This window comes from Roseovarius gahaiensis (assembly GCF_011601345.1).
GTDB lineage: Bacteria > Pseudomonadota > Alphaproteobacteria > Rhodobacterales > Rhodobacteraceae > Roseovarius > Roseovarius gahaiensis.
Genome location: NZ_JAAORB010000005.1, coordinates 55396 through 111960, shown reverse-complemented (window position 1 = coordinate 111960; position 56565 = coordinate 55396). Strand labels below are relative to the sequence as shown.

General features: G+C 60.7%; 57 protein-coding genes, 1 other RNA gene and 1 riboswitch (2 of these 59 cut by a window edge). Of the genes, 37 read left to right on the top strand and 21 right to left on the bottom strand.

The window, feature by feature from the left end:
* The 4 genes from HAT86_RS05020 to HAT86_RS05005 form a co-directional block, all read right to left on the bottom strand.
* Positions 1 to 506: the 5' portion of an aldehyde dehydrogenase family protein gene (locus HAT86_RS05020; protein ID WP_167194042.1), read on the bottom strand. It extends 940 nt beyond the left edge of the window; only the first 506 of its 1446 coding nucleotides appear in the window; its start codon is at positions 504 to 506; its stop codon lies off the left edge, out of view.
* Positions 507 to 611: 105 nt separating this feature from the next.
* A complete protein-coding gene (locus tag HAT86_RS05015) occupies positions 612 to 1571 on the bottom strand; it encodes an NAD(P)-dependent oxidoreductase (RefSeq protein ID WP_167194040.1) in 960 nt (319 codons plus the stop codon).
* Between the two features lie 113 nt (positions 1572 to 1684).
* Positions 1685 to 2830, bottom strand: coding sequence for a TauD/TfdA family dioxygenase (locus HAT86_RS05010; protein WP_167194038.1), 1146 nt, complete (start codon positions 2828 to 2830; stop codon positions 1685 to 1687).
* Positions 2831 to 2853: 23 nt separating this feature from the next.
* Complete coding sequence (locus HAT86_RS05005; RefSeq protein WP_167194036.1) at positions 2854 to 3606, bottom strand: class II aldolase and adducin N-terminal domain-containing protein; 753 nt, start codon at positions 3604 to 3606, stop codon at positions 2854 to 2856.
* A 162-nt stretch (positions 3607 to 3768) separates the two neighbouring features.
* Between HAT86_RS05005 and HAT86_RS05000 the strand changes: the two genes are divergently transcribed.
* Positions 3769 to 4656: a LysR substrate-binding domain-containing protein gene (locus HAT86_RS05000; RefSeq protein WP_167194034.1), complete on the top strand. Its 888-nt coding sequence runs from the start codon at positions 3769 to 3771 to the stop codon at positions 4654 to 4656.
* 76 nt (positions 4657 to 4732) lie between these two features.
* Here HAT86_RS05000 and HAT86_RS04995 read toward each other — a convergent pair whose 3' ends face one another.
* On the bottom strand, positions 4733 to 5605 hold the full coding sequence (locus HAT86_RS04995) for a hypothetical protein (protein ID WP_167194032.1): 873 nt from the start codon (positions 5603 to 5605) through the stop codon (positions 4733 to 4735).
* Between the two features lie 105 nt (positions 5606 to 5710).
* On the opposite strand from HAT86_RS04995, the gene miaB reads away from it, so the two are divergent.
* From miaB to trmB, 9 genes are all read left to right on the top strand, one after another.
* On the top strand, positions 5711 to 7039 hold the full coding sequence (gene miaB, locus HAT86_RS04990) for a tRNA (N6-isopentenyl adenosine(37)-C2)-methylthiotransferase MiaB (RefSeq protein WP_167194030.1): 1329 nt from the start codon (positions 5711 to 5713) through the stop codon (positions 7037 to 7039).
* Positions 7040 to 7365: 326 nt separating this feature from the next.
* The gene (locus HAT86_RS04985; protein ID WP_331272501.1) at positions 7366 to 7833 is read left to right on the top strand and encodes an OmpA family protein; all 468 of its coding nucleotides are present in this window, start codon (positions 7366 to 7368) and stop codon (positions 7831 to 7833) included.
* Positions 7834 to 7844: 11 nt separating this feature from the next.
* Positions 7845 to 8150, top strand: coding sequence for a hypothetical protein (locus tag HAT86_RS04980; RefSeq protein WP_167194028.1), 306 nt, complete (start codon positions 7845 to 7847; stop codon positions 8148 to 8150).
* 146 nt (positions 8151 to 8296) lie between these two features.
* A complete protein-coding gene (locus HAT86_RS04975) occupies positions 8297 to 9313 on the top strand; it encodes a PhoH family protein (RefSeq protein WP_167194026.1) in 1017 nt (338 codons plus the stop codon).
* Between the two features lie 86 nt (positions 9314 to 9399).
* Positions 9400 to 9897, top strand: a complete 498-nt coding sequence (gene ybeY, locus HAT86_RS04970) for an rRNA maturation RNase YbeY (protein WP_167194024.1) — start codon at positions 9400 to 9402, stop codon at positions 9895 to 9897.
* Between the two features lie 50 nt (positions 9898 to 9947).
* Entirely contained in the window at positions 9948 to 10847 is a 900-nt protein-coding gene (locus HAT86_RS04965) for a hemolysin family protein (RefSeq protein WP_167194022.1), read from the top strand.
* On the top strand, positions 10840 to 12366 hold the full coding sequence (gene lnt, locus HAT86_RS04960) for an apolipoprotein N-acyltransferase (RefSeq protein ID WP_167194020.1): 1527 nt from the start codon (positions 10840 to 10842) through the stop codon (positions 12364 to 12366). The genes HAT86_RS04965 and lnt overlap by 8 nt, the downstream gene beginning before the upstream one ends.
* A gap of 37 nt (positions 12367 to 12403) precedes the next feature.
* A riboswitch (SAM-SAH riboswitch) is annotated at positions 12404 to 12451 on the top strand.
* 8 nt (positions 12452 to 12459) lie between these two features.
* Positions 12460 to 13626 carry a methionine adenosyltransferase gene (metK, locus tag HAT86_RS04955; RefSeq protein ID WP_167194018.1) on the top strand — a complete coding sequence of 389 codons (1167 nt, stop codon included), beginning with the start codon at positions 12460 to 12462 and terminating at the stop codon, positions 13624 to 13626.
* A gap of 105 nt (positions 13627 to 13731) precedes the next feature.
* Entirely contained in the window at positions 13732 to 14445 is a 714-nt protein-coding gene (trmB, locus tag HAT86_RS04950) for a tRNA (guanosine(46)-N7)-methyltransferase TrmB (RefSeq protein WP_167194016.1), read from the top strand.
* 37 nt (positions 14446 to 14482) lie between these two features.
* On the opposite strand, the gene argE is transcribed toward trmB, so the two are convergent.
* Positions 14483 to 15646 carry an acetylornithine deacetylase gene (argE, locus tag HAT86_RS04945; RefSeq protein ID WP_167194014.1) on the bottom strand — a complete coding sequence of 388 codons (1164 nt, stop codon included), beginning with the start codon at positions 15644 to 15646 and terminating at the stop codon, positions 14483 to 14485.
* A gap of 319 nt (positions 15647 to 15965) precedes the next feature.
* On the opposite strand from argE, the gene HAT86_RS04940 reads away from it, so the two are divergent.
* The 5 genes from HAT86_RS04940 to HAT86_RS04920 all read left to right on the top strand — a co-directional run bounded on the left by HAT86_RS04940 (position 15966) and on the right by HAT86_RS04920 (position 24059).
* Positions 15966 to 18749 carry an Ig-like domain-containing protein gene (locus tag HAT86_RS04940; protein WP_167194012.1) on the top strand — a complete coding sequence of 928 codons (2784 nt, stop codon included), beginning with the start codon at positions 15966 to 15968 and terminating at the stop codon, positions 18747 to 18749.
* Positions 18647 to 19207, top strand: a complete 561-nt coding sequence (locus HAT86_RS04935) for a hypothetical protein (RefSeq protein ID WP_167194010.1) — start codon at positions 18647 to 18649, stop codon at positions 19205 to 19207. The genes HAT86_RS04940 and HAT86_RS04935 overlap by 103 nt, the downstream gene beginning before the upstream one ends.
* Before the next feature lie 75 nt (positions 19208 to 19282).
* A complete protein-coding gene (locus tag HAT86_RS04930; RefSeq protein ID WP_231125817.1) occupies positions 19283 to 20611 on the top strand; it encodes a TolC family protein in 1329 nt (442 codons plus the stop codon).
* Complete coding sequence (locus tag HAT86_RS04925; RefSeq protein WP_196780513.1) at positions 20608 to 22869, top strand: ATP-binding cassette domain-containing protein; 2262 nt, start codon at positions 20608 to 20610, stop codon at positions 22867 to 22869. The genes HAT86_RS04930 and HAT86_RS04925 overlap by 4 nt, the downstream gene beginning before the upstream one ends.
* Complete coding sequence (locus HAT86_RS04920) at positions 22866 to 24059, top strand: HlyD family efflux transporter periplasmic adaptor subunit (protein WP_167194008.1); 1194 nt, start codon at positions 22866 to 22868, stop codon at positions 24057 to 24059. Before HAT86_RS04925 ends, HAT86_RS04920 begins: the two co-directional genes overlap by 4 nt.
* A 10-nt stretch (positions 24060 to 24069) precedes the next feature.
* Here the strand turns inward: HAT86_RS04920 and HAT86_RS04915 are convergent, their stop codons facing one another.
* Complete coding sequence (locus HAT86_RS04915) at positions 24070 to 24927, bottom strand: LysR family transcriptional regulator (RefSeq protein ID WP_167194006.1); 858 nt, start codon at positions 24925 to 24927, stop codon at positions 24070 to 24072.
* Positions 24928 to 25021: 94 nt separating this feature from the next.
* Between HAT86_RS04915 and HAT86_RS04910 the strand changes: the two genes are divergently transcribed.
* Positions 25022 to 26278, top strand: coding sequence for a M24 family metallopeptidase (locus tag HAT86_RS04910; protein ID WP_167194004.1), 1257 nt, complete (start codon positions 25022 to 25024; stop codon positions 26276 to 26278).
* 3 nt (positions 26279 to 26281) lie between these two features.
* Here the strand turns inward: HAT86_RS04910 and dtd are convergent, their stop codons facing one another.
* Positions 26282 to 26719 carry a D-aminoacyl-tRNA deacylase gene (gene dtd / locus HAT86_RS04905; protein ID WP_167194002.1) on the bottom strand — a complete coding sequence of 146 codons (438 nt, stop codon included), beginning with the start codon at positions 26717 to 26719 and terminating at the stop codon, positions 26282 to 26284.
* 121 nt (positions 26720 to 26840) lie between these two features.
* On the opposite strand from dtd, the gene HAT86_RS04900 reads away from it, so the two are divergent.
* Positions 26841 to 27254: an Hsp20/alpha crystallin family protein gene (locus tag HAT86_RS04900; protein WP_167194000.1), complete on the top strand. Its 414-nt coding sequence runs from the start codon at positions 26841 to 26843 to the stop codon at positions 27252 to 27254.
* Positions 27255 to 27360: 106 nt separating this feature from the next.
* Here HAT86_RS04900 and HAT86_RS04895 read toward each other — a convergent pair whose 3' ends face one another.
* The 5 genes from HAT86_RS04895 to HAT86_RS04875 all read right to left on the bottom strand — a co-directional run bounded on the left by HAT86_RS04895 (position 27361) and on the right by HAT86_RS04875 (position 32770).
* Positions 27361 to 28479, bottom strand: a complete 1119-nt coding sequence (locus HAT86_RS04895; protein ID WP_167193998.1) for a TFIIB-type zinc finger domain-containing protein — start codon at positions 28477 to 28479, stop codon at positions 27361 to 27363.
* Positions 28480 to 28545: 66 nt separating this feature from the next.
* Positions 28546 to 29661, bottom strand: a complete 1116-nt coding sequence (locus tag HAT86_RS04890; RefSeq protein ID WP_167194108.1) for an SPFH domain-containing protein — start codon at positions 29659 to 29661, stop codon at positions 28546 to 28548.
* Positions 29662 to 29693: 32 nt separating this feature from the next.
* The gene (locus tag HAT86_RS04885) at positions 29694 to 30653 is read right to left on the bottom strand and encodes a DUF2927 domain-containing protein (RefSeq protein ID WP_167193996.1); all 960 of its coding nucleotides are present in this window, start codon (positions 30651 to 30653) and stop codon (positions 29694 to 29696) included.
* An 8-nt stretch (positions 30654 to 30661) separates the two neighbouring features.
* Entirely contained in the window at positions 30662 to 31861 is a 1200-nt protein-coding gene (locus tag HAT86_RS04880; protein ID WP_167193994.1) for a toxic anion resistance protein, read from the bottom strand.
* Positions 31862 to 31870: 9 nt separating this feature from the next.
* Positions 31871 to 32770, bottom strand: coding sequence for a 5-bromo-4-chloroindolyl phosphate hydrolysis family protein (locus HAT86_RS04875; RefSeq protein ID WP_167193992.1), 900 nt, complete (start codon positions 32768 to 32770; stop codon positions 31871 to 31873).
* A 250-nt stretch (positions 32771 to 33020) separates the two neighbouring features.
* Here HAT86_RS04875 and HAT86_RS04870 point away from each other — a divergent pair, with 250 nt between their 5' ends.
* The 7 genes from HAT86_RS04870 to HAT86_RS04840 all read left to right on the top strand — a co-directional run bounded on the left by HAT86_RS04870 (position 33021) and on the right by HAT86_RS04840 (position 39905).
* On the top strand, positions 33021 to 34043 hold the full coding sequence (locus tag HAT86_RS04870) for a GlxA family transcriptional regulator (protein WP_167193990.1): 1023 nt from the start codon (positions 33021 to 33023) through the stop codon (positions 34041 to 34043).
* Between the two features lie 262 nt (positions 34044 to 34305).
* Positions 34306 to 35427 carry an extracellular solute-binding protein gene (locus tag HAT86_RS04865; protein WP_167193988.1) on the top strand — a complete coding sequence of 374 codons (1122 nt, stop codon included), beginning with the start codon at positions 34306 to 34308 and terminating at the stop codon, positions 35425 to 35427.
* An 81-nt stretch (positions 35428 to 35508) separates the two neighbouring features.
* Positions 35509 to 36606, top strand: a complete 1098-nt coding sequence (locus tag HAT86_RS04860; protein ID WP_167193986.1) for an ABC transporter ATP-binding protein — start codon at positions 35509 to 35511, stop codon at positions 36604 to 36606.
* Entirely contained in the window at positions 36606 to 38003 is a 1398-nt protein-coding gene (locus HAT86_RS04855) for an ABC transporter permease (RefSeq protein WP_167193983.1), read from the top strand. The genes HAT86_RS04860 and HAT86_RS04855 overlap by 1 nt, the downstream gene beginning before the upstream one ends.
* Positions 38000 to 38830, top strand: coding sequence for an ABC transporter permease (locus tag HAT86_RS04850; RefSeq protein WP_167193981.1), 831 nt, complete (start codon positions 38000 to 38002; stop codon positions 38828 to 38830). Before HAT86_RS04855 ends, HAT86_RS04850 begins: the two co-directional genes overlap by 4 nt.
* Positions 38827 to 39534 (top strand): hypothetical protein, encoded by a 708-nt coding sequence (locus HAT86_RS04845; protein WP_167193979.1) that lies wholly within the window; start codon positions 38827 to 38829, stop codon positions 39532 to 39534. The genes HAT86_RS04850 and HAT86_RS04845 overlap by 4 nt, the downstream gene beginning before the upstream one ends.
* 95 nt (positions 39535 to 39629) lie before the next feature.
* On the top strand, positions 39630 to 39905 hold the full coding sequence (locus HAT86_RS04840) for a hypothetical protein (protein ID WP_167193977.1): 276 nt from the start codon (positions 39630 to 39632) through the stop codon (positions 39903 to 39905).
* Here HAT86_RS04840 and HAT86_RS04835 read toward each other — a convergent pair.
* Positions 39902 to 40450 carry a tetratricopeptide repeat protein gene (locus tag HAT86_RS04835; RefSeq protein WP_167193975.1) on the bottom strand — a complete coding sequence of 183 codons (549 nt, stop codon included), beginning with the start codon at positions 40448 to 40450 and terminating at the stop codon, positions 39902 to 39904. The two genes, HAT86_RS04840 and HAT86_RS04835, sit on opposite strands and share 4 nt — an antisense overlap.
* Before the next feature lie 93 nt (positions 40451 to 40543).
* Here HAT86_RS04835 and HAT86_RS04830 point away from each other — a divergent pair, with 93 nt between their 5' ends.
* Complete coding sequence (locus HAT86_RS04830) at positions 40544 to 41470, top strand: PHP domain-containing protein (RefSeq protein ID WP_167193973.1); 927 nt, start codon at positions 40544 to 40546, stop codon at positions 41468 to 41470.
* Positions 41471 to 41569: 99 nt separating this feature from the next.
* Here HAT86_RS04830 and HAT86_RS04825 read toward each other — a convergent pair whose 3' ends face one another.
* Complete coding sequence (locus HAT86_RS04825) at positions 41570 to 42361, bottom strand: pseudouridine synthase (RefSeq protein WP_167193971.1); 792 nt, start codon at positions 42359 to 42361, stop codon at positions 41570 to 41572.
* 63 nt (positions 42362 to 42424) lie between these two features.
* Here HAT86_RS04825 and HAT86_RS04820 point away from each other — a divergent pair, with 63 nt between their 5' ends.
* A complete protein-coding gene (locus HAT86_RS04820) occupies positions 42425 to 42886 on the top strand; it encodes a nucleoside deaminase (protein ID WP_167193969.1) in 462 nt (153 codons plus the stop codon).
* Here the strand turns inward: HAT86_RS04820 and HAT86_RS04815 are convergent.
* Positions 42883 to 43575, bottom strand: coding sequence for a metal-dependent hydrolase (locus HAT86_RS04815; protein ID WP_167193967.1), 693 nt, complete (start codon positions 43573 to 43575; stop codon positions 42883 to 42885). The two genes, HAT86_RS04820 and HAT86_RS04815, sit on opposite strands and share 4 nt — an antisense overlap.
* A gap of 131 nt (positions 43576 to 43706) precedes the next feature.
* On the opposite strand from HAT86_RS04815, the gene gatC reads away from it, so the two are divergent.
* From gatC to HAT86_RS04785, 6 genes are all read left to right on the top strand, one after another.
* Entirely contained in the window at positions 43707 to 43994 is a 288-nt protein-coding gene (gene gatC, locus HAT86_RS04810; RefSeq protein ID WP_167193965.1) for an Asp-tRNA(Asn)/Glu-tRNA(Gln) amidotransferase subunit GatC, read from the top strand.
* Entirely contained in the window at positions 43994 to 45475 is a 1482-nt protein-coding gene (gatA, locus tag HAT86_RS04805; RefSeq protein WP_167193963.1) for an Asp-tRNA(Asn)/Glu-tRNA(Gln) amidotransferase subunit GatA, read from the top strand. The genes gatC and gatA overlap by 1 nt, the downstream gene beginning before the upstream one ends.
* A 37-nt stretch (positions 45476 to 45512) precedes the next feature.
* Positions 45513 to 46241: a hypothetical protein gene (locus HAT86_RS04800; protein ID WP_331272500.1), complete on the top strand. Its 729-nt coding sequence runs from the start codon at positions 45513 to 45515 to the stop codon at positions 46239 to 46241.
* Between the two features lie 58 nt (positions 46242 to 46299).
* Entirely contained in the window at positions 46300 to 46938 is a 639-nt protein-coding gene (locus HAT86_RS04795; protein WP_231125816.1) for an N-acetylmuramoyl-L-alanine amidase, read from the top strand.
* Positions 46939 to 46948: 10 nt separating this feature from the next.
* Positions 46949 to 47356: RNase P RNA component class A (rnpB, locus tag HAT86_RS04790), an RNA gene on the top strand.
* A gap of 50 nt (positions 47357 to 47406) precedes the next feature.
* Positions 47407 to 47916: a DUF2244 domain-containing protein gene (locus tag HAT86_RS04785; RefSeq protein WP_167193959.1), complete on the top strand. Its 510-nt coding sequence runs from the start codon at positions 47407 to 47409 to the stop codon at positions 47914 to 47916.
* A gap of 19 nt (positions 47917 to 47935) precedes the next feature.
* Here the strand turns inward: HAT86_RS04785 and HAT86_RS04780 are convergent, their stop codons facing one another.
* Positions 47936 to 48394, bottom strand: a complete 459-nt coding sequence (locus tag HAT86_RS04780; RefSeq protein WP_167193957.1) for a GatB/YqeY domain-containing protein — start codon at positions 48392 to 48394, stop codon at positions 47936 to 47938.
* Positions 48395 to 48582: 188 nt separating this feature from the next.
* Between HAT86_RS04780 and carA the strand changes: the two genes are divergently transcribed.
* Both carA and HAT86_RS04770 read left to right on the top strand, forming a co-directional pair.
* On the top strand, positions 48583 to 49731 hold the full coding sequence (gene carA / locus HAT86_RS04775) for a glutamine-hydrolyzing carbamoyl-phosphate synthase small subunit (protein WP_167193955.1): 1149 nt from the start codon (positions 48583 to 48585) through the stop codon (positions 49729 to 49731).
* Between the two features lie 94 nt (positions 49732 to 49825).
* Entirely contained in the window at positions 49826 to 51748 is a 1923-nt protein-coding gene (locus tag HAT86_RS04770) for a glycosyltransferase (RefSeq protein ID WP_167193952.1), read from the top strand.
* Here HAT86_RS04770 and HAT86_RS04765 read toward each other — a convergent pair.
* A complete protein-coding gene (locus HAT86_RS04765) occupies positions 51722 to 52366 on the bottom strand; it encodes a GntR family transcriptional regulator (protein ID WP_167193950.1) in 645 nt (214 codons plus the stop codon). The genes HAT86_RS04770 and HAT86_RS04765 overlap by 27 nt on opposite strands.
* 109 nt (positions 52367 to 52475) lie before the next feature.
* On the opposite strand from HAT86_RS04765, the gene HAT86_RS04760 reads away from it, so the two are divergent.
* The 3 genes from HAT86_RS04760 (at position 52476) to HAT86_RS04750 (ending at position 54704) form a co-directional block, all read left to right on the top strand.
* A complete protein-coding gene (locus tag HAT86_RS04760) occupies positions 52476 to 53120 on the top strand; it encodes a pyrimidine 5'-nucleotidase (RefSeq protein WP_167193948.1) in 645 nt (214 codons plus the stop codon).
* 87 nt (positions 53121 to 53207) lie between these two features.
* Positions 53208 to 53438, top strand: a complete 231-nt coding sequence (locus tag HAT86_RS04755) for a hypothetical protein (protein WP_167193946.1) — start codon at positions 53208 to 53210, stop codon at positions 53436 to 53438.
* 63 nt (positions 53439 to 53501) lie between these two features.
* Complete coding sequence (locus HAT86_RS04750; protein WP_167193944.1) at positions 53502 to 54704, top strand: UbiH/UbiF family hydroxylase; 1203 nt, start codon at positions 53502 to 53504, stop codon at positions 54702 to 54704.
* A 56-nt stretch (positions 54705 to 54760) separates the two neighbouring features.
* Here the strand turns inward: HAT86_RS04750 and HAT86_RS04745 are convergent, their stop codons facing one another.
* The 3 genes from HAT86_RS04745 to HAT86_RS04735 all read right to left on the bottom strand — a co-directional run.
* A complete protein-coding gene (locus tag HAT86_RS04745; RefSeq protein WP_167193941.1) occupies positions 54761 to 55888 on the bottom strand; it encodes an aminotransferase class V-fold PLP-dependent enzyme in 1128 nt (375 codons plus the stop codon).
* A gap of 91 nt (positions 55889 to 55979) precedes the next feature.
* On the bottom strand, positions 55980 to 56438 hold the full coding sequence (locus tag HAT86_RS04740; protein ID WP_167193939.1) for an Lrp/AsnC family transcriptional regulator: 459 nt from the start codon (positions 56436 to 56438) through the stop codon (positions 55980 to 55982).
* Positions 56435 to 56565, bottom strand: partial view of an Lrp/AsnC family transcriptional regulator gene (locus tag HAT86_RS04735; protein ID WP_167193937.1) — the end only. The gene runs 325 nt beyond the window's last position; the window shows 131 of its 456 coding nt (coding positions 326–456); the start codon falls outside the window, past its right edge; the stop codon is at positions 56435 to 56437. The genes HAT86_RS04740 and HAT86_RS04735 overlap by 4 nt, the downstream gene beginning before the upstream one ends.

The window sequence follows — 56565 nt, the reverse complement described above, 5'->3', positions numbered from 1 at the left end:
AGGGCCGGAACAACCTTGAGGGCGATCTGATTGATCGGCCAGTTCCACGGTGTGATCAGGCCACAAACGCCAATCGGTTCTCGCAACAGGGTATCGCCATTGCCAAGGTCTTCGCGCTCTGGCTGGTCGCGCAGGGCGTCGATGAAGCTTTCCAGATGTCCGATGCCCGAGGCCGCTTGTTCGTCGCGCGACATGGTCATGGGCGCGCCCATCTCCATGCTGATGGCGCGGGCAAGATCTTCGGCCCGGCGGCGGCAGACCTCAAGGAACCGCTCCAAAAGCTGTAGGCGTTCTGCCTTCGAGGTCATGGAGAAACTCTCGAAGGCGGTGGTTGCGGCGGCGACGGCTGCATTCACGTCTTGAACATCAGCCAACCGGATGTCGCCGATTTTCTGTTCTGTGGCCGGGTTCAGGACAGGAAAACCGCGGTCCGAGGATGGGGTCACCCACGCACCGTTAATGTAAAAGCGTGACAGGTTATCGGTGGAAAATGGTGTCTGTGTCATCTGCGAACGTGCTCCTGGATTGCCTGTGGTGCCTGACGCGGCGGATCATTTACCTTATCAGGGCCCGCCCGGCGCGGCCATCCCGGGCACGGCCAAGCTATGCGATCAGATCGGTTTTGGCGGTACCACTTCGTAACCGCGCTCTTCCGGCTCATCGTCAACCAGTTCGGCGGGGAACCCATCGGCAAGGACCGACAGGCCCGTCGCCTCTTCAAGGCGGCCGATGATATCGTCGGTGTTGGCGCGCTCACCGTACCGCGTTTGGCCGTCTTTCATGATGTCGATGATCATCGGCGATAATTCCAGCGGCACGTTGTTACGCTCGGCAATCGTTTGGAACAGGCCAATGTCCTTGAGGATCAGATCAAGGGTAAAGTTCACATCGCGCGCGCCGTTGAGGATAAGCTGGCTTTCCGTCTCATGCACAAAGCTGGTGCCCGAGGAAATCCTCATCGCCTCATAGGTGGTGGCAAGGTCCATGCCCGCCGCTTTCATGGTGACCAAGGCCTCGCAGCAGGTCAAAAGGTTTGCAGTGGCCAGATAATTGGTCATCACCTTCAAGGTCGAGGCGGTGCCCAGAGGGCCGGTGTGCAGCACGCGGCGGCCAAGTGTCGTGGTCAACGGCAAAACCTTTTCAAAGGTGTCCCGGTCGCCGCCAACAAAGATCGAGATATTGCCGGTTTCCGCACGGTGGCACCCGCCCGAGACCGGGCATTCTGCCGGCATGGCCCCCTTGGCGCGCACCAGTTCGCCAATACGCTCGACCTCGGCGGCGTCGGTGGTGGACATTTCCATCCAGACCTTGCCTTCGGACAGGCCATGCAAAATGCCATCTGGCCCCTCCATCACATCCGAACAGGCCTTGGGCGAGGGCAGGCAGGTGATGACAACGTCGCACATCTCGGCCATCTGTTTCGGCGTGTCGGCCCAACCGGCTCCAGTGTTGATCAACGCCTGTGCGGTGCTGCGGTCAAGATCATGCACAACCGTGTCAAACCCGTTGCGCACAAGGCTGCCTGCCAGCTTTCCGCCGACATTGCCAAGGCCGATAAATCCTACTTTCATGGTCTTATCCTGTTGTTATGCCTTGGGCGCGGTTTGCGCATCCGGCGAGATTGCTTGTGTCACCCCAGCCAAGGCTGAGGCGCTGTATTCGGCCTCTGCGCGATTTGGCGAGGCTAGGCGCTTTGACGTGTCGCCTCTTCAACGTCGCAACCCAGATGACCCTGTTTCGCCAAAACACGGTAGGTCGACCGCAAGGCCCCGCGATCAGTGTAGCAGCCGCGCAAATGCCGCTTGCCACTGTCGGCCACATAGCCCTCGCGGCCATGCACGATCCGGTGATTGTCAAAGATCACGCAATTGCCCGCCTCGGACCGGAAGCGCACCAGAAAACGCTCTTCCTGCATCATCTTCAGAAACTTGATGAAGGCCGGGTAGTAGCTGTCCAGCAGATCCTGCGGCAGGTCCATCACATCCTGAAGGTGCTGCGAAATGGTGACGCCGGTCACCCGTCCATCGGGATCGGTTTCGATCACGCGCTGATGGGCGCGGTAATCCCAGTTGTCGTGGCGATAGAAAAACGGAATCTTGTTGTCGGCCAGCAGGCGGAACGCTTCGGGGTCTTCCTCGCGCAGGGCTTCGGCCACGGCGGCCCCGTCGAGAAACAGCGAAAGCCCGCCGTCCACGGTGTTTTCCATGCAATGCAGGAATTGAACGCCGGGGGCGGCCTCTTCTCCGGGCAGGTCGGTGTGCATCTCCAGCGGCCCGGCGGTAAAGGCCAGATTGGTCGGCTCAATCTCGACGCGCACATCGAAAAACAGCCCTTCGGCCGATGGCGTGATCGGCCCGATGGCATCCACAAGGCTGGGCAGGCTGTCATCATTGGCCGCCATGTCGGTGACGATGGCGATCCCGTCTTCGATCAGGGCGCGGGTCAACTGCGCACGGGCGTCCGGGTCGCTCAGCACGGCCTGTTGCGGCACGCGTGTAAAGTGCGGCTCTTGGTCTGCGTACCAAAGCTTGGGCGAAATATCTGCGGGGTCTTCGGTGCGCCCACGGCCGGCGAAGGTTTCCAGCAGCGACAGCGGAATCTGACTGATCTGACTTTCTGCTTGCCATTCGATCACCAGCGCGTCGCCTTCCAGCCGCGCGGCGCGTGCTTGCGGCAGGTCTGGCAAAGAGGCGACATCGAAGATGCGTTCGCGGGTCTGGCTGTCAATGCAGCTGGGGCATGCGTCGCGCAGCCAGCAGTAGTTGAAATAAACCTCTTCCGATGACAGGGGAACGGTCAGGCCGCTAGGGCTCAGGGTGATTTGGGTCATGATTGTGCTCTGATGTTTAAAGGTCAGGTGGCGTAGTCGGCGTTTTCGTGATCAAGGATCGCGCGGATCGCGGCCAGATGTGCCTCGGCCTGTCCGGGGTAATCCTCAAGCTCTTGCGCGGTTTTTTCGGCGATGTTTTCAGGGATCAGGCGCAGCGGCTGCCCGGTTTGCAAGGCGCGGATATATGTCTCGGCGGCGCGTTCGAAATAGTAGAGCCGGTTGAACGCATCAGCGACGCTATCGCCCAGAACCAGAACACCATGATTGCCCATCACCATCACCTTTTTGGATGGGTCCGTCAGCATTGCGGCGCAGCGTTCTCCTTCATCCTCGAAGGCCAGACCGCCGAACTGATCGTCGATCACCACGCGGTTGTAAAACGTGGCTGTATTCTGATCAATCGGGGGCAGGGTGCTGTCTGCCAAAGAGGCCAGCACGGTTGAAAAAATGGAATGCGCATGCATCACACAGCGGGCATGCGGACAGCGCCGATGAATAGAGCCATGCAGCCCCCAAGCAGTGGGGTCGGGGGCGTCGGGCCGGTTCAACGCATCCGGGTCGTTGGCATCCAACGACAAAAGCTCCGACGCCCGAATGCGTGAAAAATGTGCTTGGTTTGGATTGATCAGGAACTGCGAGCCATCGGCGTTGGTGGCAACGCTGAAATGATTGGCCACGGCCTCGTGCATGTTCAGCCGTGCGGTCCAGCGAAAGGCGGCGGCCAAATCAACACGTTCTTGCCAGTGACTTATATTTTTTGCGGCATCCAAACTCATCGCGGTCCCTCCGCTGCGCCGGGCCTCGGCCATCGGCATTTCAAGGGTCTTTGACGCGCTGGGCGGCGGCAAAGGACATTACTTGCAGCAGATATGCATGAATTGAAGGCTTGCGTAAAATGATTAAAAAAAGCATTTATACCCAAAAATATTTGGTGGTAAATGTCCCCACGTCTGCCCAATCTGGTTTGGCTCAGAACCTTTGAAACAGCGGCGCGCCTGCAAAATTTTACGCTGGCGGGCAAAGAGTTGGGGCTGACGCAAACCGCTGTCAGCCTACATATCAGATCGCTGGAAACGGCGCTGAAGCGGCAATTGTTCGTGCGTCAGGCCCGGCATCTGCAACTGACCTCTGAAGGAGAGGCCTATTTGCTGTCGATCAGTCAGGCCTTGGGGGATATCCGCGCCGCGACAACAAATCTTTTTGGCGTCGAAGAGCAGCAGCTGATCACCGTGCGCGCGCCAATATCGACCACGGCGCTGTGGCTGGCCAAGCATCTACCGGATTTCAAAGCCCAATATCCAAACATCAGCGTAAGGCTTGTGTCTACGATCTGGGCCAGTGCCGCGGCCGATGAGGATATTGATGTCGATCTGCGATTGGGGCGGAGCGAAGAACATGACGGCCCAAGCGAGGTGATTTCAACCGAGACCGTCATCCCGGTTGTGGGGCTGCAACGGCTTGAGAAGATCGCAGATGCGCGCGACCTCAGGGATCAGCCGCTGATTTACATCCTTGGATATGACGACACTTGGACGCGCTACTTTGCCGCCGCCGGTCTTGAGCCGCCGGAGGCCGCGCCCGCCTATTCGGTGGATACCAGCATGGCCGCGCTGGCGCTTGTCTCGGCCAATGCCGGTTGCGCGGCGATTCTGACCCGGTTTGCCCGGCAGGCGACCTTGGCGCACCATCAGATCGGCATGATCGGCCCGCCGGTTGCATTTTCGCAGTCGCATTACCTTACCCGGCCCAAGAACCGCAGGAAACACAAACCGGAAGTCCGCCTTTTTGAAGACTGGTTGAAACGTCGATTTGCCGATGAGCCGTAGTTACACCCTGCTGGTCAGTCCGTTGGGTCGTGCATCTGTCTGACCAACGGTTGCATGCTGGCCGGACAAGGCTGGCTCAGAACCACTGGCCCGGTTCCATCAATCCCAGATCCAGCAATTGGCGCGAATGCCAGTCGAACCGGGTGGAGTTGTGCCACTTGAAGGTATCGATATCGAAGGTCGAGCCGGGGTTGCGCTTGAGCGCCTTGGCGGTGCGAAACGAGGCGATGGCTGCGGTCAGGTTGTTGTGCCACGGGCAGGCATAGGTGTTGTATTCTTCATCGGAAAACGTGTGATCGTCGCGCAGGGTCAGGCCGGGTTTGGCCTTGAACAGGGCGATCCGGTCGATCTTGCGGCGCGGGGCGGGGATATGTTCCTCATAGCGCCAGCGCAGCCCGCCGTAGAAATCCAGTTGCCGGTCCTTGGGGTGGTTGTGATTGTCCGGGTCGTTGCGCGCCAGCGCGTAATAGCCCGATTTGTCCATATGCGCGTCTTCCAGCGAGACCGCATCGGGATAGCGGCCCAGATCCCCGGCATAGAGATCAACCACATAGCTCAGCATCGCGTCGCGCCGCTCTTCGGTGTGGAAGGTCAGCATCTCGCCCACGGTGCGGGTTTCACAATACGGATAGAACAAGTATTCGCCGTTGAAACAGTAATACATCCACAGCCCCGGCGCAGCCTTGATGATCTGGTTGACGGCCCCGGCGAAATCGCCGGTCGCCACAACACTGTGGGTGACGCGATGCACCTTTGCGGCGACATCTTCGGCCAAGACAAACCCCTCGGGCATCAGGGCCAGCACCGACGCAAAGCCGCAATCCAAATGGTGGCGCAGCGTGCTGTTCACCTCGATATCGTCCTCGATCAGCACAATCGCGACAGGCCCTTTGGCAAGCGCCGTGTCTGCGCCGCGCGCTACAAAGTCATCAAGACTGTCAAACTGCATCTGTATTCCCGCTTTTTTGGTAAAGTCGGGCAATTCGGTGCGCATTGCAAGACACCCCCGACATGATGTAGGACGCGGCCTTGTAACAAGGCAGGAACTGCGCGCATGTCGGACCCCAAAAAGCTGTTCATCAAGACCTATGGCTGCCAGATGAATGTCTATGACAGTGAACGCATGGCCGAGGCCATGGGTGGCGCGGGCTATATCGAAACCGATAGCCCCGATGACGCCGACATGATCTTGCTCAACACCTGCCACATCCGCGAGAAGGCGGCGGAAAAGGTCTATTCCGAACTGGGCCGGTTCCGCGTGTTGAAAGATGAAAACCCGGATCTGAAAATCGGTGTGGCGGGCTGCGTCGCACAGGCCGAGGGGCAAGAGATCATGCGCCGCCAGCCGCTGGTCGATCTGGTCGTCGGCCCGCAATCCTACCACCGTCTGCCGCAGATGGAGGCCAAGACGCGTGCGGGGGAAAAGGCGCTCGATACCGACTTTCCGCTTGATGATAAGTTCGAGGCGCTGAAAACCCGTGGCCCCAAGGCCAAGCGTGGCCCCACCGCATTCCTGACCGTGCAGGAGGGCTGTGATAAATTCTGCGCCTTCTGCGTGGTGCCCTACACCCGCGGTGCCGAGGCCAGCCGCCCCGCCGCCCGGATCGTGGATGAAGCCCGCGAACTGGTGGATCGCGGCGTGCGCGAAATCACCCTGCTGGGCCAGAACGTGAACGCCTATCATGGTGCTGGCCCCGATGGCTCGGACTGGTCGCTGGCGCGGCTGATCTGGGAGTTGAACAAGATCGACGGGCTGCAGCGTATCCGCTTTACAACCTCGCATCCCAACGACATGACCGATGACCTGATCGAGGCGCACGGCACCTGTGAAAAACTCATGCCTTACCTGCACTTGCCGGTGCAATCGGGCAGTGACCGCATCCTCAAGCGGATGAACCGCAAACACACCGCCGACGCGTATATCCGCCTGATCGAACGCATTCGCGCTGCGCGTCCTGACATCTTGATGTCGGGTGATTTTATCGTTGGCTTCCCGGAAGAGACCGAAGCGGATTTTCAGGCCACCATGGACCTGATTGAAGAGGTCAAATACGGCTACGCCTATTCCTTCAAATACTCCACTCGGCCCGGCACCCCGGCGGCCGAGCGCGCGCAACTGGACGAAGACGTGAAAACCGAGCGCCTGCACCGCTTGCAAGACCGGATCACCCATCACCAGCGCGCCATTCAAGATGCGATGGTTGGGCGCACGGTGGGCGTGTTGTTTGAAAAGCCGGGCCGCTTGCCGGGGCAGATGGTTGGGAAATCCGACTACTTGCACGCTGTGCACGTGGCCGAGTGCAACCTGAAACCGGGGGATCTGGCGCGGGTGGAAATCACCGAAAGCGGCTCGAATTCCTTGGCGGGCCGTCTGGTCGGCTGATTGTCTTAATGGCGCGCCGCGCGCAGATCTTGCGCCGAATGCGCCGGCGGTCAAACCACCACCTTGGCACTGTTTCCAGATACGACACAATATCTAGTGAATTTTCCTTCACATTAAATCTAAAGTTGCTAAACTATTTGGATAAGCTGGCGTAAAAGATGATTGTGGCATCGGCGCCGGGCAAATGGGGGAACTGGTGAAAAGGGGCGGTACCATTATGAAAGTGAATTCAATTTCAATATCCCGCGTTCTGGGGGGGCTTGCTGCCGTCGCCCTTGGGCTTGCGGCCATGGCCGAGGCCGGGCTGGCACAGCAGGGGGCAACGCGTGATCAAGGGCGAACGCTACGTTCCCACGATCTGGGTGGACCCGGACGGGTGTGAACACTGGGTCATGGATGACGGTGTAGAAGGCTACATGTCGCCGCATGTCAACCGGCAAGGCATCCCGGTGTGCCGCACCATGAATCACTGCGGCACCTTGAACACCGATCAATATTTCGCAACCGACAGTGCTCGGCTCAGCAGTTCGGCGCAGCAAAGCCTGCAAAACTTTTTCCAGCAGACCCAAGCTGTATCATACACGATCGTAGGCCACACCGACAGCCGCGCATCGGATGAATACAACATGAAACTCTCGTATCGCCGGGCCAATGCCGTTGCTGGCGTCGCCCGTAAGATGGGCGCTCGGATTGCGGATGTCCGGGGATACGGCGAACGCATGCCAAAGGCATCCAACAACACGGCTGACGGGATGGCGCAAAACCGTCGCGTTGAAATCATGTGCTGGCGCTAAGGGGAATACTGATGAAACTGGTTAAATTTTTTAGCGTCTTCCCCGTTCTGGGGCTTTTGGCGGCATGTGATGCCGGACCGGACAAAACCGTAGATAGACAGATGTTTGACAAAAAACATCTCAGCCAACTTCAAGCCGGGATCTGGGTTGATCCCAACGGTTGCGATCACTGGATCATTGATGATGGCGTCGAAGGCTACCTGTCGCAGCGTCTGGATAAATACGGCAAGCCTGTGTGTTCCGGCACCGCGCCGCCCACCGTCGCGACGGGGGATTTCAAAGGCGGGTCCACTAGCTTGTTTGGCGATCCCTTGTGATAGGTCCAAAGATGACAGGAAATCAGCCGCAGGTTTATTGCCTGCGGCTTTTTTTGTCTCATATCCATGACAAATCGCATCCCGTGCTTGCGCCGGACCCGGCAACTTGGCACGCTCATCCTTGAACCTTTGCGCAGGAGAACTGATTGGTCACGACCCAGCTGCCCCCGCCGTCCGGCCCCGAGACATTGCACGAACAGGCCGTCGAATTCCCCGATAACCGCTTGCTGATTGATCTCTGCGGCGAGTATGACCGCAATCTAGCCGATATCGAACGCACGTTGGGCGTTCAGATCCTGCGCCGGGGCAATCAACTGGTTGTTATTGGCAGTGAAGCCGAAACGATCACGGCGGTCGAGGTGCTGCGCGCCCTCTACCAGCGGCTTGAAACCGGCAAGGCCGTCGAATCAGCCGATGTCGACCGCGAATTGCGCATGGGGAACGACACTGTCGAATCCGGCACGCGCGACGGCGACCAACTGGAAATGTTCAAGGGTGGCCGGGTTGAAATCAAGACCCGAAAAAAACTGGTGGAACCGCGCACCGATGCGCAAAAGGCCTATGTGCAATCGCTGTTCGGCAATGAGCTGGCCTTTGGCATCGGCCCGGCCGGCACCGGCAAAACCTATCTGGCCGTCGCGGTGGGCGTGTCGATGTTTATCGAAGGCCATGTCGATCGCATCATCCTGTCGCGCCCCGCGGTCGAAGCGGGCGAAAAGCTGGGCTATCTTCCCGGCGACATGAAAGACAAGGTCGACCCCTACATGCAGCCGCTTTACGATGCGCTGAACGATTTCCTGCCGGGCAAGCAACTGGCCAAACTGATCGAGGAAAAACGCATCGAAATCGCGCCGCTGGCGTTCATGCGAGGCCGCACATTGGCCAATGCCTTTGTCGTGCTTGACGAGGCGCAGAACGCCACCTCGATGCAGATGAAAATGTTTCTCACACGGCTGGGCGAAGGCTCGCGCATGGTGATCACCGGCGATCGCAGCCAGGTCGACCTGCCGCGCGGCGTCACCAGCGGCCTGCATGACGCCGAACGCCTGCTGCGGCATATCCCCAACATCGCCTTCAATTATTTCACGGCGCGCGACGTGGTGCGCCATCCTCTTGTCGCCGCGATCATCGAAGCGTATGAGGCCGACAGCGCAACCGGGTAAACCCCCTGCGCAGGGGCACAAACCTGCCCTTCTTCTGTTTTGAAATATCCCGGGGGTCCGGGGGCTGGCCCCCGGCGACAGGCCATATGCTGACCGACACGATCATCGAAGACGACCGCTGGCAAACCGCCGATCTGCCCGCCTTGGCCGAACGCGCGGCGCAGGCCACGTTGCGGCACCTGTCACTGGACCCCGCCCTATGGGAGATCGCGGTGCTGGGCTGCGATGATGTGCGGATTGCCACGCTCAACGCGGATTTCCGTGGCAAGCCCCAGCCCACCAATGTGCTCAGTTGGCCCGAGGATGACCTCGGCCCCGACACGCCGGGTCACCCTCCCGCGCCGCCCACGCCAGAGGGCGGCAAGGGGCCGTCGCATCTGGGGGACATTGCCATCGCCTTTGACACCTGCCAGCGCGAGGCGCAGGAGGCCGGCAAACCAAGTACCGATCATATCACCCATTTGATCGTGCACGCGGTGCTGCATTTGCTGGGCTACGACCATATCCGTGACCAAGATGCCACCTTGATGGAAGAAACCGAGGTGGCCATACTTGGCAAACTCGGGGTTGATGACCCATATTAGCATCGTAGCAGGCCCGATGACGGCCTTTGTGACCACTGGAAAAAGAGAAAATGGGCGACAGTACAGACGACTCCTCTATCGCGGCGCACAGCGCGCAGTCCGACACCGGGCATGATGAAGACGAGGATCAGGGCGGGTTTTTCCGCCGGATCATCGGGGCGTTCAGCCCCACCGACGGAACCGAAGGTGCCGAAGATCAGGCCGACCATCCGGTGCAGCATGCCGTGCCGGGCCTGCGTAACCTGCGGGATATGGCGGTCGAGGATGTGGCCATTCCCAAGGCCGAGATCGTCTCGGCCCCGGTAAACGTCAGCAAGGACGACCTTGTCGATCTCTTTCGCGACAGCGGCATGAGCCGCCTTCCGGTCTATGACGGCACGCTTGATACGCCGATCGGCATGATCCACCTCAAGGATTTTGCCCTGCGCCACGGCTTTAACGGGCAGGCGGCCAAATCCGACTTTTGCCTGAAACAGATGCTGCGGCCTTTGCTGTTCGTTCCGCCGTCCATGCCCATTGGCGTGCTGTTGCAAAAAATGCAGGCGGAACGGCGGCATATGGCGCTGGTGATCGACGAATATGGCGGTGTGGACGGGCTGGTGACCATCGAAGACCTGATCGAACAGGTCGTCGGTGAAATCGAAGACGAACACGATGTCGACGACGATCAGTATTACACCCGCGAAAGCCCGGGCTGCTATCTGGCCGTCGCCAAAACCCCGCTGGATGAGTTCGAACAGGAAATCGGTCTGTCCCTGACCGACACCGAAGAGGTGGACGAAGAAGAAATCGACACGTTGGGTGGGCTGGTCTTTATGCTGTTGGGGCGTGTGCCGGTGCGCGGTGAGGTGGTAGAACACCCCTCGGGCGCGGTGATCGAGGTGATGGAGGCCGACCCCCGTCGCATCAAGCGCCTGCGCGTGCGTCTGCCCGGCCATACGGATGGCTGACAGCCGTCTGCTTGCTGTTGCGCGCCGCGCGGCGGCCCTACGGGCAGGGTATCGCCTGCCGCTGGCGGCGGGCCTTGGGGCTGTGGCCGGGCTGGGGCAGGCGCCTTGGGGCCTTTGGCCGCTCAGCATTGCGGCCTTGGCTGTGGTCTACGCCCTTTTTACGCAGAGCGCCGGGTGGCGGCGGGCCGCCGTGTTGGGCTGGGCCACTGGCACCGGCTATTTCGCGCTGTCGCTCAGTTGGATCGTCGAGCCGTTTTTGGTCGACGTGGCGCGCCACGGCTGGATGGCACCCTTTGCGCTGGTGGGGCTGAGCGGCGGTCTGGCGCTGTTTTGGGGGGCGGGCTTTGCGCTAGCCCGCATCACGGGGCCGCGTGCCGTGGGCTTTGTCGCGGCGCTGACACTGGCTGAGGCGGCGCGCACTTACCTTCTGACGGGCTTTCCATGGGCGCAAACCGGCCACGCCCTGATTGACACCGCATGGCTTGGTTGGGCCGCGCTTGGTGGCGCGCTTGTCTTGTCGGCGGTTGCGCTGTCCGGGGCATCGGCGCTTTGGCATATATTGACCGGGCCACGCCTGTCTGCTGGTGCGACGTTTGTGGTGCTGGCGGCGCTTTATGCGGGTGGCGCGGCACTGACGCCGCTGCCCAATACCCCGCCCGATGCGCCTGTGGTGCGGCTGGTCCAGCCGAACGCGCCCCAGCATCAGAAATGGGATCCGGCGCATGTTCAAACCTTCTTTGATCGCCAGATCACCTTCACAGCTGCTGGCGCTGACCGGCCACGCCCTGACCTGATCGTCTGGCCGGAGACGGCGGTGCCGGTTTTGTTGCACCGCGCGCAGCCCACTTTTGATGCGATCTCGCAGGCGGCGGGCGCGGTGCCGGTTGTGTTGGGCTTGCAACGCAGCGATGGGCGACGCTTTTACAATTCGCTTGTGATGCTGGATCAGGCGGGCACCGTGGCCGCGGTGTATGACAAACATCACCTTGTGCCCTTTGGCGAATACATCCCCTTTGGCGATCAGTTGCAGCGCCTTGGCATCGGGGCCTTTGCTGCCCGGCAGGGGCATGGCTATTCCGCTGGTCCGGGCGCGCAGGTGATCGGTTTGGGGGATCTGGGCCGCGCCTTGCCGCTGATCTGTTACGAAAGCGTCTTTCCGCAGGATCTGCGCGCCGCGACCACGCGCCCCGATATGCTGTTGCTGATCACCAATGACGCGTGGTTCGGACAGGTGTCCGGCCCCTATCAGCATCTCGCGCAGGCGCGTTTGCGCAGCGTTGAACAGGGTTTGCCGATGATCCGCGTCGCCAATACCGGCATTTCCGCCATGATCGACCCGGCAGGGCGTGTGATCGCGTCGCTGCCTTTGGGGCAGGCGGGCTGGCGCGATGTGCCGCTGCCCGCGCCGCTTGCGCCGACACTTTATGCGCGAACGGGTGACATGCCTGCCATACTTCTTGCTGTGCTGGCGCTGTCAGTGTGCCTTGTGCGGAACAGACGCAGGGTGCCCGCCAGATAGCGATTGACGCGCCACGGACACCCGCGTAACCAAGCTAAACCCGTCACAACGGCTTCCTGGCGTGACGGCAGACATCAATGGAGCACCAAACACATGTCCCGACAGAATTATATCTTCACCTCCGAATCCGTTTCGGAGGGCCACCCCGATAAGGTCTGTGACCGGATTTCGGACGCCATCCTTGACGCCTTGATCGCCGAGGAGCCCAACGCCCGCGTGGCGGCCGAAACCTTTGCCACATCCGGCATGGTCGTGGTCGGCGGTGAGGTCGGGCTATCCGATCACGAAATCCTGCGCAACTATATGGGCCGGATCCAGCAGATCGCCCGCGATTGCATCCGCGACATTGGATACGAGCAGGAAAAGTTCCACTGGAACACCTGTCATGTGCTGAACTTCCTGCACGAACAATCCGCCCATATCGCCCAAGGCGTCGATCGCGACGGGGCCGGGGATCAGGGCATCATGTTTGGCTATGCCACGAATGAAACCGATGCGCTGATGCCCGCACCAATCCAGTTTTCCCACGCCATCCTGCGCCGTCTGGCCGAGGTGCGCAAATCTGGGGTCGAACCCACGCTGCGGCCCGATGCCAAAAGCCAATTGTCGCTGCGCTATGAAAACGGCAAGCCGGTCGAGGTAATGCAAATCGTGCTCTCCACCCAGCACGAAAGCGAAGATCAAACCAGCGATGATATCCGCGCCATCGTCGAGCCGTATATCCGCGAGGTTCTGCCCGCGGAATGGATCACCGACAAAACCGAATGGTGGGTCAACCCGACCGGCACCTTCGTAATCGGCGGCCCCGATGGCGATGCGGGCCTGACCGGGCGCAAGATCATCGTTGATACCTATGGCGGGGCCGCGCCGCATGGCGGCGGTGCGTTTTCGGGCAAGGATCCGACCAAGGTTGACCGCTCGGCAGCCTATGCCGCGCGCTATCTGGCGAAGAACGTCGTGGCCGCCGGTATGGCCGAGCGGTGCACATTGCAACTGTCCTATGCCATCGGTGTGGCCAAGCCGTTGTCGATCTACGTCGACACCCATGGCACCGGGCAAGCGAACGAGGCCGAAATCGAAAAGGCCATCCGTCAATCGATGGACCTGACCCCGCGCGGTATTCGCGAGCATCTGGACCTCAACAAGCCGATCTACCAGCGAACGGCGGCTTATGGGCATTTCGGGCGCGCGCCCGAAGCCGATGGCGGCTTTAGTTGGGAAAAAACCGATCTTATCGAAACGCTGAAAAAATCTGTCTGATTTGGGGCAGGGCCGGGGCTGATGTCCATGATGGGCGCAGACCTCGGCCTGCCAATCAGGTTTCGTAGAACATCCTTGTCTCTTTCGTCCGGTTCGCAAAAATACATGACCCAAGACAAACACCCCTCTGGCGCCCCATGGCGCAATTTTTACGGCCGGTTCAAAGGCAAGGGCCTGCGCAAGTCGCAAGAGGCCTATCTTGATCAGGACTTGGAGAAATTGTCGCCCGGCGCCGTCGGGTGGGACGTGAACCCAGACAGGGAAGCCCTTGATTTAAAATCTCTTTTCGGGGATCGCGATGTCTGGCTTGAGATTGGGTTTGGTGGCGGCGAGCATATGGTGCATCAGGCCGTCCAAAATCCTGATGTCGGCATTATCGGATGCGAGCCGTATATCAATGGTGTGGCCATGCTGTTGGGCAAAATCCGCGAGTCCGGGGCGCAAAATATCGCGGTTCATCCCGGCGATGTCCGTGATATGTTTGATGTGTTGCCAGATCACAGCATCTCGCGCGCGTTCCTGCTATATCCTGACCCATGGCCGAAAAAGCGCCATCATCGGCGCCGCTTCGTTACGCCCGAGCATTTAGGGCCTTTGGCCAGAGTGTTGAAAACCGGGGCAATTTTCAGGGTGGCAACGGATATCCCGGATTATGTGCGCCAAACCTTGGAACAGGTGCCGCAGCACGGTTTCGAGTGGCTGGCCGAACGGCCCGCCGACTGGCGCGCGCCGTGGAACGACTGGATTTCCACGCGCTACGAGGAAAAAGCACTGCGCGAAGGCCGCACGCCGCATTACCTGACCTTCGTCAAAACCTGACTGTAACAACGCCGCGTAAGCCGTTGTTTTGTTTTGATTACACATCCAGCCTGTCAGCCAACCGGCCCAACATGTCGACGCATTGCTGCAACTGGTCAAGCGACACATATTCATCGGGCTTATGCGCCTGATCAATCGAGCCCGGACCACACACCACCGCCGACATGCCGTATTGCTGAAATATCCCCGCTTCGGTGCCGAAGGGCACGACATCTGCAGTGTTGGCTCCAGTCAATTCCATCATGATTTGTTTGGCTTCGTTTTCATCTGCGGGTTCCAGCCCGTCGACCTCGCCGATCACTTCGGTCGTGATCTCGGCGTCCGGGCTGATCGACCGCATGGCTGGCAGCAATTCCTCGGCGCAATAGCGCGACAACTCATCCTTCACAAACTGCGCATCGGCGGTTTGCACGGGCCGCATCTCCCATTCCAGCTTGGCAATCGAGGCGATCACGTTATGCGCCACACCGCCGATCAGGCTGCCGGTGTTGATGGTTGTCCAGGGTGGGTCAAATCGGCTTCCGGCGGGGGCGCGGGCGCGTAGGGCGTCTTTCAACTCTAGCAGGCGGTTGACGTAGCGGGCGGCGTATTCAACCGCGTTCACGCCTCTGTCGGGGGAGGAGCCATGCCCGGCAAGCCCATGAAAATGCGTGGTATATTCGTAGCAGCCTTTATGGCCTTCGATGATCCGCATCATTGTTGGTTCACCGATGATCGCCACGCCGGGCCGGATGCCTTTTTGTTTCAGGCTGTCCACAAGGGCCTGCGCCCCGAAGCATCCAACCTCTTCGTCGTAGGTAAAGGCAAAATGCACGGGTCGATCGCGGACGCGTTCGGCAAAATAGGGGGCCATGGCGACGGCGGCGGCGATAAAGCCTTTCATGTCACAGGTGCCGCGCCCGTATAAAAGGCCTAAATCTTCTGTCATTTCAAAAGGGTAGCTGGCCCAGTCCTGTTCATCCACGGGCACCACGTCGGAATGGCCCGACAACACGATGCCACCGTCCATGTCCGGCCCGATGGTGGCAAAAAGATTGGCTTTGTGGCCGATTTCATCATGAAAAATGTCCACCCGCGCCCCGTCTGCCTCAAGCCGGTGCGCCAAATAGGCGATCATGTCCAGATTGCTGACCTCCGAGACCGTCGGAAAAGCAATCAGGTCTCCAAGAAGCGCAACGGTATCAGCAAGTTGTGTGGTCACGACGGCCTCTGGATTAGGTGAAAAGTTTGGGCGACTTTGTTGCCCCGATCGCGCCCCGTCAAGCCGTATTTGTTGGCCAAGCGTGGGTCTGACCGTAGTCGCATGTTTGTGCGGGATTACAGCTCATGTTGCACAAAAGACTCACGATGGGCGGATTTTGCAGAAAAATGGCCGAAATGTGGCGTGCCTGACCTGATTTTGCGGTTTTCCGTCAAAATCCCCTAGCGATTGTATTGGTTTTCCTGTATCGATTTTGAAGAGGATCAATGTAGCGTCCACCAAACGAGGCGCCGCGGATCGAGGTAGAGTGGTGAGTGTAATGAAGGCTATTGAGTATGTGGCCCGCGCAGATGCGGGCAGTGTGTATCGTGGATCAATCCCTGAGGGGGATGAGGTCACGGTGATCCCTGCGGCAAATGGGCAGGAAATCTCTCTTAATCTCCGGCAAATCGACATAGAGGGTTATCAGCGGGACGGGGGCAACCTGATCCTGTCGCTGGCGGATGGCCGCGTTGTCGTGCTTGAAGGGTATTTCGGGGCCGATGGTGCCACGGGCAGCCGATTGTTCATAAGTGCCGATGGCTATCTCAACGAGGTCTCTCTGGTCGAAGGGTCCGATGGCACGCTGTATGCACAGTATGGCCCAACCGAAACATGGGGCAAGTGGAGCCCGTCTGATGAGCTGATTTTCCTTGAGAGCACGGACGTGGCCGGACCGGCTGGCGCGGCGGGCGGCGACGAGGTGTCGATGCTTGGTGCAGGGCTGCTTGGCTTGGGTGGTTCGGGCCTGTTGGGCGCGGCCGGTGTTGGTGTGGCTGGTTTGGCGGCGACCTCGTTGCTGGCAGGTGGCAGCGACGGAAGCGGCAGCGGCGGTGTCGGTGGCGGCATCATTGGCGGGCCTCCGCGGATCGAGCCTGTCGTGAACGAAGACGCCCCAATCGTGATTGGCGGCGATGATGCCTCGGATCCGTCGATCACCATCACCGGCGAGGCCGAGCCGGGCTCGGATATCGAGGTGAGCATCGGTGACAAGACTGTCGATACATCCGCGAATGATGACGGCGAGTGGGAGGCGACCTTTGAAGGGGACGACTTCCCCGAGGATGGCGAATACGATGTCAGCGCGACCGTGACCGAGCCTGATGGCACGGAAACCACGCTGGACGGGCCGTCCATCACTATTGACACCACCGCGCCCGACGTCGGGGTGACCGATGGTTTGGTGTCGAACGGACATATCGTGAATGATGACGATTTCCGCGACGGTGTGGAAATTGCTGGCACGGGTGAGGTTGGCGCGACTGTCGAGGTGACCATCGACGAGGTGACAGAGACTGTCCAAGTCGGTGAGGATGGCACGTGGCGGGTTGAGTTTGATCCCGACGATCTGGAAGAGGGCGATTACGACAAAGACGTCACGATCGTGTCAACCGATGGGTTCGGCAATAGCTCCACGATCACCGAGACCATTTCCATCGATACGATCTACAATGATTTGCAGATCAACGCCGATCAGGTCGGCGACAACGGGCTGGTCAACAAGGATTGGGCCGATGACGAGGGCCTTGTCGTGACAGGCATGTCCGAACCGGGCGCGACCGTTGTTGTGTCGATGGGTGACCAAAGCACAACTGTTACGGCCGTTGACGATGGGTCGTGGGAGGCCGAGTTTGACCCTTACGCCTTGCCCGACACACAATACGACGCCACCGTCACGGCGCGCACGGTGGACGATGCCGGCAACGTAACCGAGACATCGGAAACTATCCGTGTCGATCTTGAAGTGCGCGATTTCAGCCATCAGGCAGAGATCGGCGGTTCGGACGGCGTGATCAACAGCAGCGAAATTTCCGATGGCTTCACCCTGACCGGCACGGTCGAGGATGGGCAATCGACCGTCACGCTCAAATTCTTTGACGAGGTGGTCGAAGCGCAGGTGAACGCCGACGGGACATGGACCGCCAGCTTTGACGGCAATCAGATTCCGCCGGGCGAGTATACGCAGGATGTGCAGATCATCGCGCAAGACACCGCCGGCAACACCCGGACACTAACCCAAGCCGTCGAGGTGGATACCGAAGCCGGCAGCCTGACCCTGAACGGCGACGCGGTTGGCAATAATGGCGTGATCAATCATGAAGTCTATGAAGATGGTGTGATGGTCACCGGCACCGCCGATCCCGGCGCGTCCGTCGTCGTCACCTTGGGTGATGTCGATTACACAGTGCAGGCCGATCAGACCACCGGCGAATGGCAGCAATTCTACGATACAGCCGATCTGGTGCCCGGCGATCACAACCCGGAACTGACCGCCACGATCACCGACGAGCATGACAACAGCTATTCCCTTAGCCATATGCTGAAGGTGGACACGCTGGTTGATGATTTGTCGATGGCTGCGCCCACCGGCATGCCGATGACAGCCGATGGCATGAACGTCATCAATCAAAGCCTTGCCGATGGTGGGTTCGAATTGACCGGCACGGTCGAACCCGGCTCGCAAGTCTGGGTCGAGATTGACGGCGTTCCGGCGCGTGTTTCCGTGGATCAAGACAGCGGTGACTGGACGGCGGTGTTTGATGGCGGCGTGATACCCGGTGGCACCCGTGAGGCGGATATGATCGTCCGGGTCCAAGACCCGGTTGGCAACCTCGACAACATCGACGGCCGTGTGTTGATCGACACCGAGGTCAAGAACCTTGCCCAAGGTGAAACGGTGGGGGCGGTCAACGGCTTTGCCAATCTCGACGCGGCGCGCGACGGTCTGGAACTGACCGGCACGGTCGAGCCGGGCTCGGAGGTTGAGGTGGATATCTTTGGCGAAACATATCTCGCCACCGGTGACAGCACGGGCGCATGGTCGATCACCGTGCCGCGCGGTGATATTCCCAATGACGAGGGCACCGCACAGATGACCATCCGCGCGACCGACACTACGGCAATCCCGGCACGGCCACAGGGCAGGTCGCCTATGATATGGTCGCGCCCGGAGAGCCCTTGGTGCGCTTTGTCGGCGAAGAGTTGGACGGCGGCTACAGCGTGGTCGGCACAGACGCGACGGGCGACACCGTGTCGTTCCACCAGATCGACGAAGGTGGCGTGACCCCGCTGGAGGTCACGGGCACACCGGTCGGTTCGCAAACCTATCACACCTTCGTTGACGGGTCCGGCAACTCAGCCCCGATCCCCGATGGCTCGCAGCTTTTGGTGACATCGACAGATCAAGCAGGCAATGCCTCGTCCACATACTTGGTCCTTGACGAGGTGAACGCCACCGATGTTGATCTGGCCAACCCGGCGCTGAATGGCTTCAATGTGGAAACCATTGACCTGAGTTCGCGTGGCGCCAGTGGCGAGTTGACGATCACCGAAGAGCAATTGCTGGCCCTGTCCGACAACAGCGACACGCTGACGGTTCGTGGCGGTGGCGACGACAAGCTGACGATCGACGGCGCGCAACCGGTGACCGGTTCGGCGGATGAGCCTGCGGGCTTCGACATCTACAGCCTTGGCGATGATGCGACGATCGTGGTCGACGAGGATATCGACATCGTCACCTGATACGTGATCGGGCCGCGCGCGGGCATTTGTCCGGGCGTGGCCAAAAGATAACAAGCTACCGGTCAAGGGGCAGTCATGGGGCAGTGGGACGGATCAACAAAAAGGGCACTCGGCCTGTTGGCGGTGTTGGGCCTGTCGGGGTGCATGTCGCTTGGCGACGGTGCACAGACCGCCGAAGGCGGACAGGTGTCGCGGTTTTTGTCAAAATCACCCGATGCAGACCTGACCGCGCGCCAAAAAGAGGCGGCGCAATCGACGGTTATCACCGCATTGCAATCGCGCCGCAGCATTTTGCCCACTGACAGTGCCTATGACCGCGTCGCGCAGCCCGTTCTTGCCGCCTATAGCCGCCCGTCCGAGGCCGAATTGCGCAGCGCCCGCTTGCGCGCCAAGGCGGCCTCAAAAAACTGGTTGCCGCGCATCGGGCCGGATATCAGTCTGACCAGCCTTGGTGATCTGGTGACTCAGTTGGTGGTGGAACAGGTTCTGTTCGACAATGGCCGTAAAAAGGCCGAACGCGCTTTTGCCAAGGCCGATGTCGAAGTCGCCGCCGTGACACTGTCCGAGGATACCAATGACCGTGTTCTGACGGCGCTTGGGCTGTATCTGGACGCCATGAAAGCGCGCGACCGCAGCACGCTTGAACGACAGACGCTGAAAGACATGCAGCATTTCGAGTGGGTGATGAACGAGCGCGTCAAAGGCGGCGTGTCGGATATGTCTGACTTGAACGTGCTGCGCCAGAAGCTCTCTGAGATACGCTCGACCCTTGCCGCGCAGCAGGAGGCCGAGGCCGCAGCTTTTTCCGAGTTGAACGCGATGTCGGCACAGCCCTTGGACGGGGTGCAGGGCCTGACCGATCTGATGCCGGAGACCGGGAACGCCAAGCCGCTTCAGGTTTTGCGGGCCGAGGCGGAAAAGGAACGCGATATCGCGCAGGCCAAGATTGACCGCGCGGGCCTTTTGCCGGGATTGACCGCAGGCGGCTCGGTGGATGAAAACGGCTCCAACATCGGGTTGAACATCTCGTCCGATCAATTGCTGGGCCTTGGAACGGGCGATAACCTGAAAGCGACAGCCGCCGCGCGCGATGCCGCCGAACGCCGGGTGGGCCAAGCCCGCGAAGATGCCGAGCGCAAGCTGCGCCGCCTTGACAGCCGCCGCAACGCCCTGTCGCGGCAGGTGACCGAGGCCAGCACATTGGCCGCGCAAGCCAAGGCAAATCTTGATTTGTTCCAACGCCAATACAAGGCCGGTCAGCGGCAGGTGATGGATGTGGTCGGCATGTATGAAACCTTTGCCGCGCGTCAGACAGCGCATCTGGACCTGAAATATGAACTGGCCAAGACGCGGCTTGAGATTGCGCGCCACCTTGGTCTGCTGGCGGACGGGGGCAGCATTTGAGCAAAGCGCCCACAGCCCTGTCGATCACCAGCGGTGTGCGCCGCCGGTTGCGCGCCGTGTCCAATTCCGACACGGCCCCCGAGACCCCACGCGTGGCAAACGCCGTGCAAACCCCGCCGCCCGAGCCGCAGATCAATTCGCGGTTTGGCGAACGTGCCGAGGCGCGCGCCAAGCTGGGGGCGACCTATGCCGCGATCCTTGGGCAAGAGGTGATGGCGCGTGATATCCTTGAGGCGATGATGTCCAGCGATGTCACCGGGGATCAGCCGCAACCGCAGGCCTTGGCCGATGGTTTGGCCGCTGTTGGTCTGCTGACCGAAGTGGAAAGCGTGTCGCAGTGTCTGGGCGATCACTGGCCCGCCTTGGCGCAAATGACCAGCGGGCAGTTCATTTTGGTGCTGCAACAGGACCGCGGTGATCTGGTGATCTATGATCCCACCTGCACCGACAACCGCGCGACCGTGCCCTTGTCGGAGTTCGAGCCCTATTTTACCGGCATCATCGTCCGCGCCGAAGCCCCGCTTGGGACGATATCAAAGGCCCATACCGAAGACACCGCCGCGCCACATTGGTTCTGGAGCCAGTTCGCGGGCTTTCGCCGTCATTTCGGCGAAGTGGTTCTGGGGTCTTTTGTGGCCAACCTTCTGGCCGTGGCGGTGGCCTTGTTTGCCTTGCAGGTCTACGACAGGGTGATCCCGCATCAATCGCAGGCCACCCTTTGGGTGTTGGCCGGTGGGGCCGGTCTGGCCCTGATGATGGAGGCGTTCCTGAAAATTGCGCGCGCGCGTTTGATGGACGGGGCCGGGCGGCAGATTGAACTGAACGTGCAGAGCCTTTTGATGAACCGCTTGCTTGGCATGCGCTCCGAGGTGGCGGGCCGCGCGCCAAGCCAGTTGTTCTCGGCCATGCGGGAGTTTGGCTCGGTTCGGGAATTCTTTACCGCCTCGACCATCGGCAGCTTGGCGGATGTGCCGTTTATTTTCGTGTTCCTGCTGTTGGTGGCGTCGATTGCCGGGAACGTCGTCTGGGTGCTGGTGTTCGGCGCGATCTTGATGGTTCTGCCGGGGTTTTTCCTGCAAAAAAAGATGATCCGCCTGACGCAGGAAACCCAAGGCGCATCCTCGAAATCCTCGCGCCTGTTGCACGAGGCGATATTCGAGCTGGACACCTTGAAAACCCAACGTGCCGAAGACCGCTTTCGCCGGTTGTGGCGGGAACTGACCACGCTTCAGGCGATGAAATCCAGTGAGCAGCGCAAACTGGCCTCGACCCTGACGTTCTGGAGCCAAGGTGTGCAACAGGCCACCTATGTGGCCGCGATTATCATGGGCACCTATCTGGTGTTTGCGGGCGAATTCACCGTGGGGTCGATCATTGCCGTGTCGATCCTGACCAGCCGCACATTGGCCCCGCTGACGCAATTGGCCGGGACGATGGCCCGCTGGAGCAATGTCAAATCGGCCCTGACCGGAATGGATCAAATCGCCATGGCCGAACAAGACAGCGCCGAAGATCGCGCCTATCTGCGGCGCGAAACGCTAGCGGGCGGGTTCGAGTTGCGCGAGGTGCAGTTTGGCTATGACGAAGGGGCGGCACCGGTTGTGGACATCCCGGCACTGGCCATTCAGCCGGGGCAGAAACTGGCCATTCTGGGAGCCAACGGGTCGGGCAAATCCACGTTTCTCAAGCTTTTGTCGGGGCTTTATGCGCCAGCCAAGGGCCGGATTATGCTGGACGGCACCGACATGAACCAGATCGAGGCCCGCGATCTGCGCCGTTTGGTGGGCTATCTGGGCCAAGATGTGCGCCTGTTCACCGGCAGCTTGCGTGAAAACCTGAACCTGACGCTTCTGGAACGCGATGATGACCGGTTGATGCGGGCGTTGGATTTCGCCGGGCTTGGCCCGTTTGTCAAATCGCATCCCAAGGGGCTGGATCTGGAAATTCGCGATGGCGGGCAGGGGCTGAGCCAAGGGCAGCGCCAGTCGATTGGTTGGGCGCGTTTGTGGCTGCAAGACCCGCGCATTTGCCTGCTGGATGAACCCACGGCAGCACTGGATCAAACGCTGGAGCGGACATTGGTCAGTCGTCTGGAAACGTGGCTTGAGGGGCGCACAGCGGTGATCGCCACACACCGCGTGCCGATCTTGCAACTGACCGATCGCACGATGATCTTGCAAAATGGGCGCATGGCCGTGGACGGCCCGCGCGATCAGGTTTTGGCGCATATCGCCCAAGCCCCGACCGGAGGGTCATGATCATAGCCACCGGTGCAACCGCCCTTGTCGCGCAACTGAATGATCGTTTGCGTGGTCCCAGCCTGACCATTTGGCTATGCGCCGTGACGGTGTGGCTGTTTATCCTTTGGGCGGCGTTTGCCTGGGTTGATGAAATTGTCCGTGCCGATGGCGAGTTCGTTTCATCCTCGCGGCCACAGATCATTCAGAACCTTGAAGGCGGTATTTTGGCCCAGTTGATGGTTCAAGAAGGCGATATCGTCGAGCGTGGCGATACGCTGGCCCGCCTGCACGGCACGCAGTTCAAATCCTCGGTCGAGGAACTGCACGATCAGATCAACGCCCTGGACGTCCGCCGCCTGCGGCTTGAGGCCGAATTGGCCGGGCAGTTTGATTTTACCGTGCCAGACGATCTGGCCAAACGCAGCCCTGAAATGGTCGCCTCGGAAAAGGCGCTGCTGAAGGCGCGGCAAGCCGATTACGTCAAGCGAAGTGAAGGTGCGAAAGAGGTGCTTCATCAAGCGGCGGAAGAACGCAAGCTGATGGAAAATCTTTTGAAGAAAAACGTCGTGGCCCTGATCGAAGTCACCCGCGCCCGCAAGGACCATGCCGAAGCACAAAAACGCTATGACGAGGTCGTGACGCAAACCGAATTGGACCGCGCGCAGGCGTATTCCGAAACGCTTAGCGAACTGGCCACGTTGAAACAGAACCTCAAGGCCAGTCAGGACCAACTGAACCGCACTGTCCTGACCAGCCCAATGCGCGGCATCGTCAACAACCTGAACGTCACCACCATCGGCGGTGTCGTGCGCCCCGGTGAACAGATTTTGGAAATCATCCCGCTGGACGAGGAAATGTTCGTGGAGGCCCGCGTTGCGCCTGAGAACATCGCCAATATCCGCCGTGGCCAAGAGGCGACAATCAAGCTGTCGGCCTATTATTACACGATCTATGGCACGCTCAAGGGGGTGGTGGATTTTATCTCGGCTGATACCTTCAAGGATGAAAATGCCCGCGATCCGGATGGAAACCCGCATTACCAGGTGACTTTGCGGGTGGATATGACGGCGCTGACGCCGCGCCAGTCCAGCATCGAAATCCGCCCCGGCATGCAGGCGCAGGCCGAATTGCACACCGGACAGAAAACCGTGCTGCAATACCTGCTCAAGCCGCTTTATAAATCGCGCGAAGCCTTCCGCGAGCCGTGATGCCCTTGGCCTATGCGGCCAGAAAGGCCCATAGACGGCTGGCATTATCGCTGGCCACGCGGCCTTGTGGCATGGTCAGATAATAGCCTTTGCCGGTGTCCAGCCGCGGCCCGGGCAACGCGGCCAATGTGCCTTGCCTGACCTCGTCTTCCAGCAAGGGCAGGCTTCCCAGAACGATCCCGTCGCCTTGCAACGCCCGCCCGACCGATTGCGCATAGCTGGCGCAGGGCAGGCGCGGATGGTGCGCCAATGCGCGATGCGCGGTTTGTGCGTGCCATTTGTCCCAGCCGATCCAGTCGGGGCCGCGCAGCGGATAGGTCAGCAATGGCGCCTGCGCGTGATCCGCCCCCGGTGCGGCCATGGCGACCAACGTTTCAGAAAACAGCAATTGTGCCCGGCGGCCCGGAAACTGGCCGTCACCATAAAGCACCGTCAAATCATGCGAAGGCGCGGTCAGGTCGCGCGGGTGGTCGGTGGTGGTCAGGTTGATCGGGCAGGCGGTTTCCCCCAAGGCAAACGCGCGCAACCGGGGCTGCAACCAGAACATCGAAACCGCCCCCATGGCGGCAAGGGTCACCGGCGGATCATCCGGCGCGCGCACGGCCTCTAGCCCTTGAGCCAGAAACTCCAGCGTCACGCCCACTTTTTCAAACAGGCTGTCGGCCGCCGCTGTGGGCGTCAGTCTGGGTTTGTCGCGAATGAAAAGCGCGACACCCAGCCAATCTTCAAGCTGGCGAATGCGTTTGCTTACAGCCGCCTGCGTGACGTGCAATTCGCTTGCGGCTTGGGTGAAACTGCCATGCCGCATCACGCTGTCGAAAAATAACAGCGTATCCAGCGGGGGCAGGGAATTGCGTTTGATTGACATAACCAAAAGTTATGCAATGGAGTAAGAATTTCCAAGGTTTTCCTTGTGGGATGAGTGATAAATAAATCGCCTGACGGAATGCAAAGGATCAGACATGCCCGAACTTGACTGGCACGCCGAACGCAGCGATTTGGATGGCTTGGCGCGGCTTGAACGCACCCCCGAGAACGAAGGCATCGACCTACGCGCCGTCCGCCTCTATCGGCAGGGCCGTGTGCGACAGGAAATGGCCAAGCGGGGTATTGGTGCGGTGATCCTTAGCGACCCGGTGAACATCCGCTATGCCACCGGCACCCGCAACATGCAGGTGTTTTCCATGCGCAATGCGCCCTCGCGCTACCTGTTGCTGACGGCTGATCGGTCGATCTTGTTCGAATTCACCGGCTGTCTGCATCTGGCCGATGGGTTTGAAACCGTGGACGAGGTGCGCCCGGCCAAAACCGCCAGTTTCGTGGCCGCAGGCCCGCATATCGCGGAACGCGAACGCGCATGGGCCGCTGACATGGCCGATCTGATTGCCGGTTTGGTCGGCACAGGGGCCACCGTGGGGCTGGAGCGGCTGAACGCCGGCAGCGCCCTTGCCCTGCGCGATCAAGGGCTGCACATCGTCGATGCGCAAGAGCCGGTGGAGATGGCCCGCGCGATCAAATCGCCTGAGGAAATGAAATGCGTCATCGCCTCGCTCCGCGCAACCGAGGTTGGGGTTGGCAAGCTGCGCGACGCCATCCGCCCCGGCCTGACCGAAGCTGAACTGTGGTCTGTCCTGCACCAATCCGTTATCGCGCAGAACGGCGATTATGTGGAAACCCGCCTGCTGAATGCTGGGGAGCGCACGAACCCTTGGTTTCAGGAAACCTCGAACAATGTGATCGGGGAAAACCAATTGATCGCGCTTGATACCGATGTCGTGGGCTGCCACGGCTACTACGCCGATTTTTCGCGCACCTTCCATTCCGGGCCCGATGCGCCAACCGAAACGCAGCGTGAGCTGTACAAAGTGGCGCATGAACAAGTGCAGTACAATATGGGCATTTTGCGCCCCGGCATGTCCTTTCGTGACTATGCGAACGCGGCATGGGACATCCCCGACAAATATTATGCCAACCGCTATTACCTGTCGGCGCATGGCTGTGGGATGACCGGGGAATATCCCTATCTTTATCACCACGGGGATTTTCCCGATGCGGGCTACGATGGGGAAATCCTGCCCGGCATGACGCTTTGTGTCGAAAGCTATATCGGCGAAGAGGGCGGCCGCGAAGGCGTGAAGCTGGAGCAACAAGTGCTGGTCACCGACACCGGGGTTGACCTGTTGTCACAGTTTCCGTTCGAGGATGCGCTGTTGCGCTAGCCGTCAGCTTTCCATCCAGATCGTCACCGGGCCGTCGTTCAACAGCTCGACCTTCATGTCGGCGCCGAATTGCCCGGTTTCTACTGGCACACCCTGCGCGGCCAGTTGTGCCGCGAAATATTCATACAGGCGCTTGCCCTCATCCGGGGCGGCTGCGGTGGAAAATCCGGGCCGATTGCCGCGGCTTGTGTCGGCGGCCAAGGTAAACTGACTGACGACAAGCGCCGTGCCGCCGATATCGCGCACTGAGCGGTTCATCTTGCCCGCCTCATCAGTGAAAATCCGCAGCTTGGCGATCTTGGTCGCCAATTGATCGGCCTGCGCTTCGGTATCGCCCTGCATGGCGCAGACCAACACCAAAAGGCCCGGACCTGTCTGGCCAATCACCTGCCCATCGACGGTGACCGAGGCATGGGCGACACGTTGCAACAAGGCTCGCATTGGCGGCTCCTTTTGTCAGAGTGACCCTATGTGCATGGGCCAAGCGATTGACGCAAGTCAATGCGCAGTGATGCAGGTTGCGGCATTGTCACCGCCTGAAATAAAAAAAGGAGTTGGCACTATGGTTGAGAAATCGCAAACCGGCTTCTGGCCGTCTGTGTATGAACCAATGCGCAATTTCGGGCAACGCGTCGCCGATTTGGTTGCCCCCGCGTCGGATGCCTCGTCGAACGCTAACGCGTATAACATTTCCATCGAACTGCCCGGCGTGGCTGAAAAGGACATCGACGTGTCGGTGCATGACGGCGTGGTAACCGTGACGGGCGAAAAAACGCACGAACGCGAGGAAAAAGGCGATACGTGGTTCTTCTCGGAACGCCAATACGGGTCGTTCAGCCGCACGTTCCGCCTGCCGGCCGATGCCGATGGCGACAAGATCGAGGCGCACCTGAAAGACGGCGTGCTGACCTTATCTGTGCCCAAGCGTGGCAGCGCCGTGGGTGAGGCCAAGAAGGTTGCGATCCAAAAAACCTAAGGCGCGCCTTGGTCGCGCGATCATGCGGCACCTCGCCTCCGGACCGTCGCACAACGCTTCGAGGTGACGCGCGCGGCACGGATAGCGCGCGCGAGGTGTCGCACACTCACAAAACCCCTTGTTCGCGCGCGATCACATAGCCGATTGCGCCACCGATCAGCAGCGCACCCAGAACCGCAAGTGTGATTTTCCAAGCCGACCATGGCCGTTCACCCTGCACCCGGCCCGTGCGGCCATTGACCACAAAGCGATAGGTCTGGCCGCGATATTTGTAAGCCGCCAGCCAGACAGGCAGCAGGATATGCTTGAAGGTGATATTGCCCATCTCGGTCTGGATATCGTGGATACGCTGCCGGTCGCCGCCAATATCAAACCGCACGTCTCGGGCAATCACCCGATCCATGATCTGCCGCGCCTCGGCAAAGCCGTCGTCCAATTCAACCGCGTAGCCCTCGGCGCGGAAGCCCGCCAGATATTCAGGGTTGTAGGGCTCAAGCGCCGACAAATCCCACGGCTCCAACCCATCGGTGAAGCGCTTGGGCAGGCTGCGCGAGGCCAGCACCAGCACATCGTCGAAAAACCGCGCCACCCGGCCCGACACCGCCCGCCACCGCACCTTGGCCACGCGCACGCGTTCGCGCTTGCCATTGCGGGTGACGGTGCGGGTTTCATAGTAAACCGTGCCGCGTTCACCGCGATAGGCCGACCGTGTGTCGGCATCAAAGGTCCAGTAGGGCACGTAGATGCCCTGCATCTTGCGCCCCTTGCGGGCATAGTCCTGCAATCCGCCGGGCGCGAACCACAAACCGCCCAGCCAATCCGTCATCGCCTGCCGGGCGCTGTCTTCGCTTAGCGCGAAGGGCAACAGGCCCTTGGGCTTGATATGCCGGTGGGTGCCGGTATCCGTGACCACCGGCGTGGCGCAAAACGGACATTCCTTGGCATGCAGGGTCTGGTCAAACTCGACTTGCGCGGCGCAATTGGGGCAGGTGGCAACGCGGGTTTCTTCGATGTCCTGCTCGGGCAGGTCATGGGCCAAGGCGCGGCGGAAATCCAATTCACGAATGGAACTTTGCCAAGGGCCCGCTTGCGCCACGTCTTCGGAATGGCCGCAGTGATCACACAGCAAGCGCCCGGCCTTGGGATCAAACCGATAGTCCGCCCCGCATTGATCGCAGGGAAAGCGATGTTCTTCGATGGGCGCGTGTGTGTCGGGCAGGGGCATGAACGAAACCGGCCTTGGCTAAGGACAACAAACAGCAGGGCGTGCGGATGGCGGGCCGCCCAGTGGTCACGCGCCGGGCGGCGGTGGCGGCAAAACCGTGAACAGTTGCGCCAGCTCGGCCACATCTTCGGCCCGCAGCCAGCCATCTTGGCCCGCCGTCCAGACATAGGTATCGCGGGTCAGGTTACCATCGCTGGCCATGCGCCCCATGGCGGCCTTGGAAAACGGCCCTTTGGTTTCGCCACCCTCGGCGATGTGCCAGACATGTTCCACCGGCGGGGGCGGCGGGGCGGCTTGATCGGCCTGAGACGATCCGCCCCATGGCCCTTGTTGGTTGGCCATCTGCTGCGCCATGGCCATGCCCATCCCCATGCCAAGCCCGGCACCGATGCCGGCCCCGCCGGACGGGTTCTTGGCCGCGGCTGTCATCGCTTCGGCGGCGGAATACTGGGTGAATTTGCCCAGATCCCCTGCCAGCCCCGCCGAGGTGCGCTTGTCCAACGCCTCTTCCACAGCGGGCGGAAGTGAGATGTTCTCGATATAGAATTCCGGAATGGTCAGGCCGTATTCGGCCACCACCTTGGAAATCTCGGCGGCCACCAGCTTGCCCAGATCGGCGGTGTTGGCGGCCATGTCCAGCACAGGGATTCCGCTGCCCGCGATGATCCGCGAAAATGCCTGCACGATGATGTTGCGGATCTGATAGCTGATCTCGTCCATCGTAAACTCGCCATCTGTGCCCACGATTTCCGACAGGAACCGCGCCGGATCGGCCACCTTGACCGTGTAACTGCCAAAGGCGCGCAGGCGGGTGGGGCCAAACTCGGGATCGCGCAGCATGATCGGGTTCTTGGTGCCCCATTTCAGATTGCTGAACCGCGTGGTGTTGACGAAATAAATCTCGGATTTGAACGGCGATTTGAACCCATGATCCCAGTGGTTCAGCGTCGTCAGCACCGGCATGTTGTTGGTTTCCAACATATAAAGGCCGGGGGTGAAGACATCGGCCAACTGCCCCTCATGGACGAACACCGCCGATTGTCCTTCGCGCACGGTCAGCTTGGCGCCATACTTGATTTCATGGCCTTCGCGTTCGAACCGCCAGACCATGGTATCGCGGGTGTCATCGACCCAATGGATGACGTCGATGAACTCGCCGGTCAGAAAATCGAAAATACCCATCATGCAGGTCTCCTTGGGGGCGTCTTGTGGTTTCAGATGGACCCATCGGTCCCGGTCAGGATGCGCCGCGCGATGGGCAGCGCCTCGTCGGGGTACATGCCGGGTTTGAGGTCCGGGGTGTAAAGCAGGCTTAGCAATTCTTCGTCAAGCGAGGTGAGCAAGGCAAACTCGTCGTCGTCGTTAAAGATCGACGGCCGTGCATGGGGGCTATCGTTGGCCAGTCCAAGCCCCTGCGCCACTTCTTCGTGAACACAGGATTGGCGCATCAGTTTGGGGTGTTCGGCCCGGATTAAGGCAATCGCACGCCCATAGCTGTGATCGTTTTCCGACGATGAGAATGCAACCACAAGGCAATGAATTGTCCGGGGCAGGGTGCGAAACAGCGCAATCGACGCCGAGTTGATATTGGGCACGATCTGGCGAATCCGGTCAACGGCCTGCGCGCGATCATCTTCGCCCATGATCAGCACGTGAAAATTCGGGTTGCGGCGCCCGGTTGCGATGGGATGGCCCGTCACTTGTGCTAGCCGCTTGGCATAGTCACTGACCATGTCACGATCCATCGGGCGCTGTGCTTCGGGGACGCTGTCACCGAATTCCACGGCGATGCGCACCGGGCCTGTCCATTTCCGTAAACCCACCGGCCTGCCGTTGGATCGGCGCAAACCCGCGTTGCGTTCGTATTCGTCGTAAAACGCGATCCGCTCGAAATTGCGGATCACGTCGGTGTCGGTATAGGGCGTGTCGGCCCCGCCGCCATCGGTCCGCAGCAGCCCTTGGGCCAAAAGATCGGCCTGCACGGCGGAGTAATACCGGGTCATGGCCTGACTGGCGCGCGACGGGCCAGCATCGATTGGGGCGTCGGGCATCGCCACATCGGCGGGCCGCGCCTGCGGTTTGGTCTGGGGCGGTGCGTTGGCTGTCACGCAGGCGGACAGGGCCAGCAACGCTAGCCCTGTTGCGCAGTGCCGAGAGAGCCGCCGCACGCGCATCGCTCGGCTCAGGCCTTTGGCACGGATGTGCCGGCGGTGTCGCCGACGCCATCCTTGCGAGACTTGGCGGCGGCCAGCGTGTCGCGCAGATCGGTCTCCATTTTCTTCAAATCCTGTTCGGCGGCGGCGCGTTTGGCCTTGCCTTCATCGGCGATCTGAAGGCTTTCCTCGATGGTGCCGATCAGATCGGCATTGGCCTTTTTAACGGCTTCGATGTCAAACACGCCGCGCTCCATTTCTTCGCGGATCATCTTGTTGCTTTCGCGCAGGTTCTCTGCGTTCGAGGTCAGCAATTCATTGGTCAGATCGTTGGCATCGCGCACCGCCGCTGCGGCCTGCGCCGAGCGCTGGATCGTGACCGCCTGCGCCAGTTGCGTTTCCCAAAGTGGCACGGTGTTCACGAGGGTCGAGTTGATCTTGGTCACAAGGCTTTTGTCATTTTCCTGCACCAAGCGGATCGACGGCAACGATTGCATCGTCACCTGACGGGTCAGTTTCAGGTCATGCACCCGGCGTTCCAGATCATCGCGGGCGGCGCGCAGATCGCGCAATTCCTGCGCTTTCATAACCTGATCGCCCTCGGGCGCGGCCTGCATTTCGGCCTCTTTTGCGGGGATATGCGTATCGTCCAGCTCTTTCAGCTTTTCTTCGCCCGCCGCGATATAAAGCGCCAGCTCATCATAAAATTGTAGTGTCTTTTCATACAGCAGGTCCAGCGACTTGATGTCTTTTAGCAGCGTATGTTCGTGATGCAGCAGATCATCGGTGATCTTGTCGATCTGGCCCTGAACGGTTTCAAACCGCGCGGTGAACTTGGCAAAGGGGGCTGCGCGGCCCAATAGCTTTTCCCACCATTTACGCTCGCGCCGGACATCCAGTTCCGACACTGAAAAGCCACGGATCGTCGTGACGATGCCGCGCAGGCTATCGCCTGCCGGGCCGACATCCTTGTTGCGCACGCCCTGCAACATGGATTGCGAGATTTCCTGCAATTCCGCCTGTGCGGCCGATCCAAAGGATACGATCGAATTGCTGTCGGTCATGTCGATCTCGTCCATGCGCTTGCGAATTTCGCCGCTGGCTGTCGCGTCGGCCTGTTCAAGTGGCACGATGGCGTTGGCCTCGGCCGGTTGCGGCAGGATGGCGCGGCTTACTTCTTCGACATCGGCCAGCGCGGCCTCGGCTTTCTGGCGTGTGGTGTCCGACATGGTAATTCCTCACTCGTTGTTGCTGTCCGGGCGGATGCCCTCACGTTGCAGGCGGTCACGCAGAACGCCAATTTCAATGTCCAAATCGCTGCGGTCATCGCGCAGCAGCTTTTCGGTGCGCGCGGCAAAGTTGCCCGACAGATCATCCAGCAATGCGACGTAATCGGCCTTGGCCTGCGAATCGCGGTTGCGACCATAGATATCGGCGAACTTCACGGTCGCATCGCGCGCGCCCAGCAAATAAACCGACAGGTACTTGCGCGCCGCGGTCAGGTCGCGCGGGTCTTCTTCGACGGTGCGAAACAATTCGCGCGCGGTGGTCTTGAATTGCTCGACGCGGGCCTCGATCTGTCGGTCGCCGGCGCGCTTGATGGCCTCTGACATGGCGGTCAGGTGCTGTTCGGCCTCGTCCACGGCGCGCGCCACACGGTCGGTCTGGAACATATCCACGCCATCCACGCCCTTGTCGCTTAGCGGGTCCAGACCGAAGGCAAAGGAATGGATGACAGCGCCCAAAATGGCAAAGATCCCGGCCTCGATCAGGCCAAAGCCTGCGAGCCCGGCCACGAACAGGCCCGCGCCTGTGGCCAGTGATCCGACGATTTTGCGCGGCAGGGCGGGGCGGCGCGCCACCTTGCGCGCCTCATAGGCTTCTTGCGCCAGAATGCCCTCTCGGGTCAGCCACGCGGCCAAGATCAACAGGCCCAGTGCGGCCAGATACAGCGCCATCATCACCGGGTCGGATGTGAACGCCTTCCAGATCAGCGGCAAAGGCGCCAGAAACAACAGGTTTACCCGGCCCCCGGCCTTGGTGCGCTTGGCGCCGCGATACGGCCCGGTGTTCGGGGCTGCATTGGCACCGGCAGGCGCGCCATCGGGGCTGTGTTTTCCGCCATAACGCTGCGCCATTACGCGCCCCCTGCGATGGACACGTAGAAAATCAGTAACACCAGCAGGAAAAACGCCAGTTTCTGCAACCCTGTAACAGTCATAAGGCCCCCGGACCTTGTTAAGACAAAAAGAACTTAGGCGATGAAGCCCCGGCTTGCTAGGGGGAAGTTTGGGCCGGGCGGCGCATTGCCTGTCGCCGGGTTGGTGGGCGGCGCGGTGGCGTTGTTTCGACCTTACCCCGCTTTAGCGACAATGCTATGACGGCCTGATGACAGCGCGATCTTTTGTGCCCCGCGGGGCGGCCAGTTTCACCGTGGCCTATGATGGGCCACCGCGTGACGTGTATTTCTTGTTGCTGCCCAAGCTGACGCTTTTGGCCTTCACCTCGGCGGTCGAGCCGCTGCGCGTGGCCAATCAGGTGGCGGGGCGCGAACTGTATCGCTGGTATGTCATGACCGAAGATGGCGGCCCGGTGACCTGTTCCAGCGGCGTGCATATCACGCCCGATAGCGGGCTTGTCGATGTGCCCCGCGATGCGTTGGCGTTTGTTTGCGCGGGGATCGAACCCACGACCACCGCCAGCCGCCGCGCGGTGCAATGGGTGCGGCGTCAACGCGCGTTCGGGTGTCGTGTCGGCGGCATTTGCACCGGTGCCTTCGCCTTGGCGCAAGCGGGCCTGTTGCAAGGGCGTCGCTTTACGCTGCATTGGGAAAACCAGCCCGCGTTCGCAGAAAAATTTCTGGATCTCGAACCAACCGGCGCGCTCTATGAAATCGACGGCCCTTTGGTGACCTGCGGTGGCGGCAGCGCCGCAACCGACATGATGCTGGACCTGATCGAACGCGACCATGGCGGCGATCTGGCGACCATCGTGGCCGATATGTGCCTGCATGTGCGCTCGAACTTTCAGGATCGCAAACAGAAGTCGGCGTTTTCCTTTGCGCTCAGCAGCCGCAACGCCCACCTGATCGCCGCGATGCATGCGATGAATGACAGCCTTGAGGCCCCCCAGCCGATTGAGGACATCGCCGAACAGGTCGGCATCTCGCGCCGTCAGCTTGAGCGGCTGTTTACCGCCCATGTCGGTAGCACCCCGGCGCAATTCTATATCGAGCTGCGGATTTCACGGGCCCATGCGCTGTTGAACGAAACCGATCTCAGCGTGGCCCAGATCGCCGCCGCAACAGGGTTCAACAGCGCCTCGCAAATGGCCACCCGGTTTCGAAAGCGCTTTGGCATGTCGCCGCGCAGCTACCGCAAGAAATGGAGCGCAAGCGACGGCGCAGGCTAGGGGCAGCACCGCAACCGTCCAACGCCGCTGCACGCGCGACAGGCCGTGAAAGTCTGGTTTTTTGTCTTCAAAATCGGTGCCTTGCGGGCGGATGGGCGCGGCTTTGCTGTTGCGCGAGCTGTGGGATAACCCGCCCGAGACAATGGCCACGGCTTGAATTGTCACAGCCTTGTAGCAAAAGCGTCATCTTGATGAATCGGGCCGTTGGTAGCCACCCGGCAGAGCCCGGACCGGGCCAAAAACTGACAACGAGGTTGCTATCATGAACACCAATCGTCGTACTGCCATCAAGATGGGTGCCGCCGCGCTTGCCGCGCCGATGATCTTGCGCGCCACCGATGCTCTTGCCTCTTCGGGCAGCGTCAAGGTTCTGGCTTGGCAGGACTACATTCAGCCCAATATCGCCGAAAAATTTGAGGCCGATACTGGTATCAAGCTTGAGTTGACCACGTTCGGTTCGAACGACGAGGCCGAATCGACCATCCGCGCCAATGGCGGCAAGGGCTTTGACATCGTGTTCCCGTCGATCACCAACGCGGCTGGATACATCGACGACAACGGCGACAGCTTCTTTGCCGAAGTGCCCGCAGAGGTGAAGATCGACAACGTGATCCCGTCCTTCCTGCGCGACAGCGCCACGTTGGGCGGTGTGCATAACGGCCAGCAGATCTTGCTGCCCTTCGACTGGGGCACCGAGGGTCTGACCCTGAACCGCGTCAAGCTTAACATTACGGATGCCGACCTGAGCTATGGCGATCTGTGGCGCGACGAGGCCAAGGGCGCCGCCGCCTTCCGCCAGAAATCCGTGATCATGGGAACGGGTCTTTACCTTGATGCCATCGGCGAAGTGCCGTCGAACCGGATGCTGGATGTCTACAAATCCGAAGAAGAGGCCCGCCGTGTCTGGGGGGGCGTCGCCGGTTGGATGATCGAACGCAAGGAAAATTTCGGGGCCTTCTGGAACAACGCCACCGAAGCAACCGCCGCGTTCAAGGATGCTGGCTGTGTCATTGGTCAAACCTGGGATACCACTGGTCTGCTTTTGAACCGCGAAAACGCTGACTTTGTGTATCGCGCGCCCAAGGAAGGCATCATCACGTGGCTCGACAGCTTTGGCATGCTCAAGCAGGCCGAGAACCCCGAGCAAGCGGTGGCCTTCATGAACTTCATGCTGCAGCCTGAAACGGGTGGTATGTTCGCCAACAACACCGGCTACAACTCGGCCGTTGTCGGGGCGGCTGAGTTTGCCTCGGACGACTTCAAACGCCAGTTCAACGAGGTCTACACCGCCGAGGTTCTGGGCAACATGTGGTGGTGGCAGGCGGACACGCCGTTCTTTGCCCCGATCCGCAATGAGTTCGTCGAGATCATCACGAACGCCTGATTTTCAGGCGTGACTTAACGTGAAAAACGCGAGGGAGGCGTCTGCGCCTCTCTCCATTTTTCTTTTGTTTTCGGGGGCAAAATGCGCGGCAACGACGTCACGCTCGACAATGTGTCGATCACCTATCCCAATGGCTTCAGGGCCGTGCATCCCACGGACCTGACCGTTCAAGCGGGCGAGTTCTTTTCCATTCTCGGGCCGTCGGGCTGCGGCAAAACAACGATCCTGCGTGCCGTGTCGGGGTTTATCGAGCCGTCCGGCGGGCGCGTTCTGATTGGCGGGCAAGACATGGTCGGTATCGGGCCAAATGCACGCCCCACGGCGTTGATTTTCCAAAACCTTGCGCTGTTCCCCTTGATGAAGATCTGGGAGAACGTCGCCTTCGGACTGGAGGCGCGTGGCCTGTCGCGGCGCGCACGCCGGGCGCGGGCCGAGAAACTTCTTGATCTGGTGGCGCTTGGCGATCAGGCCGACAAGACGCCGAGCGAGCTGTCGGGCGGACAACGCCAGAGGGTGGCCATCGCCCGCGCGCTGGCCGTGGAGCCCGCCGTTCTGCTGCTTGATGAGCCGCTTTCGGCGCTGGACCTGAAATTGCGACAGCATATGCGCGCCGAACTGCGCGCCATTCAACGCCAGACCGGCGTGACCTTTATCTACATCACCCATGATCAGGGCGAGGCGCTGACCATGTCGGACCGGATCGCGGTGATGAACGAGGGACGGATCGAGCAGGTTGGCACCGGCGACGAGGTGTATTCCGCGCCCGCAACCGCCTTTGCCGCCTCTTTCGTCGGAGAGGCCAACCGGATTGATGGTCGGGTCGTGGCCGTGAATGGCGACTTGGCCGAGATCGACACCGCGCTTGGCCGGTTCCGCGCCCGCAATCCCATTGATCTGGGGGCCGGGGATGCCGCGATGCTGTTCGTGCGGCCCGAGGCCATGCGCTTGGGCCATACCGAAAACGGCTTGTCCGCGCGTTTGATGCGGCGCGACCTTGAAGGGGCGTTTCTGAACTTGTTTTTCGACGCGCAAGGGATCGAGTTGGCAGTGCATGTCACCAATGACGGGCAGGTTGCGATTCCCGCCGACGGGGCGGCCGAGATCGGGTTTCCCTCAGGGCGCGCTGTCATCCTGCCCGCCGGGCCGCTGGCGCGCACCGGTCAAGAGATGGTGGCCTAATGAAGTCGCTGTTGAAAGGCTATGGCGGGCCGCTGACCGCGTTCTTCTTCGGGGCGGTTCTGGTTTGGGGGCTCGTGCTGATCATCTTGCCCCAGCTGACGATGCTGGAACGGGCGATGACGGCGCCAAAACGGGCCTTGGACAGTTCGGTGGCGCTGACTCTGTCGCGCGATGCGCAGACCTGCATTTCGGTGTTGGAAATCCAAGACGCCGCGCCGGACGCCGACGCGTCGGGCGCGGGCATGGCTGTGCCCTCGGCCTCGGGGATGTCTGTTCCCTCGGCCACTGGTTTGGCGGTGCCGTCTGCGGGTGGGGCCACCCAGGCGGGCGCGACGCGGCCCTATATCCTGCAGTGCGACAGGGCCAATACGCATGTCGCGTTGGTGCGTGACCGGGGCGAGGCCACGGCCTATCTTGATACCACCTACGGCCTGCCTGCGTTGGCCGTTTCCGACCGTGATCCTATCGACTCACAAAAGCGCACAGCCGCCGAGATTTCCCAGATGGCCAAAACGCTCTACAGCGATCTGAAAGAGCGGGAGGCGCAGGCCAACCCGTATACTTTGGAGAATTTCGGCTGGCTGGTGGCGGCGCGGATGATCCCGCTGTCGCCCGAGCAAAAGATCATCGAAGACGCCAAATTGTCGAAAAAGCTTATGGGGCTTGTCGGGCTGCGCTTCGAAGAGGATGGCAAAGTCTTTGAACGCATCGGCCTGATCACCTTGGCCCGCACGCTGGCCTTTGCCATCGCCGCCACCGGGCTGGCGCTGATCCTGTGCTACCCGATGGCCTACAAGGTGGCGCTGGCCACCACGCCCGAACGTGCCGTTTGGCTGTTTCTTGGGCTGGTCATTCCCTATGCCATTGTCGAACTGATGCGGGTCTATGCGTGGACCGTGATCATCGACAATAACGGGCTGCTCAATGGCCTGCTGCAATGGCTCTACCTGATCGACGCGCCCGTGCAGTTCAAACGGTTCCCCGGCACTGTCTTCGTGGTGATCGTGTACACCTATGTGCTTTTCATGGTGTTCCCGATCTACAACGTGATGAGCACGCTGGACAGAAACCAGATCGAGGCGGCCAAGGATCTGGGTGCAAGCACCTGGCGGGTGCATTGGCGGATCATCATCCCGCACTCCAAACCGGGCATCGCCGTGGGCGCAATCGCCACCTTCATGCTGTCCGCCGGGGCGTTTTCCGTGCCACGGATCATCAGCCGTGGGCTGCAGGCCGAATGGTTCAGCCAAACGATCTATAACAAGTTTTTCGAAAGCCAGAATTCCAATGTCGGCGCCGCCTACAGCTTGGCCTATACGGTGGTCTGTTTCGTGCTCGTGGGGCTGTTCATGTGGCTCATGCGCACGCGGCTAAAAGACTTTGCGAGGGTGCAATGACATCGCAACGCTTGTTGACCGCCTATACATGGGCCTTCCTGATCTTCATGTTCGCGCCGCTTTTGCTGATGGTGCTGTCGAGCGTCAACGACACGTCGCCGCCGTCCGTTACCCAATGGGAGGGTCTGACCGGCAAGTGGTACGCCTATTTCTGGATGCCCGAGGCCGAGATGCGCGCCGACCCTGTGCTGCGGGCGCTGGACCGGGATCGCTTTGTCGGCTGTTTCGGCAATTCGCTGTATATTGCGGCGTTCGTGGTGCCGCTGTCGCTGATCCTTGGGCTTGCCGGGGCGGTTCTGCTGACCCGCTGGCGCAGCCGGGCCAATGGGCTGTTGTGGTGGGTGCTGCTGTCACCGATGCTGGCGCCCGGCATCGTTCTGGGCCTGTCGGCGCTGGTGTTCTGGGGGCGGCTGGGGGTCAATGCCGGGCTTTTCACCATCATTATGGCGCAAACCACCTTTGTTGCCGGATACCCGATGTTGATCCTGATGGCGCGACTGCAACGCCAACCGATCGAACTGGAAGAGGCCGCGCTGGACCTTGGCGCGACGCCATTCCGGGTCTTTCGGCGGCTGACCTTGCCGTATCTCTTCCCGGCGCTGGTCTCGGCGGGGGTCATCGCTTTCATGGCATCCATGGAAAATTATAACACCACGATGTTTGCCAAGGGCGGGGCCTGCACCTTTGCCACCGAGATCGGTGCCATGGCGCGCAACCCCAATGGCCACCCGCCGGTGATCAACGCGGTCGGCACGGTGATCATCGCCCTGACGGTTCTGGCGGCCACCGTCCACACGGTTTTGGCGCGGCGCGAGGCCAAGCTGTGATCCGCGCGCGGTGCCATCCGCAGTTGCGGTCGATCCTACCGCCACCCGTGCCCGCAGCGGCGGCTTTGCCGGAATGGCTGCGCAGCATGCCGTCCGAAGTCGACGCCGCCAGCCTTGGTGGCGTGGCGGTGCGCACGCTGAAACACTGCCCGCCGATGATTGATGCGCTGGCCACCGGTGTGATCGTTCCGCTGGCCACCGATCTGCATATCGCAGATGGCGAGATCGCTTGGGATTGGGATCCACCGATTCTAGAGGATGCGCTGATCTCGCGCGCGCCGGTTGGGCTGCATGTGCCGGAACAGGCCAGCGGCCTGCCCCTTCGGCTGACCTGCAATGCGGTGGTGAAGTTCATGAATTTCTGGACCCTTGAGGTGCCGGAAGGCTGGTCTTTGCTCTTCACCCATCCGCTCAACCGTGAAGACCTGCCGTTCCGCAGCCTATCAGGCGTTGTCGACGGCGATCTTTTTCGCGATGGCTATGTGCATTTCCCGGCGCTCTGGACCGATCCGTCTTTCCAAGGCACGCTGCCCAAGGGCACGCCGGTGGCGCAGGTTATCGCCGTTCCGCGTGGCGGGCAGGGGCTTGAGATCGGCGAAATGAGCGGCGATGACATCGCCCGCAACCGCGATGTGCAACGCGCGCTGAGCGAGGACCGCGGGGTCTATCGGAAACGGTTCCGGGCACGAGACCGCGACGGATAAGTCTTTACAGGGCCGGCTCTGGTATGTGACGTTTTTGTAAACGCACAAAACGGAGCAAGGCTATCCGGGGGCTTCTGGCCATATTCATTACTGTCTTGGGCGGCGCGCTATCAGCCGACGTGCCCAAAGCCGCCACGCCTGACCCCTACAACGCCCGCCGCGCGGCCTGCACGGATTGGATGATGAGCGACTATCCGACAGGGCTGGACGAAAGCTGGTGCACCGCCGAGTTTGCGCTGCCGTCGGCCTTTTTGATCAAATGCGCCCGCGCGCAGCACTTGGGTTTTGAATCGCCCACCCAACAAAAGGCCTGTCGCCTGATGTTCCTGCGCGCGGCGGAAACGGCTGCCAACGGGTTTGTTCTGAACTAAAGTTTCAGTGGAATCGCGCCTTTGGACACGCGGACCAGCGTTTTGATCACCGCCGCCGGGTTGGGGTGGCTTTCCATCAGGGCGCGGCGAAGCGCTTTGACATTCGGATCACCCGTTTCGGCGGCGATGCGATAAAGCGCAAGATCGGCCTCGTGGTCGCCGCGCAGCGGCGACCACGCGGTATAGGCCGTGTCATACGCCCCGATCCGCAAGCTGACACGGCCCAAGTTGCGCCGTGCGTCGATGTCATCCGGTGTCAGTTCCAGCGCCCGCGAAAATCCTGACATGGCCGTTGCAAAATCTTCCTGCGACACTGCCGCGCGACCCAGTTCGAACCAAGCCGCAGCATGGCCGGGCGCGTGCTGCACAGCGCGGTGCAAAAGCGCGGTTGCGGCCTGCATCTGGCCCAGCTCCATCAGAACCTTGCCGTGATTATACAGCATCGCCGGGTGCGCTGAATCAGTCGCCGTCACAGGCGCCAATATGGCGTTTGCGTCTGCCCAGTCTTGCCGTGCGATCGCGTTTTGAAGCCTTTTGGTGTCCATGCGTTTGCATAGCGTGTCTTCACGACAGTTTTGTCACAAATTCGTTTCTCACAGGGCTTAGGCAGGTGTGAAAAATACCCAAGGAGCCAAGCCATGGTTTTATCTGCCTTTTCTGCTCCGGGCCGGTTCTGGCGCGGTAATCTGCACACCCATTCCAACCTGTCAGACGGCTGCCTTGCCCCGGTTGAGGTGTGCCGCCGCTACAAGGCCGAGGGCTATGATTTCATCTCTTTGACCGATCATTTCATCGGCTTTTATGGCTATCCCATCGCCGAAACCAAAACCTTTCGCGATGATCGATTCACCACCATCCCGGGGGCCGAACTGCACTCTGGCGCGATGGAAAATGGTGAACTTTGGCACATTCTGGCCGTAGGACTGCCCGAAGATTTTGCACCCCCCAACGCACCGGGCTTTCACGCGGTCGAAGGGCAGGAAACCGGCCCCGAACTGGCGCAGCGTGCCCGCGATGCCGGGGCGTTTGTGTCCATTGCCCATCCGCATTGGTCAGGCCTGACGCTGGCCGATGCCCGGTCGATCACGGCGGCGCATTCGGTCGAAATTTACAACCACGGCTGCGCCATTGGCTGTGACCGCGAAGGCGGCGGGCATGTTCTTGACCTGCTCTTGTCCGAAGGGCGCGACCTGACCATCATCGCCACCGATGATGCGCATTTCACCGAGCCCGACCATTTCGGCGGCTGGGTTATGGTCAAGGCTGAGGCCAACGAGCCTGACCTGCTGTTGAGCGCGCTCAAGCGCGGCGATTTCTACAGCTCGCAAGGGCCAGAGATACGCGGCATTACCGTCGATGAAAGCGCCGTTCATGTGGAGAGCACCGCGGTCTCGTCGATTATCCTTCAAGGCAAGGGCCAAGCGGCGACGGCCATACACGGCACATCCATGACCCGGGGGCGGGTGCCTTTGGATCGGTTTCGCAACTCCCCTTGGCTGCGTGTCACGGTGGTGGATGCCGCAGGCAAAAGGGCTTGGAGCAATCCCTTCCGGCTTGAAGGCTAGGTGTCCAACGCGTCCAGAACGGTGCACAAAGCGCCGGGTGTTCGCGAAAATGCGCAGTCTTGACCGCCCCGCATTCCGGCCAAGCCTGACACGCCTGCCTTAGCGTTTGCGCCGGGTGCGCTGTGGCTTTGGTTTGGCGGGTTTCGCGGTCTCTTTTTCCTCGGTCATCCCCAATTGATCGCGTAGGATGCGGGGGCGAATTTCTTCGACCGCGCCGGTTTTGAGATTGCCCAACTGGAACGGCCCGTAAGAGACCCGGATCAGTCGATTGACGCTTAGGCCCACGGCCTCCATCGCGCGGCGGATTTCGCGGTTGCGGCCTTCGCGGATGCCCACCGTGACCCATGCGTTCGCGCCTTGCTGACGATCCAGCGTCACTGTCATGGGCTGGAACTTTTCGCCATCAACCACAAGCCCTTTGCGCAGCGGTTCAAAGGTGGCATCGGTTGGGCGGCCCTTGATCCGCACCCGGTATTTGCGCAGCCATCCGGTTGAGGGCAACTCCAGCTTGCGCTTGAGCGCACCATCATTGGTCAGCAGCAGCAGGCCTTCTGAGTTCAGGTCAAGCCGCCCCACGGTCATGACGCGCGGCAGGTCTTCGGGCAGTTCGTCAAAAATGGTTGTGCGGCCTTGTTCATCGCGGTTGGTGGTCACAAGGCCCGTGGGCTTGTGATACAGCCAAAGGCGCGGCGGCTCGGGGGCTTGCAGGTCGCGGCCATCGACGGTGATCTTGTCCTTGTCGGTGACATTCAGCGCCGCGCGTTCGATCTTCTTGCCGTTCACGGCAACGCGGCCCGATTCGATCATGCGCTCGGCCTCGCGGCGGCTGGCCACACCGGCGCGTGCGATTACCTTGGCGATCCGGTCGCCTGTATTCTGTGTCTTATCCATGACCAGTCGCTTAACGCAAAGCCGGCCCTTGCGAAAGCCGGGATCGCACGGCATGACGGTATCATGACGTTTACCAGCCACATGCAGACCGCGCTTGACGAGGCGCGCAAGGCCGCCGACCGGGGCGAGGTGCCTGTGGGGGCCGTGCTGGTGGATGCGCGGGGGCAGGTGGTAGCGCAGGCGGGCAATCGCACCCGCGAATTGCATGACCCAACAGCCCATGCCGAGATATTGGTGATCCGCGCCGCCTGCGCCGCCGCCCAAAGCGAGCGTTTGCCAGGCTATTCCCTTTACGTCACGCTGGAACCCTGCGCGATGTGCGCCACGGCGATATCAGCGGCCCGGATCGCGCGACTGTATTACGCGGCGTCCGACCCGAAATCAGGCGGGGTGGCGCATGGCGCGCGGGTGTTCAGCCACCCGCAATGTCACCATGCGCCCGAAATCTATGACGGTATCGCGGCGCATGAGGCCGAAACCCTGCTAAAGACGTTCTTCCAAGACCGCCGCGACATGGGGGCTTAAAGCTCGATCGCGCGCATCACCTCAGGCTCGATCACATCGACACCGGGCAGGGCGTCGATCAGTTCTTGGGCGGACTGTTCAAGGATCGGGAAGGTCTTGTAGTGGCAGGGGATGAGCGTTTTGAACTCAAAGAACGTTTTGGCCGCATAGGCCGCGCGCCGCATGTCCATCGTGAAATGCCCGCCCGCGCACAGGATGCCGATATCGGGTGCGTGCAGATCGTTGAAGATTTTCATATCGGCCATCACGTCGGTATCGCCGGACAAGTAAATCGTATGACCTTCGCCCGCGATCATGTAGCCGCATTCGGTGCCCACCACATGCGGCCCGGTGTCTGATCCGATCGAATTGGAATGCACGGCGTTCACCATCGTCACCTTGACGCCATCCAGATCGACGGTGCCGCCTTTGTTGAAGCCCACGGTTTCAAGGCCCTCATGTTCTTCCCAATAGGCCATCAGATCGAACTGGCCGACCACCGGAACGCCGAGTTCCTTTGCCAGCCGGGGCAAGTCGCCTGCATGGTCGAAATGCGCATGGGTCAGCAGGATATGTGTGGCCCCCTCGGTGGCGGCTGGATGCTGATCGGGTTCCAGCATCGGGTTGCCCGTCAGCCAAGGGTCGATCAACAGGACCAACCCGCCGATCTCAAGCCGGAAAGACGCGTGTCCAAGCCATGTGAGTTTCATGTCAGTCTCCCTATCTTCGTTTGATGCCACCCTAGCAGGCTGACAGCGCAGGAAAAGGGCCGCCATATGCTTGCGCCGTCCGTGTCCGGGCGCTAAACGCTGGTGCGATTGCAAAAACCGGAGATTGATGCATGTCGATCGACAAGGACACCGCCGCGAAAGTGGCCAAGCTGGCGCGCATCCGGGTTGAGGATGACGCGTTGCCGGCTTTGGCGCAGGAATTCAACGATATCCTCGGCTTTATCGAACAACTGGCTGAGGTTGATGTCGAAGGGGTTGAGCCGATGACCGGCGTGACGCCCATGCGCCTGAAGCGGCGCGAAGATGTGGTGACCGAAGGCGGCATGGCCGACACGGTGCTGTCGAATGCGCCGGATGCGCGCGAAGGGTTCTTTGCCGTGCCGAAGGTGGTGGAATAATGACCGAGCTTAGCAAACTGACCATCGCCGCCGCACGTGACGCGCTGCGCAAGGGCGACGTGACCAGCCTTGAATTGACCGAAGGCTGCCTGTCGGAAATCGACAGTGCCGGCGCGTTGAACGCTTTTGTCCACAATACGCCCGATGTGGCGCGCGAACAGGCCAACGCTGCCGATGAGCGGATCAAGGGCGGCGACGCGCCTGCGATGTGCGGTATCCCCCTTGGCATCAAAGATCTGTTTTGCACCAAGGGCGTGGCCAGTCAGGCGGCCAGTGGCGTCTTGGATGGCTTCAAGCCCGAGTATGAATCGACAGTCACGCAAAACCTGTTCGACGCGGGTGCCGTGATGCTGGGCAAGCTGAACATGGATGAATTTGCCATGGGCAGCTCGAACGAGACCAGCGTTTACGGCAACGCCGTGAACCCGTGGAAAGTGGATGACCGGCACCTGACGCCCGGCGGGTCGTCGGGCGGGTCGGCCAGTGCGGTGGCCGCCGATCTGTGCCTTGCGGCCACGGGCACCGACACCGGCGGATCCATCCGGCAACCTGCCGCGTTCACAGGCATCACCGGGATCAAGCCGACCTATGGGCGCTGTTCGCGTTGGGGCATCGTGGCGTTTGCATCATCTTTGGATCAGGCTGGGCCGATGACCAAGGACGTGCGCGATGCCGCGATCATGCTTGAGGCGATGTGCGGCCATGACCCCAAGGATTCGACATCGGCTGACATTCCCGTTCCGGATTTCGAGGCCATGCTGACGGGCGATATCAAGGGCAAAGTTATCGGCATCCCGCGCGAATATCGCATGGACGGCACGCCCGATGAGATCGAAAAGCTGTGGGCCGATGGCACTGCCATGCTGAAAGATGCGGGCGCGGAAATTCGCGATATTTCCTTGCCGCATACGAAATATGCGCTGCCCGCTTATTACGTTATCGCACCGGCCGAGGCGTCCTCGAACCTCGCACGCTATGACGGGGTGCGCTACGGCCACCGCGCCAAGCTGGAGCAAGGCGACGGCATCACCGAAATGTATGAGAAAACTCGCGCCGAAGGCTTCGGCGACGAGGTCAAGCGCCGCGTGATGGTGGGCACCTATGTGCTGTCGGCGGGCTTTTACGACGCCTATTACAACCGGGCCCGCAAAGTGCGCACCTTGATCAAGCGCGATTTTGAACAGGTGTTCGCCGATGGCGTCGATGCGATCCTGACACCGGCCACACCGTCCGCAGCCTTCGGGTTGGGCGAAATGACCGATGCCGATCCGGTGCAGATGTATCTGAACGACGTGTTTACCGTTACCGTCAACCTTGCCGGGCTGCCGGGCATCTCGGTGCCGGCCGGCGTCGATAAACAGGGCTTGCCCTTGGGCCTGCAACTGATCGGACGTCCATGGGAAGAGGGGGATTTGCTGAATACGGCCTATGCGCTGGAGCAAGCCGCCGGGTTTATAGCCAAGCCCGAAAAATGGTGGTAAGCAGCCGCTTAGATTGAAAGATGGCAGGACAATGCAGATGCGGTTTATTCTTGGTATGACGGCCGTTGTGGCCTTGACGGCCTGTTCTCCGTCGATTCCGGACAGCGGCGGGGGTGTCGGGTTCGGTGACTATACCGAATTTGAGGCGCAAAGACAGGCGCGCGAGGCACAATTGACTGGTGCCGCTGTTCCTGCCCCGAATGCGGTGTCCTCTGAAACTCTGGACGGCGCGGCTGTAACGGCTCTACCCGGTGACGCCTCCGATCTGGCGGCTGAAACGCGGGCGGCTTTGGCCGAACGCGACGGCAATTCGGGCCAGCCGGTGGTGCATGCCAGCCCGGACAATCCCGCACCGCAAACCGTGACATCCACAACCGGGATTTCCGAGGAAACGAATTTCGATGCGGTCAGCGGCGAGCGTAGCATCGAAAGCGATGCGGCGCTGATTGCCCGTAACCGCGCCCAGTATCAGGTCGTTCAACCACAGGCGTTGCCGCAACGCTCGGGCAATGCCGCGCCGAACATCGTGCAATACGCGCTGGAAAGCACTCATCCGATTGGCACGCAGGTGTTCAGACGCCCGGGGTTTAACAAGGACACCAGATTCCAACGCGCTTGTGCGAAATACGCCTCGCCCGATCAGGCGCAAATCGCGTTTATGGCAAAGGGCGGACCGCAGCGGGATCGTTTGGGTGTTGATCCGGATGGGGATGGGTATGCCTGCGGATGGGATCCGCGCCCCTTCCGCAAAGCAATCGGTGGCTGACAGGGTTAACGCAACCTGGCACCCGTCGCCCAATCATGGGCCGCGCCGTGACGGGGCCATGCCCGATCTGATCGTGCTGCATTATACCGCCATGTGCAGTGCAGAGGCCGCGTTGCAGCGTCTATGTGACCCTGCCGCCGAAGTGTCTGCCCACTATCTGATCGGCACCTGTGGCACCATCTGGCAGATGGTGGAGGAGGGCAGCCGCGCGTGGCATGCCGGGGCAGGGCGGTGGGGCGACGTCTGCGATGTCAATTCGCGTTCGATCGGGATCGAGTTGGACAATACCGGCCACCACCCGTTTCCCGACCCGCAGATGCGCGCGCTTGAGGCGTTGATGGGCGGCATCAGGACCCGTTGGCGCATCCCGCCCGAGCGTGTGATTGCGCATTCCGACATGGCCCCGGCACGCAAATGCGATCCGGGACCACGGTTTGATTGGGGCCGTCTGGCCCGTCTGGGGCTTTCAGTTTGGCCCAAGGCCAGCGCCGCGCGCGGGGATTTCGTGCAAAACGCGCGCCGCTTTGGATATGCAACCGACCCCGATAACAGCGCGCAGGCCACGGATTTGATCTTGAAAGCCTTTCGTCAGCGATTTCGGCCGTGGGCCTATGGCCCGTTGGATGACACGGATCGCGCCCTGATGGCGGATCTGGCCGCGCGTTATCCCGTTGACCACGACACCAACGATGCCTAGATAGCACTGCGCGGAAGGCTGGATGGCCGCGAGGTGCTTGGCACCCCGAGGAAAGTCCGGACTCCACAAGGCAATGGTGCCGGGTAACGCCCGGCCGGGGAAACCCGAGGGAAAGCGCCACAGAAAACAAACCGCCGTGCCTGTCGCGGTAAGGGTGAAACGGTGGGGTAAGAGCCCACCGCGGGGCTGGTAACAGCGCCGGCATGGCAAGCCCCACCAGGAGCAATGCCGAATAGGGATCGCGCGCGGGGGCAGGTCTTGGATCATTCCAAGATACCGCCCGCAGGGACGTCTTGCCCCAGCGATCCGGGTTGGCAGCTTGAGGTGCCGTGGCAACACGGTGCCCAGAGGAATGGTCATCCAGTCCCGGACCACGGTTCGGGATGGACAGAATCCGGCTTACAGGCCTTCCGCGCTATTTTTATCGTTAAGGCTTTTCACCTGATGCGACTGCGCTAATATCGCGTCATGCCGTATGAATGGACAACAGACCCCGATGAAAAACAGGCCGCGCGCCTGAGGCTGTGGCCGCACAGGTCTTTGCCGCGTAAAGGGTTTGCCGCGTTCATTCTGGCAACATTCGCGTTGATCACAGTGCCGCTTTACCCGTTGCTGGGCACCGTCGTGTTATGGGCGTTGCTGCCGTTTTTGCTGCTCGCTGTTGCGGCGATCTGGTGGGCGTTGGAAAAATCCTATCGCGATGCGGATATGACTGAGGAACTGTCGATTGACCCCGATCAAACCCATCTGGTGCGCACCAATCCCGGCGGTGCGCGTCAGGAGTGGGATTGCCTGAGTTATTGGGCCCGCGCACATATGCACCCCACCGGGGGGCCGGTTGCCCATTACATCACCTTGCGCGGCTCTGACCGCGAAGTCGAAATCGGCGCATTCCTGTCCGAGGACGAACGTAAAGCGCTGTATGGCGAAATCGTGGATGCGCTCAAGGTCGCCAACGCAAACCGCCCCGTGACATAACAGGGGGTTTGCCCGCTGGTCAGCTCAGCTTGTCTTTGATTTTGGGGCCGACAGCGCCAAAATCCATCTGCCCGGTATATTTTGCTTTCAGGCGGGCCATGATCTTGCCCATGTCGCGGATTGATTTTGCCTCAACCTCGGCAATCGCGGCATCAATCGCGGCCTCGGTTTCCTTATCGGTCAACTGGCGCGGCAGGAATTCTTCGATCACCGCAATCTCGTGGCGCTCGCGGTCGGCCAGATCCAGTCGCCCGGCCTCTTCGTAGGCGCGCACGCTTTCTTGCCGCTGCTTGGTCATCTTGCCAAGGATCGCAAGGATATCGGTGTCGGTCACGCCGTCTTCGCCGTCGCTGCCGCGCCGCGCGATATCCTGATCCTTGATTGCCGCGTTTATCAAGCGCAAGGTCGCAAGGCGTGCTGTCGCCTTGTCTTTCATTGCCTGTTTCAGGGCCGTGTTCACGCGCTGTCGCAAATCCATTCTGGTTTAGTCCATGCTGTGGTCACAAGCCGTGAACCCTACAGAACTAGCATCTTTCTGACAACCGGTTTACGGTGTGCGCGATGGCCTTGTTTTGTGGCCTTGCGGCGTGCTCATCTTGTCCCTTGACCCGACCGGGGCAGGCTCATACATATCCGCCAATTTGCCCACACCCGGAGACTCGTCCCATGGCCCACGCGACCCAAGACCGACCGACCGCCTGCTTGGCCTTGGCCGACGGCACGTTGTTTTACGGCAAAGGCTTTGGCGCGGTCGGCGACACCACCGCCGAGCTGTGTTTCAACACCGCGATGACCGGCTATCAGGAAATCATGACCGACCCGTCTTATGCAGGGCAAGTGGTGACATTCACCTTCCCGCATATCGGCAATGTTGGTGTGAACCCCGATGATGACGAAACCGCCGAACCGGTGGCCGAAGGCATGGTCGTGAAATGGGATCCGACGGACCCCAGCAACTGGCGGGCAACCGAAACGCTGGCTGACTGGATGGCCAAGCGCGGGCGCATTGCAATCGGCGGCGTCGATACCCGCCGCCTGACCCGCGCGATCCGTCAGCAGGGCGCGCCGCATGTGGCGCTGGCCCACGATCCCGAAGGTAATTTCGATACGGCCGCTCTGGTCGAAAAGGCACGGGCCTTTGCAGGCTTGGAAGGCATGGATTTGGCGCGTCGCGTGACCTGTGCACAATCCTATCGGTGGGATGAAATGCGCTGGGCGTGGCCCGAAGGGTACGTCAAACAGACCGACGCCAAGCATAAGGTTGTGGCGATTGATTACGGGGCAAAGCGCAATATCCTACGCTGTCTGGCAAGCGCAGGGTGTGATGTGACGGTCTTGCCCGCCACGGCCACGGCCGAGGATGTGCTGGCCCTTAACCCCGACGGGGTTTTTCTGTCGAACGGTCCGGGCGACCCGGCGGCAACCGGCGCATATGCCGTTCCGATGATCAGCGGCGTTCTGGACAAGGGGTTGCCGATGTTCGGCATTTGTCTGGGCCATCAAATGCTGGCCTTGGCGCTTGGTGCAAAGACCGTCAAGATGAACCACGGCCATCATGGGGCGAACCATCCGGTCAAGGATATTGAGACCGGCAAGGTCGAAATTACCTCGATGAATCACGGTTTTGCCGTCGACAGCCAGAGTTTGCCCCAAGGCGTGATGGAAACCCATGTCTCGCTGTTTGACGGATCAAATTGCGGATTGCGGATGACGGATCGCCCGGTATTTTCCGTGCAGCACCACCCCGAAGCAAGCCCCGGCCCGCAAGACAGCTTTTACTTGTTCGAGCGGTTTGCGGCCTCGATGGCGGGCTAAACTGCTCGCTTTAACCTCTTGTTAACCTTTAATTTACCGATGGTTAACCTTCCTTGCCCATTGTTGAACAGGCAATCAGGGCAAGGAGGGACACATGGGGATTTCAGAGCTGCGCCAGCTTGGTGTGCCCCGTGGTATCCCGGCAGCGGATAAAACCAGCATCGGCACCGATCTGGTGCGACGCGGCGTGATCTCGCGGTCGGACCTAGAGCTTGCGCAGATCGTGCAGCGCCATTGCGATGCGCCGTTGGATGACATCCTGCAAGCCGAAGGGCTGAGTGATGAAACGTCTTTGCTTGCCGCCCATGCCGCACGTTTGGGCGCGCGCACCGCGTCACCGGATGATTTGAAGACCCTTCCCGAATTTCAAAGCCAAGCCGATCCCAAGCCGTTGATCCGACATGGCGTTCTGCCCGTCACCGATCGTGACGGACAGCCTGCCATTCTGACCCATGGTGCCATGCAAATGTCTGACGTGGCGGATATCCTGCCGCAAGGGACTGACCCGACACAGAGGCGCGTGTTGTTGGCACCGCGCACCGCGTTGCAGGACACAATCGCGCAGCGGTATCGACACACCCTGACACAGGCCGCGCAAAACCGCGTTCCGGCCATGGAAAGCTGTCGCACATGGGGCGATAATTTCCGGCGTCGCTTGGGTTTTACCTTGGTTTTTCTGGCGGGATTGCTGGCGCTTTCACTGGCGTTTCCCGTGGCCGTGTTCGGGGTGTTTGTGGCATGGGCCAGCCTGACGCTGATCATTTCCGCCGGTATGAAAACCGCAGCTTTCATTGCCCGGATGGCCACAGGCGACGCCGCGCTGCCATCGGCGCCGGCCCCGCAGGCCGGGGTGCCATTGCCAAAAGTTTCGGTCTTGGTGCCGCTGTTCCGCGAGACGGAAATCGCCCACCACCTGATTGCCCGGCTTTCACGGCTGACATATCCCAAATGCTTGCTGGATGTTGTGCTTGTCCTTGAAGAGGAAGACGACCTGACCCGTCAGACCTTGGCACAAATCGACCTTCCGCCATGGATCAGGGCAGTTGTCGTGCCGGATGGTCAGCCGCGCACCAAGCCGCGGGCGATGAACTATGCGCTTGATTTCTGTCGGGGCGATATCATCGGCATTTTCGATGCCGAAGATGCGCCCGACCCCGATCAGATCACGGCGGTGGCGCGGCGCTTTCAACAGGCTCCGGACAATATGGTCTGTGTGCAGGGTATCCTTGACTATTATAACCCGCGTCAGAACTGGCTCGCGCGCTGTTTCACCATCGAATACGCCACGTGGTTCCGGATAATTTTGCCGGGAATGGCGCAGCTTGGGTTTGCCATTCCGCTTGGCGGAACAACGCTGTATTTCCGGCGTGACGCCTTGGAAAAACTGGGCGGATGGGACGCCCATAACGTGACCGAGGATGCCGATTTGGGCTTTCGGCTGGCGCGGCATGGCTACCGCACCGAGATGCTGCACACGGTCACCGGCGAAGAGGCCAATTGCCGCCTGTGGCCATGGATCAAGCAGCGCTCACGCTGGCTGAAAGGATATATGACGACATACTTGGTGCATATGCGCCGCCCGCTGCTGCTGTATCGCCAGTTGGGCGCATGGAAATTCTGGGGATTTCAGGCGCATTTCATCACCGCCTTGTCGCAGTTTGTTTTGGCGCCGTTCCTGTGGTCGTTCTGGCTGGTTTTGTTCGGTCTGCCACATCCGTTGGACGCAGTTCTGGCGCGTGAGGTGCTTGTCGCTTTTGGAAGCCTGTTTTTGATGGTCGAGGTGGTCAACATCGTGATCCACGCCGCCGCCGTCCGGGGGCCGCGGCATAGCCATTTATTGCCATGGGTGCCGACCATGCACGTCTACGCGCCGCTTGGGGCCATTGCCGCTTACAAGGCGCTTTACGAATTGGTGCTTAAGCCGTTCTTTTGGGACAAGACCACGCATGGCCTGTCTTTGAACCCTGAGGCGCGGCCTATAACCACCGCGTCAGACCAAGGTGGAAACCTCACCTGAATCAAGCTTCAACCGGGTCACGAACGCCTTGGATATATGCGCCTTGAGAGCCTCGCCGGCAGCCGCCGCATCGCGCGCTTCGATCGCCGAGACGATGGCGTCATGCTCTTTCAAGGCATCCTCGGGGCGGCCAAGGGCGGCCAGCGACGTGGTGGCCATCAACGCCATCGAACGATGCACAAGATCCAGTTGTTGCACCAAAAACCGGTTATGCGAGGCAAGATGAATCTGCTTGTGAAAGCGTCGGTTGGCCCGTGCCATGGCCTGCGGGTCGTTCAGCAGCGCCCGGTCATCCTCGACCATATCGCGCAATACGCGCACCTCTTCGTCGGTGGCATGGCGGGCGGCAAGGTTGGCCGCCAACCCCTCAAGCTCGGCGCGCACAACGTAAAGCTCGGCCAGTTGGTTGTGATCCAATGAGGCGACGATCAGGCTGCGACCGTCACGGGCCAGCAGCGATTGCGTCTCAAGGCGTTGCAAAGCCTCTCGGATCGGGGTCCGCGATACGCCAAAGCGTTCTGCAAGATCGCTTTCGACCAAGCGATCGCCGGGTTTGTAAAGCCCGATGTCGATCGCTTCGAGGATCAACGTGTAGGCATCTTTTTGCGGCGTTTTCATAAGCACGGCCTGTCCCTGTTATGTGATCCGGCGACACTAAGCAGGGAAGGGGCCGGTTATCAAGGGTCACACGATTGCACCCATCGTCGCGCCAGCCTATGGTGCGGCCATGCCGAAGCAATACTTTGATCATGTGGACAGCTGGGTGTTCGATTTGGACAACACGCTTTATCCACCACAGGTGCGGCTGTTCGATCAGATCGAACAGCGCATGACCCAATACGTCATGACGGCGCTGCGTGTTGACCACGTGGAAGCGGATCGTTTGCGCGATCACTACTGGCGGCAACATGGCACCACGCTTGCCGGGCTGATGCGCGAGCATGGCGTTGATCCTGATCCCTATCTGGTGGCGGTGCATGATATTTCGTTCGATGCGTTGCTGCCCGACCTCAACCTGCGCAATGCCATCCATGGTTTGCCGGGGCGCAAGATCGTCTACACCAATGGCAGCGGCCCGTATGCAGAACAAGTGATCGACCGCCGCGGGCTGTCGGGGCTTTTTGATGCGGTCTATGGCGTCGAACATGCAGGTTATCGGCCCAAACCCGAACAAGCGGCGTTCGAGGCGATATTCCAGCGTGATGGGCTGATGCCCGCGCGCGCCGCCATGTTCGAGGATGATCCACGCAACCTGCGTGCGCCGCACGCCTTGGGAATGCGGACGATACATGTGTCCCCGGAGGCCTTGCCAACCGATCATATCCACCACCACACCGATGATCTGGCCGAGTTTCTGACGCGACTGGTCTGAACTGTCGCATGCGTCGAAATGTGCCTTTGTGGAATGGCGTCGCGTCATATTTATAACGCACAGTTCTAATTCGTCCAAGGAAAGATCATGACAGCACTCGACACGGGTATCGCATCCAAAACCGAAGACAACCACACCACCAGCGCAGACAAAGACGCGGATATCGCGGTGGCCGGTCCGATTCTGCTGACCGTTATTGTGCTGGTCGCAGCATGGGCCGCCAGCTTTGTGATGTGGGGCGTTCCTGGTCTCTATATTCCGGCGGTGGCAATGGTTCCGGTGATGATGGCTGTGCTGATCTGGATTTCCCGGGGGTGACACTGCCGATCTGCTGGCGCTTATCGGCAGGCGGCCTATGTTGAACCGCAGGAGGGCAGCGCAATGACCAAACCGGAGTTCGACATCGTAGTTTCGGGGGGCGGCGTGGCCGGTCTTACGGCGGCGGCTGTGTTTGGCAGTGCCGGATTTTCGGTGCTGTGCGTCGATCCGACGCCGCCGGTAACCGAGCGTAATTCCGAAGGGTCTGACCTGCGGACAACGGCATTTTTGCAGCCCGCGCAGGCGCTGTTGGACAGGGCAGGCGTGTGGGCACGGCTTGCCCCCCATGCCGAGGACCTGCAGATCATGCGGATCGTCGACGCAGGTGGCCCAAACCCCGAACCGCGCCTGACCAAGGAATTCAACGCTGCGGACATCTCGGACAAGCCGTTTGGCTGGAACCTGCCCAATTGGCTGCTACGGCGCGAGATGGTGGCGCATCTGCAGACGCTCGACACCGTTGAGTTTCGGCCCGGCACCGGATTTGCGTCCTTGTTCACCCGCGAGTCCGAGGCCCGCGTTGGCCTGACCGATGGCAGCCGGGTGCGCTGTCGTCTTGTGATCGCCGCCGATGGCCGCAACTCACCGGTGCGCGACGCCACTGGAATTGGCGTGAAAACAACGCGCTACGGGCAAAAAGCCTTGGCCTTTGCTGTCACACACCCAATCCCGCATGAAAATGTCTCGACCGAAATTCACCGCTCAGGCGGGCCGTTCACCTTGGTGCCTTTGCCGGATTACGACGGGCGGCCCAGTTCGGCTATCGTCTGGATGGAAGACGGCCCTGAGGTCGAACGCCTTGCCGCCTTGCCGGTTGACGCTTTTGAGGCCGCGATGAACGTGCGGTCGTGCCAATTGTTTGGGCCGCTGTCGCTGGCGTCGCGACGCACCACATGGCCCATCATCAGCCAGCAGGCGGACCAGATGTATAGCGAACGCGTGGCGCTTGTGGCCGAGGCGGCCCATGTCGTGCCACCCATCGGGGCGCAAGGCTTGAACATGTCACTTGGGGATATGCGGGTGCTTCTGGAATTGGCCGAGGCTGCGCCCGAGCGCTTGGGCGATGCGCAGATGCTTCAGGCATATCACCGCCGCCGGCATTGGGAAGTTTCAGCGCGGGTGCGGGGCATCGACGTGTTGAACCGGGCGTCGATGATGCAGGCGCAGCCCTTGCGCGATGCGCGCGCCATGACGCTGAATGCGATTTATTCACTGGCCCCGGTGCGCAAAACGCTGATGCAGCTTGGATTGGGCGCACGCGGATAAACCACCGCGCGCGCCAAACTTGCGAACCCGCCTGTCATGGCGGGTGAGCGGGCCTTTTAAAGCACTTTGTCCAGAACGGTTTTCAAACGGCTAACCGTTCCCGGCACGTCATACAGTTTGTCCAGCCCGAACAGCCCCAGACGGAATGTGCGAAAGCCTTCGGGCTCATCACAGGCCAGCGGGACACCTGCGGCAATCTGCATACCTTGGGCGGCAAATTTGCTGCCATTCTGAATGTCGGGATCGTCGGTGTAGCTAACCACAACGCCCGGTGCGCCAAAGCCTTCGGCAGCGACGGATGTCACGCCCTTGTCGGCCAGCATGGCGCGCACGGCATTGCCAAGCTCCCACTGGGCATCGCGTAGCTTTTCAAACCCGTAATCGCGGGTTTCGATCATGGTGTCGCGAAACGCGCGCAAGGCATCGGTGGGCATGGTGGCATGATAGGCGTGCCCGCCGTTTTCATAGGCCTGCATGATGTCGTGCCATTTCTTCAGGTCGATGGCAAAGCTGTTGGATTTTGTGGTGTCCAGACGCGCGACCGCGCGCGCCGACATCATCACCAACCCGGCAGAGGGCGAGGCCGACCAGCCCTTTTGCGGCGCGGAAATCAGCACGTCCACGCCGGTGGCCTGCATGTCCACCCACGCGCAGCCCGAGGCGATGCAATCCAGCACCATCAACGCGCCCACCTCGTGCGCGGCATCTGCCAAGGCTGTCACGTAATCATCGGGCAGGATGATGCCAGCCGAGGTTTCCACATGCGGGGCAAACACCACATCGGGTTTGGCCTCGCGGATTTTGGCGGTGACCTCCTCGATCGGGGCCGGGGCAAAGGGGGCTTGCGCGCCGTTGCCGGTTTGGCGCGCCATGCACACTGTGGTGTCCGCAGTAAACTGACCCGCGTCGAAAATCTGGCTCCAGCGATAGGAAAACCAGCCATTGCGCACGATCAACGCATGGGCATCGGTGCCGAATTGGCGCGCAACCGCCTCCATCGCATAGCTGCCGCCACCGGGGATCAAGGCCACGGCATCGGCCTTGTAGACGTCTTTCAACATCCCCGAGATGTCACGCATCACCTGTTGGAAGCTCTCGCTCATGTGATTGAGCGAGCGGTCGGTGAACACCACCGAGAATTCTTCCAAACCATCGGGATCAACAGTATCAAGCAAAGCGGTCATGCGCTGGTTCCTCCATTCGATTTGAGACAATTGCTAGCTTGTCGCGGCACGCTTGGCAAAGCCTACCTTTGCATACCGGCCATAGGCGACCCTACCCAATCGGGCCGGGGCGGCGCTCTTCGCTTAGCAGGACATTGGCCTCGACATCGCCGACACCCGGCAATGTCATGATCCGGCGGCGCAAAACCCGTTCGAAATCTGATATGTCGCGGGCCACGACCCGCAAGCGGTAATCATAGAGGCCAAGGATATGTTCGACGGTTTGCACTTCGGGGATGGCTGAAACCGCGCGCTCGAAATCCTCAAGGCTGACACGCCCCTTGGTGGCCAGCTTGACCCCCAGAAACACTGTGACGCCAAAGCCAAGCTTTTCCTTGTCCAGATCAAGCTTCTGGCCCGCAATCACGCCGATCTCGCGCAGGCGCTTGATGCGCCGCCATGTGGCCGGTTGCGACAGGTTCAGCTTGCGACCAAGGGCCGACGCGCTTTGCGTGGCGTTTTGGGCCAGTGCGCGCAGGATCAGACGGTCGGTTGTATCCAGCTCGATCATAGGGGCAGCACCTCGTCCGATTTGATCCGCGCCACATGCATCAGTGCCTCGATATCCGCGATATGCGGCAGGGTCAGAATAGCGCTGCGATAGATGTGTTGATAATGCGCCATGTCGCGGGCGATGA

Coding starts and splice junctions, on each gene's coding strand:
- dtd (WP_167194002.1), bottom strand. CDS start 26,719: ATGCGAGCCTTGTTGCAACGTGTCGCCCATGCCTCGGTCACCGTCGAT.
- HAT86_RS04750 (WP_167193944.1), top strand. CDS start 53,502: ATGACCAAACCGGAGTTCGACATCGTAGTTTCGGGGGGCGGCGTGGCC.
- miaB (WP_167194030.1), top strand. CDS start 5,711: ATGTCGGACCCCAAAAAGCTGTTCATCAAGACCTATGGCTGCCAGATG.
- HAT86_RS04745 (WP_167193941.1), bottom strand. CDS start 55,888: ATGACCGCTTTGCTTGATACTGTTGATCCCGATGGTTTGGAAGAATTC.
- HAT86_RS04920 (WP_167194008.1), top strand. CDS start 22,866: ATGATCATAGCCACCGGTGCAACCGCCCTTGTCGCGCAACTGAATGAT.
- HAT86_RS04870 (WP_167193990.1), top strand. CDS start 33,021: ATGACAGCGCGATCTTTTGTGCCCCGCGGGGCGGCCAGTTTCACCGTG.
- HAT86_RS04890 (WP_167194108.1), bottom strand. CDS start 29,661: ATGGGTATTTTCGATTTTCTGACCGGCGAGTTCATCGACGTCATCCAT.
- HAT86_RS04865 (WP_167193988.1), top strand. CDS start 34,306: ATGAACACCAATCGTCGTACTGCCATCAAGATGGGTGCCGCCGCGCTT.
- HAT86_RS04875 (WP_167193992.1), bottom strand. CDS start 32,770: ATGGCGCAGCGTTATGGCGGAAAACACAGCCCCGATGGCGCGCCTGCC.
- HAT86_RS04820 (WP_167193969.1), top strand. CDS start 42,425: ATGACGTTTACCAGCCACATGCAGACCGCGCTTGACGAGGCGCGCAAG.
- HAT86_RS04800 (WP_331272500.1), top strand. CDS start 45,513: ATGCGGTTTATTCTTGGTATGACGGCCGTTGTGGCCTTGACGGCCTGT.
- HAT86_RS05010 (WP_167194038.1), bottom strand. CDS start 2,830: ATGACCCAAATCACCCTGAGCCCTAGCGGCCTGACCGTTCCCCTGTCA.
- HAT86_RS04900 (WP_167194000.1), top strand. CDS start 26,841: ATGGTTGAGAAATCGCAAACCGGCTTCTGGCCGTCTGTGTATGAACCA.
- HAT86_RS04895 (WP_167193998.1), bottom strand. CDS start 28,479: ATGCCCCTGCCCGACACACACGCGCCCATCGAAGAACATCGCTTTCCC.
- HAT86_RS04760 (WP_167193948.1), top strand. CDS start 52,476: ATGCCGAAGCAATACTTTGATCATGTGGACAGCTGGGTGTTCGATTTG.
- HAT86_RS05015 (WP_167194040.1), bottom strand. CDS start 1,571: ATGAAAGTAGGATTTATCGGCCTTGGCAATGTCGGCGGAAAGCTGGCA.
- lnt (WP_167194020.1), top strand. CDS start 10,840: ATGGCTGACAGCCGTCTGCTTGCTGTTGCGCGCCGCGCGGCGGCCCTA.
- HAT86_RS04770 (WP_167193952.1), top strand. CDS start 49,826: ATGGGGATTTCAGAGCTGCGCCAGCTTGGTGTGCCCCGTGGTATCCCG.
- HAT86_RS04995 (WP_167194032.1), bottom strand. CDS start 5,605: ATGCAGTTTGACAGTCTTGATGACTTTGTAGCGCGCGGCGCAGACACG.
- HAT86_RS05000 (WP_167194034.1), top strand. CDS start 3,769: ATGTCCCCACGTCTGCCCAATCTGGTTTGGCTCAGAACCTTTGAAACA.
- HAT86_RS04860 (WP_167193986.1), top strand. CDS start 35,509: ATGCGCGGCAACGACGTCACGCTCGACAATGTGTCGATCACCTATCCC.
- trmB (WP_167194016.1), top strand. CDS start 13,732: ATGACCCAAGACAAACACCCCTCTGGCGCCCCATGGCGCAATTTTTAC.
- HAT86_RS04830 (WP_167193973.1), top strand. CDS start 40,544: ATGGTTTTATCTGCCTTTTCTGCTCCGGGCCGGTTCTGGCGCGGTAAT.
- HAT86_RS04915 (WP_167194006.1), bottom strand. CDS start 24,927: ATGTCAATCAAACGCAATTCCCTGCCCCCGCTGGATACGCTGTTATTT.
- HAT86_RS04740 (WP_167193939.1), bottom strand. CDS start 56,438: ATGATCGAGCTGGATACAACCGACCGTCTGATCCTGCGCGCACTGGCC.
- HAT86_RS04795 (WP_231125816.1), top strand. CDS start 46,300: ATGCCCGATCTGATCGTGCTGCATTATACCGCCATGTGCAGTGCAGAG.
- HAT86_RS04755 (WP_167193946.1), top strand. CDS start 53,208: ATGACAGCACTCGACACGGGTATCGCATCCAAAACCGAAGACAACCAC.
- HAT86_RS04980 (WP_167194028.1), top strand. CDS start 7,845: ATGAAACTGGTTAAATTTTTTAGCGTCTTCCCCGTTCTGGGGCTTTTG.
- HAT86_RS05005 (WP_167194036.1), bottom strand. CDS start 3,606: ATGAGTTTGGATGCCGCAAAAAATATAAGTCACTGGCAAGAACGTGTT.
- HAT86_RS04815 (WP_167193967.1), bottom strand. CDS start 43,575: ATGAAACTCACATGGCTTGGACACGCGTCTTTCCGGCTTGAGATCGGC.
- HAT86_RS04930 (WP_231125817.1), top strand. CDS start 19,283: ATGGGGCAGTGGGACGGATCAACAAAAAGGGCACTCGGCCTGTTGGCG.
- HAT86_RS04910 (WP_167194004.1), top strand. CDS start 25,022: ATGCCCGAACTTGACTGGCACGCCGAACGCAGCGATTTGGATGGCTTG.
- gatA (WP_167193963.1), top strand. CDS start 43,994: ATGACCGAGCTTAGCAAACTGACCATCGCCGCCGCACGTGACGCGCTG.
- HAT86_RS04965 (WP_167194022.1), top strand. CDS start 9,948: ATGGGCGACAGTACAGACGACTCCTCTATCGCGGCGCACAGCGCGCAG.
- HAT86_RS04835 (WP_167193975.1), bottom strand. CDS start 40,450: ATGGACACCAAAAGGCTTCAAAACGCGATCGCACGGCAAGACTGGGCA.
- HAT86_RS04825 (WP_167193971.1), bottom strand. CDS start 42,361: ATGGATAAGACACAGAATACAGGCGACCGGATCGCCAAGGTAATCGCA.
- metK (WP_167194018.1), top strand. CDS start 12,460: ATGTCCCGACAGAATTATATCTTCACCTCCGAATCCGTTTCGGAGGGC.
- ybeY (WP_167194024.1), top strand. CDS start 9,400: ATGCTGACCGACACGATCATCGAAGACGACCGCTGGCAAACCGCCGAT.
- HAT86_RS04780 (WP_167193957.1), bottom strand. CDS start 48,394: ATGGATTTGCGACAGCGCGTGAACACGGCCCTGAAACAGGCAATGAAA.
- gatC (WP_167193965.1), top strand. CDS start 43,707: ATGTCGATCGACAAGGACACCGCCGCGAAAGTGGCCAAGCTGGCGCGC.
- HAT86_RS04940 (WP_167194012.1), top strand. CDS start 15,966: ATGAAGGCTATTGAGTATGTGGCCCGCGCAGATGCGGGCAGTGTGTAT.
- HAT86_RS04880 (WP_167193994.1), bottom strand. CDS start 31,861: ATGTCGGACACCACACGCCAGAAAGCCGAGGCCGCGCTGGCCGATGTC.
- HAT86_RS04785 (WP_167193959.1), top strand. CDS start 47,407: ATGCCGTATGAATGGACAACAGACCCCGATGAAAAACAGGCCGCGCGC.
- carA (WP_167193955.1), top strand. CDS start 48,583: ATGGCCCACGCGACCCAAGACCGACCGACCGCCTGCTTGGCCTTGGCC.
- HAT86_RS04850 (WP_167193981.1), top strand. CDS start 38,000: ATGACATCGCAACGCTTGTTGACCGCCTATACATGGGCCTTCCTGATC.
- HAT86_RS04765 (WP_167193950.1), bottom strand. CDS start 52,366: ATGAAAACGCCGCAAAAAGATGCCTACACGTTGATCCTCGAAGCGATC.
- HAT86_RS04885 (WP_167193996.1), bottom strand. CDS start 30,653: ATGCGCGTGCGGCGGCTCTCTCGGCACTGCGCAACAGGGCTAGCGTTG.
- HAT86_RS04855 (WP_167193983.1), top strand. CDS start 36,606: ATGAAGTCGCTGTTGAAAGGCTATGGCGGGCCGCTGACCGCGTTCTTC.